Origin of the sequence: Arthrobacter sp. LFS091 (assembly GCF_047977885.1) — a bacterium.
Taxonomy (GTDB): domain Bacteria; phylum Actinomycetota; class Actinomycetes; order Actinomycetales; family Micrococcaceae; genus Arthrobacter.
On sequence record NZ_JBFPFP010000007.1, the window covers coordinates 170,812 to 226,994 of the forward strand.

The 56,183-nt window shown below is 61.7% G+C and carries 61 protein-coding genes and 1 tRNA gene (2 of these 62 only partly in view); 50 read left to right on the top strand and 12 right to left on the bottom strand.

The window, feature by feature from the left end; genetic code table 11:
• The 4 genes from ACNQOP_RS14680 to ACNQOP_RS14695 form a co-directional block, all read right to left on the bottom strand.
• A protein-coding gene (locus tag ACNQOP_RS14680) for a 6-phosphofructokinase (protein WP_018776708.1) crosses the window boundary here: on the bottom strand, positions 1-192 show its 5' portion. 834 nt of this gene lie to the left of the window's left edge; 192 of the gene's 1,026 nt are visible here — the first part of the coding sequence; the start codon lies at positions 190-192; the stop codon falls past the left edge of the window.
• Between the two features lie 189 nt (positions 193-381).
• The gene (locus ACNQOP_RS14685) at positions 382-630 is read right to left on the bottom strand and encodes a PspC domain-containing protein (protein ID WP_235517143.1); all 249 of its coding nucleotides are present in this window, start codon (positions 628-630) and stop codon (positions 382-384) included.
• Between the two features lie 48 nt (positions 631-678).
• On the bottom strand, positions 679-1,053 hold the full coding sequence (locus ACNQOP_RS14690; protein ID WP_416404933.1) for a hypothetical protein: 375 nt from the start codon (positions 1,051-1,053) through the stop codon (positions 679-681).
• Between the two features lies 1 nt (position 1,054).
• Entirely contained in the window at positions 1,055-2,539 is a 1,485-nt protein-coding gene (locus tag ACNQOP_RS14695) for a PspC domain-containing protein (protein WP_416404934.1), read from the bottom strand.
• A 125-nt stretch (positions 2,540-2,664) separates the two neighbouring features.
• Between ACNQOP_RS14695 and ACNQOP_RS14700 the strand changes: the two genes are divergently transcribed.
• Positions 2,665-4,161: a PspC domain-containing protein gene (locus ACNQOP_RS14700; RefSeq protein WP_416404935.1), complete on the top strand. Its 1,497-nt coding sequence runs from the start codon at positions 2,665-2,667 to the stop codon at positions 4,159-4,161.
• Positions 4,158-4,832 (top strand): LuxR C-terminal-related transcriptional regulator, encoded by a 675-nt coding sequence (locus ACNQOP_RS14705; protein ID WP_257370563.1) that lies wholly within the window; start codon positions 4,158-4,160, stop codon positions 4,830-4,832. Before ACNQOP_RS14700 ends, ACNQOP_RS14705 begins: the two co-directional genes overlap by 4 nt.
• A gap of 116 nt (positions 4,833-4,948) precedes the next feature.
• Here the strand turns inward: ACNQOP_RS14705 and ACNQOP_RS14710 are convergent, their stop codons facing one another.
• A complete protein-coding gene (locus ACNQOP_RS14710) occupies positions 4,949-6,178 on the bottom strand; it encodes a pyridoxal phosphate-dependent aminotransferase (RefSeq protein ID WP_349471140.1) in 1,230 nt (409 codons plus the stop codon).
• 255 nt (positions 6,179-6,433) lie between these two features.
• On the opposite strand from ACNQOP_RS14710, the gene ACNQOP_RS14715 reads away from it, so the two are divergent.
• From ACNQOP_RS14715 to rplL, 9 genes are all read left to right on the top strand, one after another.
• Positions 6,434-6,506: transfer RNA gene (locus tag ACNQOP_RS14715), tRNA-Trp, on the top strand.
• An 80-nt stretch (positions 6,507-6,586) separates the two neighbouring features.
• Positions 6,587-6,868: a preprotein translocase subunit SecE gene (gene secE, locus ACNQOP_RS14720; protein WP_235517137.1), complete on the top strand. Its 282-nt coding sequence runs from the start codon at positions 6,587-6,589 to the stop codon at positions 6,866-6,868.
• A 103-nt stretch (positions 6,869-6,971) separates the two neighbouring features.
• Positions 6,972-7,826, top strand: a complete 855-nt coding sequence (gene nusG / locus ACNQOP_RS14725) for a transcription termination/antitermination protein NusG (protein WP_416404936.1) — start codon at positions 6,972-6,974, stop codon at positions 7,824-7,826.
• A 130-nt stretch (positions 7,827-7,956) separates the two neighbouring features.
• Positions 7,957-8,388 (top strand): 50S ribosomal protein L11, encoded by a 432-nt coding sequence (gene rplK, locus ACNQOP_RS14730; protein ID WP_011775609.1) that lies wholly within the window; start codon positions 7,957-7,959, stop codon positions 8,386-8,388.
• A gap of 131 nt (positions 8,389-8,519) precedes the next feature.
• Positions 8,520-9,227 (top strand): 50S ribosomal protein L1, encoded by a 708-nt coding sequence (gene rplA, locus ACNQOP_RS14735; protein WP_284986474.1) that lies wholly within the window; start codon positions 8,520-8,522, stop codon positions 9,225-9,227.
• A gap of 107 nt (positions 9,228-9,334) precedes the next feature.
• Positions 9,335-10,444, top strand: coding sequence for a GNAT family N-acetyltransferase (locus ACNQOP_RS14740; protein ID WP_416404937.1), 1,110 nt, complete (start codon positions 9,335-9,337; stop codon positions 10,442-10,444).
• On the top strand, positions 10,423-11,592 hold the full coding sequence (locus ACNQOP_RS14745; RefSeq protein WP_416404938.1) for a GNAT family N-acetyltransferase: 1,170 nt from the start codon (positions 10,423-10,425) through the stop codon (positions 11,590-11,592). The genes ACNQOP_RS14740 and ACNQOP_RS14745 overlap by 22 nt, the downstream gene beginning before the upstream one ends.
• 300 nt (positions 11,593-11,892) lie before the next feature.
• Positions 11,893-12,495, top strand: a complete 603-nt coding sequence (gene rplJ, locus ACNQOP_RS14750) for a 50S ribosomal protein L10 (RefSeq protein ID WP_235517132.1) — start codon at positions 11,893-11,895, stop codon at positions 12,493-12,495.
• Positions 12,496-12,571: 76 nt separating this feature from the next.
• Positions 12,572-12,949: a 50S ribosomal protein L7/L12 gene (gene rplL, locus ACNQOP_RS14755; RefSeq protein ID WP_223933995.1), complete on the top strand. Its 378-nt coding sequence runs from the start codon at positions 12,572-12,574 to the stop codon at positions 12,947-12,949.
• A 134-nt stretch (positions 12,950-13,083) separates the two neighbouring features.
• On the opposite strand, the gene ACNQOP_RS14760 is transcribed toward rplL, so the two are convergent.
• The gene (locus tag ACNQOP_RS14760; protein WP_235517131.1) at positions 13,084-13,566 is read right to left on the bottom strand and encodes an aminoacyl-tRNA deacylase; all 483 of its coding nucleotides are present in this window, start codon (positions 13,564-13,566) and stop codon (positions 13,084-13,086) included.
• Positions 13,567-13,577: 11 nt separating this feature from the next.
• Positions 13,578-14,777: an acetyl-CoA C-acetyltransferase gene (locus tag ACNQOP_RS14765; RefSeq protein WP_416404939.1), complete on the bottom strand. Its 1,200-nt coding sequence runs from the start codon at positions 14,775-14,777 to the stop codon at positions 13,578-13,580.
• Between the two features lie 407 nt (positions 14,778-15,184).
• Between ACNQOP_RS14765 and rpoB the strand changes: the two genes are divergently transcribed.
• The 8 genes from rpoB to ACNQOP_RS14805 all read left to right on the top strand — a co-directional run bounded on the left by rpoB (position 15,185) and on the right by ACNQOP_RS14805 (position 32,066).
• On the top strand, positions 15,185-18,691 hold the full coding sequence (gene rpoB / locus ACNQOP_RS14770) for a DNA-directed RNA polymerase subunit beta (protein WP_235517129.1): 3,507 nt from the start codon (positions 15,185-15,187) through the stop codon (positions 18,689-18,691).
• Between the two features lie 104 nt (positions 18,692-18,795).
• Entirely contained in the window at positions 18,796-22,695 is a 3,900-nt protein-coding gene (locus ACNQOP_RS14775) for a DNA-directed RNA polymerase subunit beta' (protein ID WP_284986478.1), read from the top strand.
• Between the two features lie 410 nt (positions 22,696-23,105).
• Positions 23,106-23,480, top strand: coding sequence for a 30S ribosomal protein S12 (gene rpsL / locus ACNQOP_RS14780; RefSeq protein WP_009358312.1), 375 nt, complete (start codon positions 23,106-23,108; stop codon positions 23,478-23,480).
• 1 nt (position 23,481) lies between these two features.
• Complete coding sequence (rpsG, locus tag ACNQOP_RS14785; protein WP_003803829.1) at positions 23,482-23,952, top strand: 30S ribosomal protein S7; 471 nt, start codon at positions 23,482-23,484, stop codon at positions 23,950-23,952.
• A 69-nt stretch (positions 23,953-24,021) separates the two neighbouring features.
• Positions 24,022-26,136 (top strand): elongation factor G, encoded by a 2,115-nt coding sequence (gene fusA / locus ACNQOP_RS14790; RefSeq protein ID WP_235517127.1) that lies wholly within the window; start codon positions 24,022-24,024, stop codon positions 26,134-26,136.
• 231 nt (positions 26,137-26,367) lie between these two features.
• Positions 26,368-27,558, top strand: a complete 1,191-nt coding sequence (gene tuf, locus ACNQOP_RS14795) for an elongation factor Tu (protein WP_167263535.1) — start codon at positions 26,368-26,370, stop codon at positions 27,556-27,558.
• Positions 27,559-27,712: 154 nt separating this feature from the next.
• Entirely contained in the window at positions 27,713-31,909 is a 4,197-nt protein-coding gene (locus ACNQOP_RS14800; protein WP_416404940.1) for a hypothetical protein, read from the top strand.
• 28 nt (positions 31,910-31,937) lie between these two features.
• Entirely contained in the window at positions 31,938-32,066 is a 129-nt protein-coding gene (locus ACNQOP_RS14805) for a hypothetical protein (protein WP_255773628.1), read from the top strand.
• Positions 32,067-32,097: 31 nt separating this feature from the next.
• Here ACNQOP_RS14805 and ACNQOP_RS14810 read toward each other — a convergent pair whose 3' ends face one another.
• On the bottom strand, positions 32,098-33,531 hold the full coding sequence (locus ACNQOP_RS14810) for a GH1 family beta-glucosidase (RefSeq protein ID WP_257370557.1): 1,434 nt from the start codon (positions 33,529-33,531) through the stop codon (positions 32,098-32,100).
• Between the two features lie 383 nt (positions 33,532-33,914).
• On the opposite strand from ACNQOP_RS14810, the gene rpsJ reads away from it, so the two are divergent.
• The 23 genes from rpsJ (at position 33,915) to map (ending at position 46,816) form a co-directional block, all read left to right on the top strand.
• Positions 33,915-34,223, top strand: a complete 309-nt coding sequence (gene rpsJ, locus ACNQOP_RS14815; RefSeq protein ID WP_003803825.1) for a 30S ribosomal protein S10 — start codon at positions 33,915-33,917, stop codon at positions 34,221-34,223.
• A gap of 17 nt (positions 34,224-34,240) precedes the next feature.
• Entirely contained in the window at positions 34,241-34,891 is a 651-nt protein-coding gene (gene rplC / locus ACNQOP_RS14820) for a 50S ribosomal protein L3 (RefSeq protein ID WP_211712127.1), read from the top strand.
• Between the two features lie 4 nt (positions 34,892-34,895).
• On the top strand, positions 34,896-35,513 hold the full coding sequence (gene rplD / locus ACNQOP_RS14825) for a 50S ribosomal protein L4 (RefSeq protein WP_235517124.1): 618 nt from the start codon (positions 34,896-34,898) through the stop codon (positions 35,511-35,513).
• The gene (gene rplW / locus ACNQOP_RS14830; RefSeq protein WP_011775593.1) at positions 35,510-35,815 is read left to right on the top strand and encodes a 50S ribosomal protein L23; all 306 of its coding nucleotides are present in this window, start codon (positions 35,510-35,512) and stop codon (positions 35,813-35,815) included. The genes rplD and rplW overlap by 4 nt, the downstream gene beginning before the upstream one ends.
• A gap of 29 nt (positions 35,816-35,844) precedes the next feature.
• Complete coding sequence (gene rplB, locus ACNQOP_RS14835) at positions 35,845-36,684, top strand: 50S ribosomal protein L2 (protein ID WP_011775592.1); 840 nt, start codon at positions 35,845-35,847, stop codon at positions 36,682-36,684.
• Between the two features lie 12 nt (positions 36,685-36,696).
• Positions 36,697-36,978: a 30S ribosomal protein S19 gene (rpsS, locus tag ACNQOP_RS14840; RefSeq protein WP_011775591.1), complete on the top strand. Its 282-nt coding sequence runs from the start codon at positions 36,697-36,699 to the stop codon at positions 36,976-36,978.
• Between the two features lie 39 nt (positions 36,979-37,017).
• Positions 37,018-37,383 carry a 50S ribosomal protein L22 gene (gene rplV, locus ACNQOP_RS14845; protein WP_018776683.1) on the top strand — a complete coding sequence of 122 codons (366 nt, stop codon included), beginning with the start codon at positions 37,018-37,020 and terminating at the stop codon, positions 37,381-37,383.
• Positions 37,384-38,205, top strand: coding sequence for a 30S ribosomal protein S3 (rpsC, locus tag ACNQOP_RS14850; RefSeq protein WP_011775589.1), 822 nt, complete (start codon positions 37,384-37,386; stop codon positions 38,203-38,205).
• Positions 38,206-38,622 carry a 50S ribosomal protein L16 gene (rplP, locus tag ACNQOP_RS14855; protein ID WP_003803795.1) on the top strand — a complete coding sequence of 139 codons (417 nt, stop codon included), beginning with the start codon at positions 38,206-38,208 and terminating at the stop codon, positions 38,620-38,622. It abuts the gene before it with no gap.
• A gap of 2 nt (positions 38,623-38,624) precedes the next feature.
• Complete coding sequence (rpmC, locus tag ACNQOP_RS14860; protein ID WP_014922387.1) at positions 38,625-38,945, top strand: 50S ribosomal protein L29; 321 nt, start codon at positions 38,625-38,627, stop codon at positions 38,943-38,945.
• Complete coding sequence (gene rpsQ / locus ACNQOP_RS14865; protein ID WP_142938371.1) at positions 38,942-39,238, top strand: 30S ribosomal protein S17; 297 nt, start codon at positions 38,942-38,944, stop codon at positions 39,236-39,238. Before rpmC ends, rpsQ begins: the two co-directional genes overlap by 4 nt.
• A gap of 352 nt (positions 39,239-39,590) precedes the next feature.
• Complete coding sequence (rplN, locus tag ACNQOP_RS14870) at positions 39,591-39,959, top strand: 50S ribosomal protein L14 (RefSeq protein ID WP_003803789.1); 369 nt, start codon at positions 39,591-39,593, stop codon at positions 39,957-39,959.
• 3 nt (positions 39,960-39,962) lie between these two features.
• Entirely contained in the window at positions 39,963-40,322 is a 360-nt protein-coding gene (gene rplX / locus ACNQOP_RS14875; protein ID WP_416404941.1) for a 50S ribosomal protein L24, read from the top strand.
• Positions 40,322-40,909 (top strand): 50S ribosomal protein L5, encoded by a 588-nt coding sequence (gene rplE, locus ACNQOP_RS14880; protein ID WP_257370555.1) that lies wholly within the window; start codon positions 40,322-40,324, stop codon positions 40,907-40,909. The genes rplX and rplE overlap by 1 nt, the downstream gene beginning before the upstream one ends.
• Positions 40,910-40,987: 78 nt before the next feature.
• Positions 40,988-41,386 (top strand): 30S ribosomal protein S8, encoded by a 399-nt coding sequence (gene rpsH, locus ACNQOP_RS14885; RefSeq protein WP_142938374.1) that lies wholly within the window; start codon positions 40,988-40,990, stop codon positions 41,384-41,386.
• A gap of 18 nt (positions 41,387-41,404) precedes the next feature.
• Positions 41,405-41,941 (top strand): 50S ribosomal protein L6, encoded by a 537-nt coding sequence (gene rplF / locus ACNQOP_RS14890; protein WP_018776680.1) that lies wholly within the window; start codon positions 41,405-41,407, stop codon positions 41,939-41,941.
• A 3-nt stretch (positions 41,942-41,944) separates the two neighbouring features.
• On the top strand, positions 41,945-42,328 hold the full coding sequence (gene rplR / locus ACNQOP_RS14895) for a 50S ribosomal protein L18 (RefSeq protein WP_167263521.1): 384 nt from the start codon (positions 41,945-41,947) through the stop codon (positions 42,326-42,328).
• Between the two features lie 29 nt (positions 42,329-42,357).
• A complete protein-coding gene (gene rpsE / locus ACNQOP_RS14900) occupies positions 42,358-43,029 on the top strand; it encodes a 30S ribosomal protein S5 (RefSeq protein ID WP_204814929.1) in 672 nt (223 codons plus the stop codon).
• A gap of 2 nt (positions 43,030-43,031) precedes the next feature.
• Positions 43,032-43,238: a 50S ribosomal protein L30 gene (gene rpmD, locus ACNQOP_RS14905; protein ID WP_257370554.1), complete on the top strand. Its 207-nt coding sequence runs from the start codon at positions 43,032-43,034 to the stop codon at positions 43,236-43,238.
• Positions 43,238-43,720 (top strand): 50S ribosomal protein L15, encoded by a 483-nt coding sequence (gene rplO, locus ACNQOP_RS14910; protein WP_211712130.1) that lies wholly within the window; start codon positions 43,238-43,240, stop codon positions 43,718-43,720. The genes rpmD and rplO overlap by 1 nt, the downstream gene beginning before the upstream one ends.
• 187 nt (positions 43,721-43,907) lie before the next feature.
• Positions 43,908-45,218 carry a preprotein translocase subunit SecY gene (secY, locus tag ACNQOP_RS14915; protein WP_257370553.1) on the top strand — a complete coding sequence of 437 codons (1,311 nt, stop codon included), beginning with the start codon at positions 43,908-43,910 and terminating at the stop codon, positions 45,216-45,218.
• 5 nt (positions 45,219-45,223) lie between these two features.
• Positions 45,224-45,793 carry an adenylate kinase gene (locus ACNQOP_RS14920; protein WP_235518597.1) on the top strand — a complete coding sequence of 190 codons (570 nt, stop codon included), beginning with the start codon at positions 45,224-45,226 and terminating at the stop codon, positions 45,791-45,793.
• A gap of 195 nt (positions 45,794-45,988) precedes the next feature.
• Entirely contained in the window at positions 45,989-46,816 is an 828-nt protein-coding gene (gene map, locus ACNQOP_RS14925) for a type I methionyl aminopeptidase (protein WP_235517121.1), read from the top strand.
• Between the two features lie 61 nt (positions 46,817-46,877).
• On the opposite strand, the gene ACNQOP_RS14930 is transcribed toward map, so the two are convergent.
• From ACNQOP_RS14930 to ACNQOP_RS14940, 3 genes are read right to left on the bottom strand one after another with little or no spacing between them, the layout of a single operon-like run.
• A complete protein-coding gene (locus tag ACNQOP_RS14930) occupies positions 46,878-48,224 on the bottom strand; it encodes an ABC transporter substrate-binding protein (protein WP_416404942.1) in 1,347 nt (448 codons plus the stop codon).
• Positions 48,225-48,274: 50 nt separating this feature from the next.
• Positions 48,275-49,183: a carbohydrate ABC transporter permease gene (locus ACNQOP_RS14935; RefSeq protein ID WP_416404943.1), complete on the bottom strand. Its 909-nt coding sequence runs from the start codon at positions 49,181-49,183 to the stop codon at positions 48,275-48,277.
• The gene (locus tag ACNQOP_RS14940) at positions 49,180-50,169 is read right to left on the bottom strand and encodes a carbohydrate ABC transporter permease (protein WP_416404944.1); all 990 of its coding nucleotides are present in this window, start codon (positions 50,167-50,169) and stop codon (positions 49,180-49,182) included. Before ACNQOP_RS14940 ends, ACNQOP_RS14935 begins: the two co-directional genes overlap by 4 nt.
• Positions 50,170-50,408: 239 nt before the next feature.
• On the opposite strand from ACNQOP_RS14940, the gene ACNQOP_RS14945 reads away from it, so the two are divergent.
• The 8 genes from ACNQOP_RS14945 to ACNQOP_RS14980 all read left to right on the top strand — a co-directional run bounded on the left by ACNQOP_RS14945 (position 50,409) and on the right by ACNQOP_RS14980 (position 55,725).
• Positions 50,409-51,389, top strand: coding sequence for a P1 family peptidase (locus ACNQOP_RS14945; RefSeq protein WP_416404945.1), 981 nt, complete (start codon positions 50,409-50,411; stop codon positions 51,387-51,389).
• Between the two features lie 195 nt (positions 51,390-51,584).
• On the top strand, positions 51,585-51,806 hold the full coding sequence (gene infA, locus ACNQOP_RS14950; RefSeq protein ID WP_011775571.1) for a translation initiation factor IF-1: 222 nt from the start codon (positions 51,585-51,587) through the stop codon (positions 51,804-51,806).
• 70 nt (positions 51,807-51,876) lie between these two features.
• Positions 51,877-51,990, top strand: coding sequence for a 50S ribosomal protein L36 (rpmJ, locus tag ACNQOP_RS14955; RefSeq protein ID WP_011775570.1), 114 nt, complete (start codon positions 51,877-51,879; stop codon positions 51,988-51,990).
• Positions 51,991-52,186: 196 nt separating this feature from the next.
• Positions 52,187-52,564, top strand: coding sequence for a 30S ribosomal protein S13 (rpsM, locus tag ACNQOP_RS14960; protein ID WP_011775569.1), 378 nt, complete (start codon positions 52,187-52,189; stop codon positions 52,562-52,564).
• A 51-nt stretch (positions 52,565-52,615) separates the two neighbouring features.
• Positions 52,616-53,017, top strand: a complete 402-nt coding sequence (gene rpsK / locus ACNQOP_RS14965) for a 30S ribosomal protein S11 (protein ID WP_014922380.1) — start codon at positions 52,616-52,618, stop codon at positions 53,015-53,017.
• 147 nt (positions 53,018-53,164) lie between these two features.
• Positions 53,165-54,175: a DNA-directed RNA polymerase subunit alpha gene (locus tag ACNQOP_RS14970; protein WP_011775567.1), complete on the top strand. Its 1,011-nt coding sequence runs from the start codon at positions 53,165-53,167 to the stop codon at positions 54,173-54,175.
• Positions 54,176-54,241: 66 nt separating this feature from the next.
• On the top strand, positions 54,242-54,802 hold the full coding sequence (gene rplQ / locus ACNQOP_RS14975) for a 50S ribosomal protein L17 (RefSeq protein ID WP_416404946.1): 561 nt from the start codon (positions 54,242-54,244) through the stop codon (positions 54,800-54,802).
• Between the two features lie 32 nt (positions 54,803-54,834).
• Complete coding sequence (locus ACNQOP_RS14980; protein ID WP_416404947.1) at positions 54,835-55,725, top strand: tRNA pseudouridine synthase A; 891 nt, start codon at positions 54,835-54,837, stop codon at positions 55,723-55,725.
• Positions 55,726-55,848: 123 nt separating this feature from the next.
• Here ACNQOP_RS14980 and ACNQOP_RS14985 read toward each other — a convergent pair whose 3' ends face one another.
• Positions 55,849-56,183, bottom strand: partial view of a type II secretion system F family protein gene (locus ACNQOP_RS14985; protein ID WP_349471127.1) — the 3' end only. Its footprint extends 544 nt past the window's final position; the window shows 335 of its 879 coding nt (coding positions 545-879); the start codon falls outside the window, past its right edge; its stop codon occupies positions 55,849-55,851.

The following is a 56,183-nucleotide window of genomic DNA, read 5'->3' on the forward strand; positions in this document are numbered from 1 at the left end:
GCCTTGCTTGGCGATACCGCGGACCATGGTGCGCGGGATGTCGATGACATCACCTTCAACAACTCCACGCCAGCCGTCGCGGAAACCCACAAACTCCTGGCCGTGGATCGCGATGCCTTTGAGGACTGCTCCGCGGATCACTGCGTTGAGGCCGGGGCAGTCGCCGCCGCTGGTAAGAATGCCAATTTTCATGTTTGCTCACTCATGGCTTGGAGGAATACGTCAGAGCGCCACGCTGAGCTCCCCATGATTGTAGACGGGCATGTGGGGTGGGACACAAACGGTTACTTTTTAACCTGGCCGTGCGGTATTGGAAACCTGCCTGAAAACAAGCAAAAGCGCCCTGCCGGCAGGCAAGGCGCTTCTCTGCGATTCAGGCTATTACCTGGAACGCTGGCTAATGAAGGATTCGAGGGCGATTTTGCCCTGCTGGTCCGGCAGGATGAGCCAAGCCAGGATGTAGACCACGAATGCTGGCCCTGGGAGCAAGCAGAAGAGCAGGAACGCGACGCGGACGTACGCCACGTCCACGTTGAGCTTGGCTGCGATCCCTCCGCAGACGCCGCCCAGCCAACGCTGTGGCCCACGCTTCAGGCCGAAACCCCTGACGATGCTGAAGAACTTGTCCATGGCTACACACTTCCTTGTTGTGGATGCTTTGTCACGTGCACGGCCAAGTCACCGTGCCGAACTCTTTGATTTGGCTGAACCCTTGCGGGCGGACAAAAGGCCGCCGACTATTAATGCCGCACCGGCTCCAATCATGAGGCCGATCAGCACATAGGTGCCGTTCAGTGCCACCCAGCCAAGAGTGGAAACGACGATCAGGGCGGCCAAGGCGATGACGATCAAACCCCACACCATTGTTCCGATCCTGGCCTGGCGAGGCCCATCGTCGTCCTTGGGCTCCACCCGGTACGTGGGTTCCAGCGGGGGCGTCAAGGGAATCTGCTGGAGCTGCGGCTTGGGCAGGGCCTGCGTGGGACGGGTTTCCTTGGGCAGGGCCTCGGTCGGTTGTGCGTCGCGTGCCTCGCCTGGCTCGTTGGTACCCATGTCAGTTTCCTTCCTGGATGGTCACGTTGCTGAACGTGCCGTCAATTTTCACCACAAGGTTGGCTCCGGGCTTGTCCGTGTTGTAGACGGTGGTGTCGTCCTGGAGGCGGCCGCCGCGGTCAGAGCCGCGTTCGTTGAGGTTTCCGAAGGTCATGTCCGCCTTGACCTCCACGGGCACGTTGTCCGGGATAACAACGGTCACGTTGCTGGCGGTGGCGTCCACGGGGACCACCACTTCAGAGATCAGGGGCGCCGCCAGGGTCATATCGCTCAAGTCCAAGCGGCCTTGGGCTCCGGTGACATTGATGCCCTGGCGCGCCTGCTCCAGGCTGGTGGGTGCCCAGTTTACGTCGTGGAAGCTGAAGCGGTCGCCGTTCCTGGGAACCACGTTGAAGATTCCGCCGATGATGAGTGCCACGATTGCCAGGAATCCCAGGAACCCCGATGTCCGTCCACGGAGACCTGCCACCAGGATGCCGATGCCTAGGACCGCAGCCCCCGTGGCCCAGACCACGGCGTTTGCGGAGTTGCCCAGCTCAATGACGTTACCGGCGTCGAGCGCCTTCAACGTTCCGCCGGCCAGCAGCGCGGCACCGGCAGAGACTGCGACGATCGCGGGACCCGGTCCCTTACGCTTCGGGGCAGCTGGTTTCTGCTGCCATCCCTGTGGGGGAGTAGGTCCGGACGGCGGAACAGGGCCGGATGGTGGAACAGGGCCGGATGGTGGAACAGGGCCGGAACCGTAGTTGCCGGACGGATTCGGACGCCCGTGGTGCGTGGTGCCGGCTTGGGCCGGGCCGTAAACAGGAACGCCGGTGTTGGTGCCCGTCGCCGTCGCGGCGCTGTAAGTGGTGGGCGTGCCGTAGGCGGGCGAACTGCCCGGAGCCGTTGCGTAGTTTTGCTGCCTTACGGGCGGAGTCCCCTTCGACGCCTTATTGCGTTGGACCAGGAAGTAGATCAGGTAGAAGACGCCGCCCACCCAGAAGAGGGTCCAGAACAGGCCGGGCAGTCCATCCCATCCCCAGCCCCAGAAACCGCGCCCCAGGCCCGGCAGGCCGATGATGGTAGTGATCAGCGCGCCCGTCATGCCACCGGACCAGCGGCCCGCTGCAGCTTCCTGTACGTGGATCCGGCCATCGGGTTCCGGCAGGAGTGCCCAGGCAACGCCATAGAGGAGCACGCCCACGCCCGCAAAGAGCGCCAGGACAATGAAGATGCCCCTCACGATCAGGGGGTCGATGCCGAACCTGTGGGCTACGCCGCTCGCGACGCCACCGATCCACCGGTCCGGACCGCGGCGGATGCCCTGGCTGCGGATCCAGTCGAAGAAGTTCTGCTGGGCAGGGGACGTGTCCCCGCTGGTGGGGGCGCCCTTTCCGCCCTCGGGACCCGTGCCCGCAGGAGCACCGGTGTAGGCACTGGAGCCGGACGGGCCGGCATTGCCAGGCGTTCCGGGTTCCTCTGGGTTCATGCTGTTCGCGTTCATACTTCGATCCTGCCGTTCCGCGCCCCATGCCCTCTACTGGGGGATACCCTGAATGATCCCTGAGAGACCCCCGAACCACGCTGGTTCCCGGTCCGGGGCACCCTGATCCGTGCTTGGATTGGTACATGACAACCGCTGTACAACGCCCCGCGCTGGTTCGCAGCAGCGACCGCATGATCGCGGGCGTCTGCAGTGGATTGGCCGACCACCTGGGCTGGCCCGTCAAATACGTACGGCTCGGCATGATTTTGGCTTGCTTCGCCGGTGGAGCGGGCGTGGCCTTTTACGCGTGGCTGTGGACCATGGTTCCCACCGCGGATGAGAACGCCAAGCGCAACGCCCGCCGACCGGCGTCGCCCATTGCCCCGGCGGTGAGCCTGCCGCCCGTGCCGGCACCCGGCGTCGGCCCCGCCACAGCAGCGTACGACGCCGGAGGGTCGGCGACCGTGCCCGGTGACCGTTCTGCGGGTGGCACGGCTGCTGCCGGACCAACGGCCGGACCAGCGGCCGGAGGTACCGCCAGCCCGGAGGGAGCACCGTATGGCTTCGGCGCTGCCTCCGCTGAAGACCGGTGGGGCGGGACAGCGCTGGCATCGTGGTTCTCCTTCCGTCGGATCCAGTACGGCAAGGAAATCCTGTTGGGCGCCGCCTTGCTGCTGGTGGCGGCCATCCTGATCGCGCGCCAGTTCGGCGTGGACGTCCCCTTGGGGACGCTGATCCCGGCTGCGGCCATCCTGGGTGGTGCGGCGATCGCCTGGATGCAGTTGGACGAGACCCGCAGGGCAGGCCTGGTGGACAAGACGAAAGCCGACCAAGCCGGTGGCTGGGTTCGCTTGGCAGCAGGCCTGGCGCTGGTGGTGGCCGGCGTCTTGGTGATGGTGTCCGGTTCGGGTTCGTGGGAGCAAACGTGGCTGGCGCTGCTGGCATCCGTGGCTGTTTTGGGTGGGGTGGCCTTGGTGCTCCTGCCATGGGGCCTTAAGTTTTGGAAGGACCTTGAGACTGAACGGGCCGGACGGGTACGCGAGACGGAGCGGGCCGAGATCGCGGCGCATCTGCACGACTCTGTCCTCCAGACCCTGGCCCTGATCCAACGCCGGGCCGGTTCCGAACAGGACGTGGTGCGCCTGGCAAGGGCGCAGGAACGCGAACTCCGTGCCTGGCTCTTCAGCGACGCGGCCAAGGAATCCGGGCTCCTCGCTGACCGCATAAAATCCGTGGCGGCCGAGGTGGAAGATTCCCACGGCCAAGCAGTCGAGGTGGTAACAGTGGGGGATACCGCCATGACGGACCGGCATGAAGCCCTGGTCCAGGCTGCCAGGGAAGCGATGCTCAACGCTTCGAGGCATGGTGGAGGAACGGTCTCTGTGTACATGGAAAGTACGGCAGGCAGCACGGAGATCTTCATTAAGGATCGCGGCCCCGGCTTCGATCCCGATGCTGTCCCCGAAGACAGGTTGGGTGTCAAAGAATCAATCATCGGCCGCATGAAGCGGCACGGCGGTACAGCGGTAATCACCAGCAGCAGTGCAGGCACGGAAGTCCGCTTGGTGCTCCCTTCGGCAACCGTGGAAGCCGGGGAACAACGGACCAGTGATGCTCGGAATGGAGAATCGAAGCAATGAATACCAACCCTGACAGTGGCGCGGGACGCAGGGTGCGGGTGGTGATCGTGGATGACCACACCATCTTCCGCTCCGGGCTCAAAGCCGACCTCGATGAACGCATGGACGTGGTGGGCGAGGCCGGCACCGTGGAACAAGCCATCGCCGTGATAGCGGAGAAGCGCCCGGAGGTGGTGCTGCTTGACGTCCACCTTCCGGGCGGCCTGGGTGGGGGCGGCCGGGAAGTCATCGCCGGTTCAAACGCGTTGCTTGGTACCACCAGCTTCCTGGCCCTCAGCGTCTCCGACGCAGCCGAGGACGTGGTTTCCGTGATTCGCGCCGGCGCGCGCGGCTACGTTACCAAGACCATTTCCGGCAAGGAGATTTCCGACGCCGTGATCCGGGTGGCCGATGGTGACGCCGTCTTCTCGCCACGGCTGGCGGGCTTCGTGCTCGATGCCTTTGGGACGGCTCCGGCGGACATCGCGGACGATGAACTGGACAAGCTCTCTGCCCGGGAACTGGAAGTCATGAGGCTTATCGCGCGCGGATATAGCTATAAGGAAGTGGCCAAGGAACTCTTCATTTCCATCAAGACCGTTGAAACGCATGTGTCCGCGGTCTTGAGGAAGCTGCAGCTCTCCAGCCGGCATGAGCTCACGAAATGGGCGGCCGAGCGCCGCCTCCTCTGACGCTCTCTCACGTCCCGCCCGCTTGGGCCGAACGCTCAATCACGTCCCGCCCCCTTAACCGCGAACGCTCTTCCACCCGCCGGGGTTGGAAGAGCGTTCGCCGTCAGGACGGACCGTTATTTGGCCTTACCCAGGAATTCCTGGATGCGGCGGACGCCCTCGGCGAGGTCTTCGTCTCCGAGTGCGTAGGACAGGCGGACGTAGCCGGAGGGGCCGAAAGCTTCGCCCGGAACGATCGCAACTTCAACTTCGTCGAGGATGAGCGCCGCCAGTTCAGCGGAGGTTTCAGGGCGGACGGGGCCGTTGGACGTTTCGAATTCCTTACCCAGCAGGCCCCGCACGTCAGCGTAGACGTAGAAGGCGCCTGTCGGCGTCGGGCATTCAACGCCTTCAATGGCGTTCAGTCCGGCGACTATCGCCTTGCGGCGGCGGTCGAAGGCCACCTTCATTTCGTCGACGGCGGTCAGCGGGCCCGTGAGGGCAGCGGCGGCCGCGACCTGCATGATGTTCGAAACGTTCGACGTCGCGTGCGACTGAAGGTTGGTTGCGGCCTTGATGACATCTGCCGGGCCGATCATCCAACCGACGCGCCAGCCGGTCATGGCATAGGTCTTGGCGACACCGTTGAGGATGACTACCTTGTCACCGAGCTCCGGGGCGGCAGTGGCGATCGAGGTGAACTCAACGCCGTCGTACGTGAGGTGCTCGTAGATTTCGTCGGTGACCACCCACAGGCCCTTGGCCGCAGCCCACTTGCCGATCTCCGCAACCTGTTCCGGGCTGTAGACAGCACCGGTGGGGTTGGACGGAGAAACGAACAGCAAAATCTTGGTCTTGTCCGTGAGCGCCGCTTCCAGCTGCTCAACCGTCACCAGGTAGCCCTGCTCGGGGCCGGCGAAAACTTCCACAGGCACGCCGCCTGCGAGGCGGATGGCTTCCGGGTAGGTGGTCCAGAACGGGGTGGGGATGATGACTTCGTCGCCCGGGTCAACCAGGGTTGCGAAGGTGTTGTACACGGCCTGCTTGCCACCATTGGTGACCAGGACCTGGGAAGGATCAACCTTGTAGCCGGAGTCCCGCAGGGTCTTGTCGGCAATGGCTTTCTTCAGCTCGGGAAGACCTCCTGCGGGGGAGTAGCGGTGGTACTTCGGCTGGCTGGCCGCTTCGATGGCTGCCTGGACAATGTAGTCCGGCGTAGGAAAGTCGGGTTCGCCCGCGCCGAACCCGATCACGGGACGTCCTGCGGCCTTCAATGCCTTGGCCTTGGCATCAACGGCAAGGGTGGCGGATTCGGCAATGGCGGAGATTCGCTGTGAAATGCGGGCGGCAGTTGTTCCGGCTGACATCTAGGTACCGTTCTTCGCAGGCAGCTCATGGGCTGGATGATGGGATTCGACGTAAACTACCTTATGCTGTTCTGCGGAGCTCCCGGGCGCCTGCCGGAGTTTGTGACTGATGTTGCTGGTCACAGGCTTTATCCAGGATCCGGAGGTGCTTGAACAGGCCGGTTCGACTATCGCGAAATTCTTGCGTAGACTGGTTCACCGGTGTTGAAAAGCACCACAGGCTGAAGTGCGGCCTGAAACATGGATTCATTCCATAGGGTAGTGGCGCAATTGGTAGCGCAGCGGTCTCCAAAACCGCAGGTTGCAGGTTCGAGTCCTGTCTGCCCTGCGCAAGCTGTTCCGGCGGAAACGCCGGAACACGCGCAGCAACCATGGCTCTGATCAGAGTCGGGTCAACGACTTTGCAAGGTGAGTGAGGACCAGGTGACCGAAACAGCTGCCAGCAGCTCAAAGGGCCGTCCCGCCAAGAAAGCCGATCGCGGCTTCTTCGCCCGTATTGCACTCTTCGTCCGCCAGGTCATTGGTGAACTGAAGAAGGTTGTTGCCCCCACCCGCAAGGAACTGATCAACTACACGCTCGTGGTGCTGGTGTTCGTGGTCATCATGATGGTCATCGTCAGCCTGCTGGATATCGCCTTCGGGACCGGTGCCAGCTGGGTCTTCGGTGGGTCAGGCATCAAGGACCGCTAAGCGGATCTGTCCGCAAACTGTGTCAATTCCTCCGGATAGACAGGGTTTGCGGAATTGAGCCATTTAAATAGGCATGTTAGGCAATGAGGAAGCAGGAGACCAAGTGTCTGAGCAGGAGCTCGAGATAAACGAGACTGAGCTGGAAGCAACTGACGACGCCGCAGCTGAAGCTGTGGAAGAGTCCGAGGTTGATTCCGCTGCGCCCGAATCTGCCGACGCCGACGATTCCGAAGACGCTTTCGAGGCTGACGTGGATGACGAGTCGGATGACGCATCCGCCGATGTCGAGGACGAAGACGACGCTGCGGAAGATTCCGACGGCGATGCCCTGGCTGCCGCTGCTGCTGCAGCACCCGTGGATCCCGCCGAGGAATTCAAGGGCAAGCTGCGCCGCCAGGAGGGTGACTGGTACGTCATCCACTCCTACGCCGGTTACGAGAACCGCGTGAAGGCCAACCTTGAGACCCGCATCCAGACCCTGGACATGGAAGATTACATCTTCGAAATCCAGGTGCCCATGGAAGAGGTCGTCGAGATCAAGAACGCGCAGCGCAAAGTCATTAACCGCGTGCGTATCCCCGGCTATGTCCTGGTCCGCATGGACCTGACGGACGCTTCCTGGGGCGCTGTCCGCCACACTCCCGGTGTCACCGGCTTCGTAGGCAACGCCCACAACCCGGTTCCGCTGCGCTTGGATGAGGTCTTCTCCATGCTCGCCCCGGTCTTCGAAGAAGAGCAGGCAGAGCAGGGCAAGCCGGTCAACAAGCAGAACCAGGCTCCCGTGGCCGTCGACTTCGAGGTCGGCGAATCGGTCATCGTCAAGGAAGGCCCCTTCGAGACCCTCCCGGCCACGATTTCCGAGATCAAGCCCGAGTCCCAGACCCTGGTGGTGCTGGTCTCGATCTTCGAGCGCGAAACCCCGGTGACGCTCGCATTCAACCAGGTCACAAAGATCTAGCTGATTCACAAATTTCGCTCCAGCCCTGCCTGCTTAGCAGTTCGGGAGCGGCCGGCCGCCTTGCCATGGCGGCCACCAACCTGGGACGCGCTCCTGTGTCCCAGGAAGCTATTGAGAGAAGGACCCTACATTGGCTCCCAAGAAGAAGGTCACCGGCCTCATCAAGCTGCAGATCCAGGCAGGTGCCGCTAACCCGGCTCCGCCGATCGGTCCTGCGCTTGGCCAGCACGGTGTCAACATCATGGAATTCTGCAAGGCGTACAACGCTGCAACGGAATCCCAGCGCGGAAACGTTATCCCGGTTGAAATCACGGTTTACGAAGACCGTTCCTTCACCTTCATCACCAAGACCCCGCCGGCTGCAGAGCTCATCAAGAAGGCTGCAGGCGTTGCCAAGGGTTCGGCTACCCCGCACACCGTCAAGGTTGCCAAGCTGACCCAGGCACAGGTTGAAGAGATCGCTTCCACCAAGATGGAAGACCTCAACGCCAACGACATCAAGGCAGCTGCCCTGATCATCGCAGGCACCGCCCGTTCCATGGGCATCACGGTAGAGGGCTGATCCCAGCTTTCCCCCGCCGGGCAACCGGCATTTGAACATTGAAATGTCGTGAGGATCCTTGCCGGATCCCATGACTGTGGCAGGACCCAGCGCGGTCCGCAGACCACAACTGCACAAGGAGAAACAGCAGCATGGCAAAGCGCAGCAAAGCATATGAGGCAGCCGTAGCCAAGATCGAGGCTGGCAAGATCTACGCCCCGGTCGAAGCTATCAACCTCGCGAAGGACACCAACCCTTCCAAGTTCGACGCAACCGTTGAGGTAGCTTTCCGTTTGGGCGTTGACCCGCGTAAGGCCGACCAGATGGTTCGTGGCACCGTCAACCTGCCGCACGGCACCGGTAAGACCGCCCGCGTCCTCGTTTTCGCAACCGGTGACAAGGCTGAAGCAGCAATCGCTGCCGGCGCCGACTTCGTTGGTTCCGATGACCTGATCGAAAAGATCGCAGCCGGCTGGACCGACTTCGACGCCGCAGTGGCAACCCCTGACCTCATGGGCAAGGTTGGCCGCCTCGGTAAGGTCCTCGGCCCGCGTAACCTCATGCCGAACCCGAAGACCGGTACGGTTACTCCGGACGTCACCAAGGCTGTCAACGACATCAAGGGCGGCAAGATCGACTTCCGCGTCGACAAGCACTCCAACCTTCACTTCATCATCGGCAAGGTGTCCTTCGACGCCAACAAGCTGGCCGAGAACTACGCAGCTGCACTGGAAGAGGTGCTTCGTCTGAAGCCGTCCGCTTCCAAGGGCCGCTACATCCAGAAGGCTACTGTTGCCACCACGTTCGGTCCGGGCATCACCGTTGACCCGAACGTCACCAAGGTCCTCACCGAAGCGTAAGCTTCAGGAGCCCTTGCTCTGAACATGAAGGACCGTCCGGCTTAGCCGGGCGGTCCTTTTGTTGTCCTGCCTGTTCCTTGCGGAAGGTGGGCCGTAGGCTGTGGTGCGTGTCGACGTCGAACATTTCAGCACGTGGGGAGCTGTCCGTAGAACGGATCGCCGTCCCCAAGAGTCCCGCGGCCAGTGGATCGGCCGACTTCAGAGCTTTCCAGCAGTTGGCGGAAGCCCACGAATTGGAGCTGTGGGGCAACCTGGACCGCTGCGCCACCTTTGCCGAGGCGGTGCTCTTCTGGCAGGGCAACAACTACGAAGAACGGCAGGTTTTCCTGGCCCGCCTGGACGGCACCGTTGTGGGTAGCGGAACACTGACACTGCCCTTGAGCGAGAACACGACGACGGCGGGCGTGGACGTTGTGGTCAGCGCGCCTTATCGGCGGCGTGGCTTTGGGTCGCTGATCCTCAAAGCATTGGAGGGCATTGCGAGGGGACGGGGACGCGTGTCCTTCGATGCGTATTGCGGTGCGCCCATTCAGCTTGTGGCACCTGGCACGGAAGTCCTGGAGTCGAAATCGGGTGCAGGTTGCGTGCCCTTGAACGCTGCGCCAACCCGGTTCGCCCTGCACCACGGCTACTCGTTGGAACAGGTCGAAACGAGCAGCCTGCTGCCCTTCCCGGCGCCGGAAGCACTGCTCCGAAAGTGCGAAGCGGAAGTGGCGCCCAAAGCATTGGGCTACAGCCTCGTAACATGGCGGGGGAGCTGCCCGGAGGACCTGGTGGACACCTTTGCCAGGCTCAAGGGCTTGATGAGCACAGAGGTCCCTCTTGCCGGTTTGGGCTGGGAGGGTGAGGAGTGGGACGCTGCGCGGGTGCGCCAGGACGAAGTCACATGGCAGGCAAGTGGCGGGGACTCGCTGACGGCGGCGGCCCGGCACGATGCCACTGGTGAACTGGCAGCCTATACGGTTCTGACTTACCGTGACGCGAGGCCTGCCGTGATCTACCAGGAGGACACCTTGGTGGCTCCGGGACACCGGGGTCATGGCTTGGGAATGGTGATAAAGATCGCCAATCTGCGCAGCGCCAAGGACTCCTGGCCGGGCGCCACATCGGTGTTGACATGGAACGCCAATGAAAACCGGCATATGCTGGCCATAAATATCGCCCTGGGATTCAAGCCCTCCGGCTTTGAAGGCGAATGGCAGAAACGGCTGGGATGACTGTAGACGAGGCGAAGACCGTTCACATCGAGCAGCTGTGGGTGCCTGACACCCTGGACAGCCCTGATGCCAATGATTTCCTGGCCGCCGTTGAAGTTGGGCGAAGGGTCCGGATGGAGACATGGGGGAGTGACGACCTCGCCTACACCCCCTTGGAGAAGCTGCTCGAGTTTTCCGATCCGTACGAACGCCAAATCATCCTGGTGGCCAAGGTGGACGGCGACATCGTGGGCACCGTGGATATCGCCTTGCCCCTGGCGGACAACATGGACCTGGCCGAGTTCACCCTGGACATCCTTCCTGAGTTCCAGAGCCGCGGCGTAGGACGCCAGTTGTTGGAAGCGGCCGAGGAGCTGGCGCGGGCCGAAGGCCGCACCATGGTCCTGGTGGACACCAACCACCCGGCCACATCCCTGACGGAGATTCCCGAGGACCAGCTGATCCCCGGCAGTGGTGCGGGCTTCGTTCCGGTCAGCAGCCGTGAGGTGGATTTCGCGAAACGGGCCGGCTACACGCTGCAGCACATCGAGCAGTTCAGTTCCTGCATTCTGCCGCTCGATTCCAAACTGGCGGCCACCCTCCAGTTGGAAGCCGACGAGGCCAATGGCGGCCGTTACGCGTTGCATCACTGGACAGACCGGTGCCCGGAGCCATGGCTGGAGGCCGTGGCCGCCTTGGAGAACGCCGCCGGGGAGGTGGTCCGCGACGACGAGGACAGCGAAGCCCCCGGTCTTGAACCGACGGGCATGGTGTTCGATCCCGTCGTCCTGCGGGAGACCGAGGACGCAGCATTGGCGCAGGGCCGGCGAACGGTGGTGACCGCCGTCGAGCACCTGGAGAGCGGACGCATCGTGGGCCTGACCACCATCAGCGTCCTGGCACACCGCCAGGATGTGGTGTTCCAGGACGACACACTGGTCCTGCAGGAGCACCGGGGCAACAAGCTGGGCCTGCTGATCAAGGTGGCCAACATGGAAAGGCTCAGCGAGCAGTTCCCTGATGCCCGGGTGATCTACACATGGAATGCGCCCGAGAACCGCTACCTCCTCACAGTGAATAAGCAGCTTGGATTCGCGACGGCGGGTGTCACGGGTTTGTGGCAGAAGGAACTTCCGGGGCGGGCATCCGGAGCAACGACGTCCGACTAGGCAGCCCCCGATTTGGTTTGCTGCACAGTCTCCCGTAATCTTGAAGTACCAAAGACCGTCGGTTGATGGGAATCCACTCTTTCGAGCCCAGCTCAATTCTGCAGCTGCGCCCCTGAGGCACAAGTGAATTCCTTGACGAAGGACCCTGAACATAGGGCGGCCGGCGCAGGTGAACGAAGCAAGTCTCCATGGATCAAACCATGTTGAGCCAAGCCCCGTGCATCTGCGCGGGGCGTTTTTAGTTTTAGCTCTCGTGAGCGGGGACCCGGAAGACCGGCTTTTATCCCCGGAAGGAGGGTTATGACAACGCCTAGCAAGGTCTCCGCAGTTGCAGAGATCACCAACGATTTCAAGGAATCGAACGCGGCTGTCCTGACCGAATACCGCGGGCTCACTGTTGCACAGCTCAAGGAACTGCGTGTTGCACTCGGCCAGGACACCAAGTTCTCGGTCGTCAAGAACACCCTGAGCGCCATTGCAGCCAAGGAAGCTGGAGTTGAAGCATTCAACGATCAGCTTGCCGGCCCCACTGCAATCGCCTTCATCAAGGGTGACGCTGTTGCTGCTGCAAAGAGCCTGACGGACTTTGCCAAGGCCAACAAGCAGCTGGTCATCAAGACCGGCGTCTTCGAAGGCAAGGCATTGGACGCAGCAGGAGTTGCCGCACTGGCAGCCCTCGAGTCCCGCGAACTGCAGCTTGCCCGCGTTGCTGGTGTCCTCAAGGCTCCCGCATCCGCTGCTGCACGCATCATCGACGCTCTGCGCCTCAAGCTTGAAGAAGAGGGCGGCGCATCTGCACCGGCCGCTGAAGAAGCCCCGGCCGCCGAAGAGGCTGCAACAGAGGAAGCTCCGGCTGCTGAAGAAGCACCGGCCGCTGCCGAAGCTGCAACCGAAGAGAACTAAGTTCTCCCCTCAATCAAACTCTGGTGCTTGGACCGGTTTAGCCCGGATCCGCACCAACTAATGGAAGGACGCCACCATGGCGAAGCTCAGCAACGAAGAGCTCATTGAAGCTTTCAAGGAACTGACCATCATCGAGCTCTCCGAGTTCGTCAAGCTCTTCGAAGAGACCTTCGAAGTTACGGCTGCTGCTGTTGCAGTTGCTGGCCCCGCTGCCGGCGGTGCTGCTGAAGCTGCTGAAGAGAAGACTGACTTCGACGTCATCCTCGAAGCTGCTGGCGACAAGAAGATCGCAGTGATCAAGGAAGTTCGCGCCATCACCTCCCTCGGCCTCAAGGAAGCCAAGGACCTGGTTGACAGCGCACCGAAGGCTGTTCTCGAAGGCGCCACCAAGGAAGCTGCCGAGAAGGCAAAGGCTCAGCTCGAAGAAGCTGGCGCAACGGTTACCCTCAAGTAACTCGTCTTGCTTGTGGAAGCCCCGCCCGTTCCGTCAAAGGAGCCGGGCGGGGCTTCCTGCTTTAAGCAGCAACGCGGGGTCACTTACGGCCCATCCCCAGGGGATTTACCGGCCGTAAGTGACCCCGCGTTGACCTAGGAAGGTTCGCTGATGTCCGCCACGGTCGCCCCGAGCGCCGCAGTGAGCGAGTCGGCGTCCACGAAAGCGCTGCGGCCATGCGCGCCTGCGCCCATGGAGATCCGACGCCCCGTGATGGTGGCGTCCGCGTACACCGGCCACGCGGTGGTACTGCCCAAGGGCGTAATGGTTCCGCGTTCGTAGCCGGTGGCAGCCAAAGCGATGTCGGCGTGGGGGAGCGAGAGCTTGTTGACGCCCACCAATGCGCGCAGCTTCGGCCAGGAAATCTGGCGGTCCCCAGGAATGAGCGCGAACAGGAAGCTCCCATCGCGGTGTTTGACCACCAGCGACTTCACAATGTCCGCGGGGCTGATGCCCAGGATGCCGGCCGCCTCCTCAAGGCTGCGGGCAGCGGGACGTTCGACGACGTCGACGTCCAGTCCGCGGGCGGCGGCATCCTTCAGGAAGCGCTCGGCTCCGTCCATCACGTTTTCAGACATGCTGTCTCCTATCAGTCGCGGTACAGGAGCAAGGCCTCGCCCTGGCCGCCGCCACCGCACAGGGAAACGGCGGCTTTGCCCGTCCCCCGGCGCTTGAGTTCGTGGGCTGCGTGGAGGGCCAACCGGGCACCGGAGGCGCCGATGGGATGCCCAAGTGCGATGGCCCCGCCGTGGATGTTGCACTTTTCCAGGGGATAGCGGAGGTCCTTCAGGGACTGGACAGCCACTGAACCGAACGCTTCATTGATCTCGATGAAGTCCAGGTCCTCTGCCGTCCACCCGGCCCGCTTCAGCGCCTGGGCGATCGCGTTGGACGGCTGGGAGTGCAGGGAATTGTCAGGTCCGGCCACCTGGCCCGGCTTACCGACCACGGCCAGGTACTCCAAACCGTTGTCCTCGGCGAAGCGGCGACTTGCCAGCACCAGTGCGGAGGCGCCGTCGGACAGGGGAGAGGAATTGCCGGCTGTGATGGTGCCGTCCGTGGCGAAGGCGGCCTTGAGGGGTGCCAACGTTTCCACGGTGGTGTTGGGCCGCACTCCTTCGTCCGTGGTGAGGACCACCGGATCGCCCTTGCGCTGCTTCACGCTGACCGGAGCGATTTCGACGTCGAACGTCCCGTCCGCGATGGCCGCGGCGGCCCGCTGGTGTGAAGCGGCCGCGACCTCGTCCTGGGAGGTGCGGTCAATGCCGAGCGTGACGTTCTTGGTTTCGGTGGAAAGACCCATTGACTGGCCATCGAAGGCATCCGTGAGGCCGTCGTGGGCGGCGACGTCCAGGGCCTGGATGGCTCCGTAGGTCCATCCTTGCCGGGAGCCCGGCAGGAGGTGGGGAGCGCGGCTCATGGATTCCTGGCCACCGGCAACCACCACTGTCGCGTCCCCGCTGCGGATCATGCGCGCAGCATCGATCACTGCGGTCAAACCGGAGAGGCACACCTTGTTGATGGTGACGGCCGGGCTGTTCCACCCGATACCTGCGGCGATGGCGCTCTGGCGGGCCGGATTCTGTCCGGCGCCGGCCTGCAGTACCTGGCCCATAATGACGGCGTCCACCTGTTCGGCTTTCGCGCCGCTGGCTGCCAGGGCGGCTGTTATGGCGTGCGCACCAAGGTCGACGGCGGTGAATCCCGCCAGTTGCCCGTTGAGCCGACCCTGTGGGGTTCGGGAAGCGGCAAGAATGACAACATCATTGTCGTCAGCGGAGTTGGTCATGGTCTCTCTTCCGATCCGGGAGTGGTGTAGCAAGGCTATCGCGGGCGAGCGTGAACCTACTCCCTTCAACGAAGGCGCCCATCAAGGCATTCCTTGCGACTCATGCATGGGCATGTAGGTGCCTTCAGCAACGGTGCTTGCAATCCCGGACGATCTGGGGTAGACAGGAAGGCTGTTTTCCCGTATTGTAGATATTTGCGTCTTCCCTGTTAACCTTCAGCCTTCATATAGCGGTGGGCTTTACCTCTCAGCTGCGTCATTGACGTGCCGTTCCTCAACGTGCACGGCCTTGGGCAGGCTGGGTCCGGGTCATATAGCGGAACCGGAACAAGTATCCTGCGGAGCACTCCGCGGAATGCAAACGGGGGAGATCTGAAAACGCCTGAAGGTCTGTGGAAGGATCCCTCTTGGTCGCCTCGAGCACCTCTAATAACGAAACCGCTAACACGGCAAGCACCGATGGTGCCACCCGCCGCCTCTCATTCGCAAAGATTCACGAACCCCTTGATGTTCCGAATCTTCTCGCCCTGCAGACTGACAGCTTTGACTGGCTGGTCGGAAACGAACGCTGGCAGGCGCGGGTAGCGAAGGCTGTCGAGGAGGGCGACCTCAGCGTCGCCACCACCTCCGGACTTGCCGACATCTTCGAAGAGATCTCCCCTATCGAGGACTTCCAGGGCACCATGTCCCTGAGCTTCTCCGAGCCGGAGTTCGCTGACCCGAAGTACACCATGGCCGAATGTAAAGACCGTGACGCCACCTACTCGGCCCCGCTGTACGTCAAGGCCGAGTTCATGAACAACAACACGGGCGAAATCAAGCAGCAGACCGTGTTCATGGGCGACTTCCCCCTCATGACTGAGAAGGGAACGTTCGTCGTCAACGGCACCGAGCGTGTCGTCGTCTCCCAGCTGGTCCGTTCGCCGGGCGCCTACTTTGAGCGCACCGCAGACAAGACCAGTGACAAGGACATCTTCACCGCGAAGATCATCCCGTCCCGTGGCGCATGGTTCGAACTCGAAATCGACAAGCGCGACCAGGTCGGCGTTCGCCTTGACCGTAAGCGCAAGCAGTCGGTCACCGTTCTCCTGAAGGCACTCGGCTGGACCGAAGGCCAGATCCTGGAAGAGTTCGGCCAGTACGACTCCATGCGTGCAACGCTGGAGAAGGACGCCACCGAAACCCGCGAAGACGCCCTTTTGGACATCTACCGCAAGCTGCGTCCGGGCGAGCCGCCCACAGTTGAGGCTGCCCAGTCCCTGCTGGACAACCTGTACTTCAACGCCAAGCGCTACGATCTGGCCAAGGTTGGCCGTTACAAGATCAACCGCAAGCTCGGCATCGACCGCTCCCTTGGCGACAAGGAAGCTTCGGTCCTGCACGTTGAAGACATCGTTGCCATGATCAAGTTCCTCGTTGCGCTCCACGCCGGCGAGAAGACCCTCATGGGCAAGCGCGATGGCCAGGACCACGAGCTCCGCGTCGACATCGATGACATCGACCACTTCGGCAACCGTCGCATCCGCGCCGTTGGCGAACTGATCGAGAACCAGGTCCGCACCGGTCTGTCCCGTATGGAACGCGTTGTTCGCGAACGCATGACCACGCAGGACGTCGAGGCAATCACGCCGCAGACGCTGATCAACATCCGTCCCGTTGTTGCAGCCATCAAGGAGTTCTTCGGAACCTCCCAGCTGTCGCAGTTCATGGACCAGAACAACCCGCTCTCGGGTCTGACCCACAAGCGCCGCCTGTCGGCACTTGGCCCGGGTGGTCTGTCCCGCGACCGTGCAGGCATGGAAGTCCGAGACGTTCACCCGTCCCACTACGGACGTATGTGCCCCATCGAAACTCCTGAAGGCCCGAACATTGGTCTGATCGGTTCGTTGGCTTCCTACGGCCGCATCAACCCGTTCGGCTTCATCGAGACGCCGTACCGCCTGGTGTCCAACGGAGTTGTCTCGGACGAGGTCCAGTACCTCACGGCCGACGACGAAGCAGAGGTCCTGATTGCACAGGCCAACGCCCCGCTGGATGCTGACAAGAAGTTCTCCGAAGAGACTGTCCTTGTCCGTGCCCGTGGTGGTGGAGGCGAGCCCGTCCTGGTTCCCGCAGGCGAGGTCCAGTTCATGGACGTTTCCCCGCGCCAGATGGTGTCCGTGGCAACGGCCCTTATTCCGTTCCTTGAGCATGACGATGCAAACCGCGCACTCATGGGTGCCAACATGCAGCGCCAGGCTGTGCCGCTGGTCCGTTCCGAGGCTCCTTTCGTGGGTACCGGCATGGAACGTGCAGCAGCCGTCGACGCCGGTGACGTTGTCATCGCGAAGAAGGCAGGTGTGGTTACCGAGGTTTCCGCCGAGCTCGTTGTGATGATCAACGACGACGGCACCGAAACCAACTACCGCATCAACAAGTTCGCCCGTTCCAACCAGGGCAACTGCTACAACCACCGCGTCCTGGTCAACGAAGGCCAGCGCCTGGAAGTTGGCGGCATTATCGCTGACGGTCCCGCAACGGACCAGGGTGAGCTTGCCCTTGGTAAGAACCTGCTCGTGGCATTCATGTCATGGGAAGGCCACAACTTCGAGGACGCCATCATCCTGTCCCAGCGCATCGTCGCTGAGGATGTTCTTTCCTCCATCCACATCGAGGAGCACGAAATTGATGCCCGCGACACCAAGCTTGGTGCCGAGGAAATCACCCGTGACATCCCCAACGTGTCCGAGGAAGTCCTGGCAGGCCTGGACGAGCGCGGCATCATCCACATCGGTGCCGAGGTTGAAGCAGGCGACATCCTGGTAGGCAAGGTCACCCCCAAGGGTGAAACCGAGCTGACCCCGGAAGAGCGCCTGCTGCGTGCCATCTTCGGTGAGAAGTCCCGCGAAGTCCGTGACACCTCGCTGAAGGTGCCCCACGGCGAGTCCGGTACGGTCATCGGCGTGCGCGTCTTCGACCGCGACAACGACGACGAACTGCCCCCGGGCGTGAACCAGTTGGTCCGCGTCTACGTTGCAGCCAAGCGTAAGATCACCGACGGCGACAAGCTCGCCGGCCGTCACGGCAACAAGGGTGTTATCTCCAAGATCCTGCCGATCGAGGACATGCCCTTCCTTGCAGACGGTACCCCGGTGGACATCGTCCTGAACCCGCTTGGTGTTCCGGGTCGTATGAACGTTGGCCAGGTCCTGGAAACCCACCTGGGTTGGGTTGCCAAGACCGGTTGGAAGATCGAAGGCGAGCCGGAGTGGGTCAAGAACCTGCCCAACCTGCCCCGTGAAACCGGCCAGACCACCGTTGCCACCCCGGTGTTCGATGGCGCCCGTGAAGAAGAAATCACTGGCCTGCTTGACTCCACCAACGTGACCCGCGACGGCGACCGCCTGATCGATTCCTCCGGCAAGACCCGTCTGTTCGACGGCCGCTCCGGCGAGCCGTTCCCGGACCCGATCTCCGTCGGTTACATGTACATCCTGAAGCTCCACCACCTGGTGGACGACAAGATCCACGCGCGCTCCACCGGCCCGTACTCCATGATCACGCAGCAGCCGCTGGGTGGTAAGGCACAGTTCGGTGGCCAGCGCTTCGGTGAAATGGAAGTGTGGGCGCTCGAAGCCTACGGTGCCGCCTACACGCTTCAGGAACTCCTCACGATCAAGTCGGATGACATCCATGGTCGTGTGAAGGTCTACGAAGCCATCGTCAAGGGCGAGAACATCCCTGAGCCTGGCGTTCCCGAGTCCTTCAAGGTCTTGATCAAGGAAATGCAGTCGTTGTGCCTGAACGTGGAAGTTCTTTCCACGGACGGAACCACGATCGAAATGCGTGACTCTGATGACGCAGTCTTCACGGCTGCGGAAGAACTGGGCATCGATCTGTCTCGTGCAGAGCCCAGTTCCGTAGAAGAGGTTTAGCAGCGGTTCCGGCGGGCGGTGATCAACCGCTGTCCGCCGGAACAGCTCCCTCTTCCCGTAACCAAGACTTCAGAATTTAGAGAACAAGAGAGAACAGGGACCATATGTCCAGCGAATCCTCCTTCGGCCTCATGCAGATCGGCCTCGCCACCGCGGAAGACATCCGCGGATGGTCTTACGGTGAGGTCAAGAAGCCGGAAACCATCAACTACCGCACGCTCAAGCCTGAGAAGGACGGCCTTTTCTGCGAGAAGATCTTCGGACCGTCCCGCGACTGGGAGTGCTACTGCGGTAAGTACAAGCGCGTGCGCTTCAAGGGCATCATCTGCGAGCGTTGTGGTGTGGAAGTTACCCGCGCCAAGGTACGCCGTGAGCGCATGGGCCACATCGAACTGGCCGCGCCTGTAACCCACATCTGGTACTTCAAGGGCGTTCCCTCGCGCTTGGGCTACCTTTTGGACCTGGCACCGAAGGACCTTGAGAAGGTCATCTACTTCGCTGCCTACATGATCACCAGCGTTGACACTGAAAGCCGTCACGCCGAACTGCCGAACCTCCAGGTCGAGCACGACCTCGAGAAGAAGCAGATGATCGACAACCGCGACAGCGACATCGCCACGATCGCCCGCGACCTTGAGGACGAGCTTGCCCGTCTTGAAGGCGAAGGCGCCAAGGCTGCCGACAAGAAGAAGGCCCGCGACTCTGCCGACCGCCAGATGGCGAACGTCCGCAAGCGTGCCGACGCCGACATTGAGCGCCTTGAGCAGGTCTGGGACCGCTTCAAGAACCTGAAGGTCGCTGACCTCGAAGGTGACGAGGGCCTGTACCGCGAACTCCGCGACCGTTATGGTCTGTACTTCGAGGGCTCCATGGGCGCCGAGGCTATCAAGAAGCGCCTTGAGACCTTCGACATGCAGGCTGAAGCTGAGTCACTGCGCGACACCATCCAGAACGGCAAGGGCCAGCGCAAGACGCGTGCCCTGAAGCGCCTGAAGGTTGTCAACGCGTTCCTGACCACCAACAACAGCCCGCTCGGCATGGTTCTCGACGCCGTCCCGGTGATCCCGCCGGAACTGCGCCCCATGGTCCAGTTGGACGGTGGCCGCTTCGCGACCTCCGACCTCAACGACCTCTACCGTCGTGTGATCAACCGCAACAACCGACTCAAGCGCCTGCTTGACCTGGGTGCTCCGGAGATCATCGTCAACAACGAGAAGCGCATGCTTCAGGAAGCTGTTGACAGCCTCTTCGACAACGGCCGTCGTGGCCGTCCGGTCACGGGTCCGGGCAACCGTCCGCTGAAGTCCCTGAGCGACATGCTCAAGGGCAAGCAGGGTCGTTTCCGCCAGAACCTCCTCGGCAAGCGCGTTGACTACTCCGGCCGTTCGGTCATCGTCGTCGGCCCGCAGCTGAAGCTGCACCAGTGTGGTCTGCCCAAGCAGATGGCCCTGGAGCTCTTCAAGCCGTTCGTGATGAAGCGCCTGGTTGACCTCAACCACGCCCAGAACATCAAGTCGGCAAAGCGCATGGTCGAGCGTTACCGTCCGCAGGTTTGGGACGTGCTGGAAGAGATCATCACCGAACACCCGGTGCTGCTCAACCGTGCGCCTACCCTGCACCGCCTCGGCATCCAGGCCTTCGAACCGCAGCTTGTGGAAGGCAAGGCAATCCAGCTTCACCCGCTGGTTTGTGGCGCCTTCAACGCTGACTTCGACGGCGACCAGATGGCAGTACACCTGCCGCTGAGCCCCGAAGCCCAGGCCGAAGCTCGCATCCTGATGCTGTCCTCGAACAACATCCTGAAGCCGTCTGACGGTCGTCCGGTGACCCTGCCTTCGCAGGATATGATCATCGGCCTGTACCACCTGACCACCAAGCGCGTCGGTTCCGCCGGCGAGGGCCGCATCTTCTCCTCGGTTTCTGAAGCGATCATGGCGTACGACGCCCGTGACCTGCACCTGAACTCCCAGGTCAAGATCCGTCTTGACGACTTCGTGCCGTACGCAGGCTGGGAAGCTCCGGAAGGTTGGGAGCCCGGTCAGCCGGCTCTCGTCGAAACCTCCCTGGGCCAGGTCATCTTCAACCAGACGCTGCCCGAGGATTACCCGTGGGTTGAGGCTGTTGCCGACAAGGGCGAACTGTCCCGGATCGTCAACGACCTCGCTGAGCGCTACCCGAAGGTTGTTACGGCGGCAACGCTGGACAACCTGAAGGACGCCGGCTTCTACTGGGCCACCCGTTCGGGTGTCACGGTTGCCATCTCCGACATCGAGGTACCGACTTCGAAGCCTGCCATCCTGGCCGGTTACGAGGCCATGGCTGCCAAGATCCAGGGCCAGTACGACAAGGGCCTGATCGACGACGACGAGCGTCGCCAGGAACTGATCGAGATCTGGAACAAGGCAACCAACGAGATCGCCCAGGCGATGCGCGACAGCCTGTCCCCGATGAACACCATCAACCGCATGGTGTCCTCCGGTGCACGTGGTAACTGGATGCAGGTCCGCCAGATCGCGGGTATCCGTGGTCTTGTGGCCAACCCGAAGGGTGAGATTATTCCTCGCCCGATCAAGTCCTCCTACCGCGAGGGCCTGTCGGTTCTGGAATACTTCATCGCCACGCACGGTGCCCGTAAGGGTCTGGCCGATACCGCTCTCCGTACCGCCAACTCGGGTTACCTGACCCGTCGTCTGGTGGACGTTTCGCAGGACGTCATTGTCCGCGAAGAGGACTGCGGTACCGAGCGCGGCCTGGTCACACCGATCGCCGTGCCGGACGCCAATGGTGAACTCGTCATGGACGAGAACGTCGAGAACAGCGCCTACGCACGTACGCTGGCTGTCGACGTCGTCGATGCCCAGGGCAATGTCCTGGCTGCCGGCGGCACCGACTGCGGTGACGTTGTCATCGACCAGCTGCTTGCTGCAGGCATCACCGAGGTCAAGGTCCGCTCCGTACTCACCTGTGAGTCCAAGGTCGGTACCTGTGCACTTTGCTACGGCCGTTCGTTGGCTACGGGTAAGACCGTGGACATCGGCGAGGCCGTGGGCATCATCGCCGCACAGTCCATCGGTGAGCCGGGTACCCAGCTGACCATGCGTACGTTCCACACCGGTGGTGCTGTCTCCGCCGGTGGTGGCGACGACATCACCCAGGGTCTGCCCCGTATCCAGGAGCTCTTCGAAGCACGTACTCCGAAGGGTGTCGCACCGATTGCTGAAGCAGCCGGGCGCATCACCATCGAAGAGTCCGAGCGCCAGATGCGACTGGTCATCACTCCGGACGATGGTTCCGAAGAGATTGCCTACCCGGTGCTGCGCCGTTCCCGCCTCCTCATCGAGGATGGCGAGCACGTCAGCGTCGGCCAGAAGCTGATCAACGGTCCGGTGGACCCGAAGCAGGTTCTGCGCATCATGGGTCCGCGTGCTGCACAGAAGTTCCTCGTGGACGAAGTACAGGGCGTTTACCGCAGCCAGGGCATTGGTATCCACGACAAGCACGTCGAGGTTATTGTCCGCCAGATGCTGCGCCGCGTGACTGTCATCGAGTCCGGCGACTCCGACTTGCTCCCCGGTGAGCTTGCAGAGCGCGCCCGCTTCGAGGACGAGAACCGCCGCGTCGTGTCCGAGGGCAAGGCACCGGCTTCCGGCCGTCCGGAACTCATGGGTATCACCAAGGCTTCCTTGGCTACCGAGTCCTGGCTGTCGGCTGCTTCCTTCCAGGAAACCACCCGCGTCCTGACGCAGGCGGCCATGGAAGGCAAGAGCGATCCTCTGCTCGGCCTCAAGGAAAACGTCATCATCGGTAAGCTCATCCCGGCTGGTACGGGTCTGCCCCGCTACACAGAGGTCACTGTGGAGCCGACGGAAGAAGCGAAGGCAAGCCTGTTCACGGGCCCCAGCGCTTTCACCGACTTCTCCTATGACGCCCTGGGCGGCGACGGTGCTCCCGAGTTCCACGCCATCCCGCTGGATGACTACGATCTCGGCAACGACTTCCGCTGACGCGTGAGTTGACGCCATAAGGTTGGGCCCCGCACTTTCGAGTGCGGGGCCCGACCCGTTAACGCGCCTTTTTCGTGGCAACCCGGGGGAGTGGAGGACGACGGCGGGTGCCGGCTTCCGCCGTCGTCCTCCATACACCCGATTAAGGCGCCAGATCAAGCCGTGCTAGACTTTTGGTAATTGTTCTGTGTGGCAGTGGATGAAGGCCGCCGCAGCATCATTTTGGTTTTGTTCTCATGGTGCTGGGTGGAGCCTGTTTCCGGGTTGCGGGCAACATGCGCAACGAATGCCGCACTTTTGCACGCCTACCGGAGTTTCGGCCGGCTGCACGAGCAACGCCAAAGTTCCCACGTTTACACCGGCTGGCGCCGTTGTGTGGGGGCAGAGATCAAACAACGGAGAACACGAAAGTGCCTACGATTAACCAGCTGGTCCGCAAGGGCCGCACGCCGAAGGTCTCCAAGACCAAGGCTCCCGCACTGAAGGGCAGCCCGATGCGCCGCGGTGTTTGCACCCGCGTTTACACCACCACCCCCAAGAAGCCGAACTCGGCTCTTCGTAAGGTGGCACGTGTGCGCCTCAACGGTGGCGTTGAAGTTACCGCCTACATCCCCGGTGTTGGCCACAACCTCCAGGAGCACTCCATCGTGCTCGTCCGTGGTGGTCGTGTGAAGGACCTTCCGGGTGTCCGCTACAAGATCGTCCGTGGCGCACTCGACACCCAGGGTGTCAAGAACCGCAAGCAGGCCCGCAGCCGTTACGGCGCAAAGATGGAGAAGAAGTAATATGCCTCGCAAGGGTCCGGCCCCGAAGCGGCCGCTAGTTTCCGATCCCGTTTACGGCTCCCCGTTGGTCACGCAGCTGATCAACAAGGTTCTGGTTGACGGCAAGAAGTCCACCGCAGAGCGCATCGTTTACGGCGCACTCGAAGGTGCACGTGCCAAGTCCGGCGGCGACCCCGTTGCCGCCCTCAAGAAGGCCATGGACAACGTCAAGCCTTCTCTTGAGGTGCGTTCACGCCGTGTTGGTGGCGCCACCTACCAGGTTCCGGTTGAGGTCAAGCCGGGCCGCTCCACCGCCCTCGCTCTGCGTTGGCTCGTGGGCTACTCCAAGGCCCGCCGGGAGAAGACCATGACCGAGCGTCTCCAGAACGAAATCCTGGATGCGTCCAATGGTCTTGGTGCCGCTGTGAAGCGTCGCGAAGACACCCACAAGATGGCCGAGTCCAACAAGGCCTTCGCACACTACCGCTGGTAAAACTTCCCGGACGCCGCCGGCTCAACAGAGTCGGCGGCGAACGTGTAGTCCATCCGAAAGGGAGACCCCGTGGCACAGGACGTGCTTACCGACCTTAATAAGGTCCGCAACATCGGCATCATGGCCCACATCGATGCCGGCAAGACCACCACTACCGAGCGCATCCTGTTCTACACGGGTGTGAACCACAAGATCGGCGAAACGCACGACGGCGCTTCGACGACTGACTGGATGGAACAGGAAAAGGAACGCGGCATCACCATCACGTCTGCCGCCGTGACCTGCTTCTGGAACCAGAACCAGATCAACATCATCGACACCCCGGGCCACGTGGACTTCACGGTTGAGGTTGAGCGCTCCCTGCGCGTCCTCGACGGTGCAGTCGCAGTGTTCGACGGCAAGGAAGGCGTGGAGCCGCAGTCCGAGACTGTTTGGCGCCAGGCTGACAAGTACAACGTTCCGCGTATCTGCTTCGTCAACAAGATGGACAAGCTGGGTGCTGACTTCTACTTCACCGTAGACACCATCATCTCCCGCCTTGGTGCCAAGCCGCTGGTCATGCAGCTGCCCATCGGTGCCGAGAACGACTTCATCGGTGTCGTCGACCTCCTCGAAATGCGTGCCCTGGTTTGGCCTGGCGACGCTAAGGGTGACGTCACCATGGGTGCTTCCTACGAAGTACAGGAAATCCCGGCGGACCTCCAGGCCAAGGCCGAGGAGTACCGTGCACAGCTCGTTGAGACTGTGGCCGAGTCTTCCGAAGAACTCATGGAGAAGTACCTCGAAGGTGAAGAACTCACCCTCGAAGAGATCAAAGCCGGCATCCGCAAGATGACCATCAACTCTGAGCTCTACCCGGTCTTCTGTGGTTCTGCCTTCAAGAACCGCGGCGTTCAGCCGATGCTGGATGCTGTTGTCGACTTCCTGCCGAACCCGCTCGACGTCCCGCCGATGATCGGTCACGATCCCCGCGACGAAGAGAAGGAACTGACCCGTAAGCCTTCTGCAGACGAGCCGTTCTCGGCCCTCGCCTTCAAGATTGCTGCGCACCCGTTCTTCGGCCAGCTGACCTTCGTCCGCGTGTACTCCGGTCACGTCGAAGCCGGCGCCCAGGTGGTCAACTCCACCAAGGGCAAGAAGGAACGTATCGGCAAGCTGTTCCAGATGCACGCCAACAAGGAAATGCCCGTTGAGGGCGCTACCGCCGGCCACATCTACGCAGCTATCGGTCTGAAGGACACCACCACGGGTGACACCCTGTGCGATGCCAACAACCAGATCGTCCTCGAGTCCATGAGCTTCCCGGAGCCCGTGATCTCGGTTGCCATCGAGCCCAACACCAAGGGTGACCAGGAGAAGCTCTCCACGGCCATCCAGAAGCTCTCCGCTGAGGACCCGACCTTCCAGGTCTCCCTCAACGAAGACACGGGCCAGACCATCATCGCCGGCATGGGCGAGCTCCACCTGGACATCCTGGTGGACCGCATGCGCCGCGAATTCAAGGTCGAGGCAAACGTGGGCAAGCCGCAGGTTGCTTACCGCGAAACCATCAAGCGCGCCGTCGAGCGCCTTGACTACACGCACAAGAAGCAGACCGGTGGTTCGGGTCAGTTCGCAAAGATCCAGATCGCGATCGAGCCCATGGACACCGCTTCAGGCGAGCTGTACGCGTTCGAGAACAAGGTCACTGGTGGCCGCGTTCCCCGCGAGTACATCCCGTCCGTTGACGCCGGTATCCAGGATGCACTGAACGACGGCGTCCTGGCCGGTTACCCGGTTGTCGGCATCAAGGCCACGCTGATTGACGGCGCGTCCCACGATGTTGACTCCTCGGAAATGGCGTTCAAGATCGCTGGACGTATGGCTTTCAAGGAAGCTGCACGCAAGGCGAACCCTGTTCTGCTCGAACCGCTGATGGATGTTGAGGTCCGCACACCTGAGGAATACATGGGTGATGTTATTGGTGACCTGAACGCCCGCCGTGGCCAGATGCAGTCCATGGAGGACGCAGCAGGTGTGAAGGTTATCCGTGCACACGTTCCGCTGTCCGGCATGTTCGGCTACATCGGTGACCTGCGGTCCAAGACCCAGGGTCGCGCTGTGTACTCCATGACGTTCAACAGCTACGCGGAGGTCCCGAAGGCAGTAGCCGACGAGATCATCCAGAAAACCCGCGGCGAGTAATCTCCCGGTAACGGATGCAATTCCGGTCCCGGGAAGGCATCTAAGCGTATGAGGTGGGGCTGCAGCGGAAGCTGCAGCCCGGCCCCTGCGCAAACAGGCTCTAGGAACTAAGATTGGTTCCTGAATCTGCAATTTCACCAAAACCAAGCCCCCAAGTAGACTTGCTAAAGTTTCTGCCGCGAAAAGCGCGGCCGAGGAGCACTTCACTTGAAATCGTTCTAGGAGGAACCTGTGGCAAAGGCAAAGTTCGAGCGGACTAAGCCGCACGTCAACATCGGCACCATTGGTCACGTTGACCACGGTAAGACGACGCTGACTGCCGCCATTTCCAAGGTGCTGTACGACCAGTACCCGGATCTCAACGAGCAGCGCGACTTCGCGTCGATCGACTCCGCTCCGGAAGAGCGCCAGCGCGGTATTACCATCAACATCTCCCACGTGGAGTACCAGACCGAGAAGCGCCACTACGCACACGTAGACGCCCCCGGTCACGCTGACTACATCAAGAACATGATCACCGGTGCTGCCCAGATGGACGGCGCAATCCTCGTGGTTGCCGCAACCGATGGTCCGATGGCTCAGACCCGTGAGCACGTTCTGCTCGCCCGCCAGGTTGGTGTTCCCTACCTGCTGGTCGCACTGAACAAGTCCGACATGGTTGATGACGAAGAACTCCTCGACCTCGTCGAAATGGAAGTTCGTGAGCTCCTGAGCTCGCAGGGCTTCGATGGCGATGAGGCTCCGGTTGTTCGCGTTTCCGGCCTCAAGGCTCTGGAAGGCGACCCGGTTTGGGTCAAGTCCGTCCAGGACCTGATGGCAGCTGTCGACGAGTCCGTTCCGGACCCCGTACGTGACCGCGACAAGCCGTTCCTGATGCCGATCGAAGACGTCTTCACGATCACCGGCCGTGGCACCGTTGTAACGGGCCGCGCCGAGCGTGGAACCCTCGCCATCAACTCCGAGGTCGAGATCGTCGGCATCCGCCCGGTCCAGAAGACCACGGTTACCGGTATCGAGATGTTCCACAAGCAGCTCGACGAAGCATGGGCCGGCGAGAACTGTGGCCTCCTGCTCCGCGGTCTCAAGCGCGACGATGTCGAGCGTGGCCAGGTTGTCGTCAAGCCGGGTTCCATCACCCCGCACACCGACTTCGAGGCTAACGTCTACATCCTCTCCAAGGACGAAGGCGGACGTCACAACCCGTTCTACTCCAACTACCGCCCGCAGTTCTACTTCCGCACCACGGACGTAACCGGCGTTATCACCCTGCCGGAAGGCACGGAAATGGTTATGCCTGGCGACAACACTGAGATGACCGTTGCGCTCATCCAGCCGATCGCTATGGAAGAGGGCCTCGGCTTCGCTATCCGCGAAGGCGGCCGCACCGTTGGTTCGGGACGTGTCACCAGCATCATCAAGTAGTTTCTGCTTGTAGATCAGTGACCTTCCGGCCCAGCCGGTAGTTACGCACAGGAAGAGCCCCACCGCTTCGGCGGTGGGGCTCTTCTTTGCTATAATTTCTCTAACGATTGGATAAACGCGGCGGGATCGAGGCCGACAGATCTAAGGACCTTCCATGAATGGACTGCTCGTTTTGGTGCTCCTGGCTATGACCGGGGCGATCGCTTATGCCCTGGGGCTTAGGAACGGAAGCAAAAGCCGGCCGCCTTATCCAAGCAGTAATGCCTCAGTCGGACCGGACCCGGCAGCCGGACCGGACGCCTACCGGGCGGGCTACCTGGCCGGGCACGTGGCCGGCTGGCGCGACGCCGAAGCCCGGCGGGATCCTGCGGCGGAGGCGAACAAGCAGGTACCGGACTTGCACATAGGGGCCCCGTTTCCGAGATCCACCCCAGCGGCGACGATTCCTCTGCAACCGCCGACGTCCGTCACAGGTCCCTATTCCGTGGTTCCGCCCTTGCCGCGGCAGCAGGCGCCCTACCAGCCTGCTCCCCGGCAGGCAGCGCCCCACCCGCCAGCGCCCCGGCAACCCGTGGTGGCCAGCGTCCAACAGCCCCCTGTGCCTCGGGAGACGCCGGAAGCTGCGGCAGCCCGCAAGGAGAAGCGGGACCAGCAAAACATCAACATCACGCTCTACGTTGCGAGTCTCCTGCTGGTAGCTGCCGGCGCCTTGTTCGTGGGTACGAGCCTGCCTGGAGTTTTCCGCTTCATGGGCATCTGGTTCATTACGGCGTTGTTCTACATCGCCGGACTCATCATCCATGCGAAGGTTCCCCGGCTTCGTCCGGCCGCTGTAGCTTTCGTCGGAACGGGGCTGGCACTTATCCCGGTGACGGGGCTGGCGATGTACAACTTCGCCCTTCACGATGGTCCTGCTGCCTGGTTGGTGACGTCTTTGTTGGGTATGGCGATCTACTCCTATACCGCCGTTCGGCTGGACAACAAGGTCCTGGCATTTCTTTCCCTCAGCTTTGTCGTCTCTACGGCCTGGTCAGGTGTTTCCGTCCTTGGGGGTGCCCTGGTGTGGTACTTCATCGCGATGATCGGGGTGGCCGTCCTGCTGACTTTGGGTGCGTTGTTGCGTCCGCGTTGGATGCCGCCCCTCTATATCCGTCCGCTGATGATGCTGCATCCGTTCGTTGTGCCAGCGGTCGCCGTAGCTGTGACAGTGACACCGGCGCTTCTGTCCAGAGGTGAGTACGCATTGGTCATGGCCGTATGTGGCACCTACTTCACGGTGATGGCCTTTGTCCCCGGTGGACTTTTCCGGCTCCAAAACGCCTACGCTGCCCGGCTCGCCTTCACTTTGGCGTTGCTGGGAGTTGTGTGGGACCTGTCTGAGGACGTAAGTCTGGTGATGTTCGCTGCCGTTGTTTGCCTCGGCGTCCAGTCGCTGGGTATCGCGTTCGCGGGGGAGAGACTTGCCCCGCGGTTCTGGTGGAACGATGCCGTGTCGTGCCTGGGCTTGCAATTAGTGACGGCAGCAGCCCTGACGATGGTCCTGGGAATCGGTGAGTTCGATCTTGTCCCTTACCTGCCACTGTTCGCCGCGATGCTGACCGCCATGGTGGTGGGGTGGAAAGCAGGCGGCCGTGTGGAGTTCGCGCCGGGGGTCGTCGTGGCTGTGGCCCTGCCCTTCATGGGGGTGCTGGGCTCATGGGCCCTCTCAGGGCTCCTGATATCTGCCGGGTTGTACTGGTTCCTCCGGGGTGCCATTCAACCCCGCGCATTCCGCGAGCACTTGGTTCTTGCGGGACGTATCGCCCTGACGCTGGGTGCGCCCGCAGTGGCGGCCGGAATCTTCGAAGAGAGTGACAACCGGGTTGCTGCCTCTGTGCTGGCGTTCGTCGGTGCCGCCGTCCTTCAGCAAGTAGCCAACGCCCTCCTGATGGGAGGGGGAGTCCGGCTCTTGGCGCCGTGGGCGTCGACCGCAGCCTTCGGCGGTTCCGGGATGGCGGGGCTACTGATCCTTCCGGTAGTCGATCACGTGGCAGGCAGGCCCGCCCTCGTCACGGCCGTCTACTTGGTCCTGCTGGCAGGCGTCGCCTCTGGATTTTTGCTCTTCCGTCGAAACGCTGAAGGTGACGGTTCGTGGCGACCGGCTTTGTGGGAGCTCCTTGCCCCGGGTGCGGTCCTCGTCGCCGGGGTGGTGGGCGCGGTGTCGGTGTCCCTCGCCCTTGGCAACGTGGTGCTCCTGGTCGGGATCGGGTATTTCTGCCTGACTGCTTTGAGGCTCGCCCCGTCCTTGCATCGTCAGTGCTACTGGTGGCTGGCCCGGGCGTCGGCTACCTTGCTGGCGGCATCAGCAACCTACGACGCCACTCGCGACAAGGGAGGCTTGCGGATAGCAGGGGAGATGCCGTCGGTTGCGGTTGTCGTCGTCGCCATGTGCGCACTTCAGCTTGCCCTCCCGCTCCTGCCGGGCATGCGCCGACGGTACCCGCAAGCTTCCATGGCTGATGCAGGGGTCGTCCTGACAGTCATGGCTGCCGCCACCTCGATCCTGACCATCGCAGGCAGCGTGGGACTCCTTCCAAAGCATGGGTGGCAGCCAGGGTTTACAGCGACGACCACGGCCTTGGCCGCTGTTGCCTGCGGAGTGGTGCTTCGCCGCAACTCCGCCGCGTGGATCTTCGCCCCGGTGTCCCTGGCATTGCTTTTGGCCCTTCGGATGGCGAATATCCGTGACGTCGAAATACTCTTGGGCATCTTCGCGGCCTACTGCGGATACATGGTGTCCGTTGTCCGTGAGCGTAGGGCCCGTGGGGGGTACCTGTTGGGTATCCGTGTCCTTGCGACCGCGTTCGCGGGCGTGGTCGCGGCCGATGTCTCTGACTCTGCTACGACCGTGTCCTTGGTGATCGCCTCTACCCTGGTGCTCCAGCATGTGGCTGGGCTGACCGTGCGCAGCCGGGGTACCGATGTCGCCTTCCAGCAGGGAACGGTATGGGTCACCCTGGGTGTTCAGCTCGCCCTCCCGGTGGGTTACCTGCTGGTGCGGAATTTCGACGGCGGTGGCCGGTGGGTAGTGCTCGTCGAGTTGGCGCTGGTCTTGGCCTGTGCCGCGATTGCCCGGCGTTACCTCAAAGTGCCTGGCTCAGAGTACTTCGTCATCGCTGCCGCGGGACTCGGCGTGGTCCTCGCTGGCCCTGCCGCCCGTTTTCCCGCCGCGACTTGGTTGCATCAGCCCCTCCTGGACAAGTACCAGGTGCCCATGGTGCTGCTTGCGTTGTCCACCCTGAGCACCGTGGTCCGGTGCATCTACGTCGCCCGGGGGTCCGGCGCCCCTGCCTCTGAGCAGGGGAGGGGCCGATGGTTCTGGCTATCTGCGGCACTGGGTTTCGTCGTTGCCGGCGGCCTGTTCTCGATCGGCGTCTCGCTGTCCCTCACTGGACTGTCGATGCTGGTCCTGGCCTTGGCGCTCTTTGCAGCCTCACACATCGAGAGAGTCCCGGCCCTCTACGTTGCGGCGGCGCCGGCTGTTCTGGTGGGCTCGATAGTCACCGTCGACGGTTTGCTCGATGGACTCCCCGTGGGTGTCTGGGCCGCATTCATGCCTTGGCTTGTGGGCGGGGTTGGCTCGTCAGTCCTCTTGTACTCCGCGAAACTTTTCGGAGGCCGGGAGATTGCCGGCGTGCTCTGGCGCCGTAACGCGTTGACGGGGACCGCCGTCGTCGGATTGGTTTCCGCTGCAGCGGTGGGCCTGCTACGGGACGGGACGGCCTTGGCTGGAGCGGCACTGGTCATCGCGGCGGGTGTGCTGGTGGTTGTTGAAATTCCGTACAACAAATGGCTGGCCGCTGAGGTGGCGGGGGTGCTCTCGGTGGCTGCTTTCCAGAGCGCGCTGCTGTTTGTGGACAATTCCCGGCCCGACTGGTTCTGGGCGATCCAGTGGTACGCCATTGCCTTGGCGGTTCTGGCAGGACTGCGCTACTTCAAGGGGCAACGGAGCGATGGACTGCTCCGGCTCTGCGTGGCAGCAGGTGTGTTGTCGCTGACATCCTTGGGCACGATCTTCGGCGGCACTCCGGCCCAGCAACTCTATGTGCTGCTAGCGCACGTTGTCCTTCTTGCAGTTGGCCTGCTGCTGGCCGAACGGGTCATCGTGTGGTGGGGCGCAGCCGGCGTTGCGCTCAGTATCATGTGGGCGCTGCGTTCTTACGCCTTCGCCATGCTGGCCCTGGTTGCGCTGGGACTGATTGTGCTGGCGGTCTGGCGGCTGAACAAGCGACCCCAAGCTGGTGTGGCGGACAAAGGCTCGAACAACAACCCGGATGATGTCCCGTCGCAGGCCAAGGACGGAATCCGATAATGTTGCAGTCTACGGAGAGGAGCCACGCATGGAATTCCTGATATTCCTCGCAGTCGTTGCAGCAATTGGTGGCGGTGTGGTCTGGGGACGCAAGAACTTCCGCAACGAAATCGACCGGGCCAAGCGCATCCGGCGCGCCAACAAGAACAACCGGTAACGCCCTACTACTGCTATTTAACCGCCGCGGGCTATATCCCGTGGGCTCGGGCACGACCCAGGGCGCGGTACCAATAGAACGAGCTCTTGGGAGTCCGCTCCAAAGTGTCAAAATCCACGTGCACCAGTCCGAAGCGCTGGGAGTAGCCGGCCGCCCATTCAAAGTTGTCCAGCAACGTCCACACGTAGTAGCCGCGAAGGTCTACGCCCTCCGCAATGCCGCCTGGGCCTGTTGCAGTCAAGGCATGACCCAGGTGCTCGGCGAGGTAGGCGATGCGGTTGGTGTCCTCGAGGGGGCCGTCCACATGGGCAGGTTCGGGGAAGCTTGCTCCGCCTTCAGTGATGAACAGGGGAGGCAGCGCGTCGCCGTAGCGGTCCTTCATTTCACGCAGAAGCAAGGCAAGGTATTCCGGGGCCACCGGCCATCCGAAACCAGTGGTCTCATACTCCTGGTATGCGGCCAAATGGAAGGGCACCTTGGCCATCTCGGGAGACGTTCCCGTGGGGATTTCTGCTGGACCCGGGCCAGCGGCAACCTTGACGGGGTAGTAGTAGTTGAGCCCATAGAAATCCAAGGGTTGGCTGATGATCTCCATGTCTCCGTCCTCCACGGTGCCCAGCGAACGGAACCACGGCCTCATGGGCCACGGCGGTTTCGGGTAGCTGCCCAGCAGGAGGGCGTCAGCATAAATGCGGTTGAGGATGTGGTCCAAGGCTTCGCTCATCAAACGGTCGGGAAGGCTGTTCGAAGCCGGCTGCACAGGGGAGTGCATATTCGACACCCCGATCTGTCCTTTGACCCCTGCGCTTCGGAGTGCTTGTACCGCAAGGCCATGACCCAAGAGCTGATGGTGGGCCGCAGGCAGGGAATCGAACAAAAGCTGCATGCCCGGGGAGTGGACGCCCAACGCATACCCCTGCACCGTCACAGACACGGGTTCGTTGATCGTTACCCAACGATCAACCCGGTCGCCAAAGCGTTCTGCCACGGCCGCGCAGTAGACGGCGAAGCGTTCGGCCGTTTCCCGATTCATCCAGCCACCGGCGTGCTCAAGTTCAAGCGGGGTATCCCAGTGGTACAGCGTGGCCATGGGGGAGACCCCGGCGGCCAGCAGCTTATCGATCAGGCGGTCGTAAAAGTCCAGGCCCCTCGGGTTGACGGCGCCTTTACCACCGGGCTGGATGCGTGGCCATGACAGCGAGAACCGATAGGAATCCACCCCGAGCTCCTGCATCAGGCTGATATCCTCATCCGCGCGGTTGTAGTGGTCGCAGGCTATGGTGGGGGAGCCGCCGTCGACGATTGCTCCTGGCTTCTCCGCGAAGGCATCCCATCCTGACGGTCCTCGACCGTCCGCGGTCAGCGACCCCTCGATCTGGAATGCGGCTGCCGCGACGCCGAGCACGAAACCCGGACGGAGGCGGGCTGCGAGATCCTCCACCGAACCTTGATCCTGGACCGTCATGTCCCAATCTTCCTCAGACGTGGGTGGCGGGGCAATGGCCTTTGCAGGGCCGATTGGCCTTTGCCCCAACTTTCCGCCATACTGGATGAGTTGTTCAAGCGCTTCTTCGTGTCCCGATCCGGATAATGCCGGGTGTCAGGGTCCAGGTCGAAGCCCAAACATAACCCTGAACCCCATGGAATGCGGTCGAGTCTGCGTGGAAATCGCGACACGCCCGACCGCGGGGGTCGGTGCGCCGGCAGGTTGAGGAACCCGGAATATCCGGATTCAGCTTGTGCGGCGTGTGGTGGTAAATCCTCAAACGCCTCGGCGGCCACATCAACAGGTAAGTAAACAGAGCAGCCCTAACTAGAGCAGCACTAGCTGAAAGAGAGTCAGGCGACATGGCGGGACAAAAAATCCGCATCCGGCTGAAGTCATATGACCACGAGGTCATTGATGTTTCAGCGCGGAAGATCGTTGAGACGGTCACGCGCGCAGGCGCAACGGTAGTCGGCCCGGTGCCGCTGCCCACGGAGAAGAACGTTTACTGCGTTATTCGCTCTCCTCACAAGTACAAGGACAGCCGTGAGCACTTCGAAATGCGTACTCACAAGCGTCTGATCGACATCATCGACCCCACGCCGAAGGCCGTTGACTCGCTTATGCGTCTCGACCTGCCTGCCGACGTGAACATCGAAATCAAGCTCTAGGGAGGTGCTGAGAGACTATGACCGCAACCCGTAACGTAAAGGGCCTGTTGGGCACGAAGCTCGGCATGACCCAGGTCTGGGACGAGAACAACAAGCTCATCCCGGTAACTGTCGTCCAGGCTGACTCCAACGTCATCACCCAGCTGCGCAACGCAGAGGTAGATGGCTACGTCGCCGTCCAGATCGGCTACGGCCAGATCGATCCCCGCAAGGTCACCAAGCCGCTGGCTGGCCACTTCGAAAAGGCTGGCGTCACCCCTCGTCGCCACGTCGTCGAACTGCGTACCGCAGACGCTGCATCCTACGAGCTGGGCCAGGAGCTCTCTGTTGAGATCTTCGAAGCCGGCCAGAAGATCGACGTCGTCGGCACCTCAAAGGGTAAGGGCTTCGCCGGTGTTATGAAGCGTCACGGCTTCCACGGCGTTGGCGCTTCCCACGGTGCCCACAAGAACCACCGTAAGCCTGGCTCCATCGGTGGCGCATCCACCCCGAGCCGCGTCTTCAAGGGCCTGAAAATGGCCGGCCGCATGGGCGCCGAGCGTCACACCACGCTGAACCTCACGGTTCACGCTGTTGACGCTGAGAAGTCGCTGCTCCTTATCAAGGGTGCCGTCCCCGGTGCCCGCGGCCAGGTCGTACTCGTACGCACCGCCGTGAAGGGAGCCTAGTTAAATGACTAGCACTGTCAAGGTAGACCTGCCTGCAGAGATCTTCGACGTTCAGACCAACGTGCCGCTGCTGCACCAGGTCGTCGTCGCACAGCTCGCTGCCGCACGCCAGGGTACCCACAAGACGAAGACCCGCGCCGAGGTTTCCGGTGCAGGTCGCAAGCCGTTCAAGCAGAAGGGTACCGGCCGCGCCCGTCAGGGTTCCATCCGTGCTCCTCACATGACCGGCGGTGGCGTTGTCCACGGTCCGACCCCTCGTGACTACAGCCAGCGCACCCCCAAGAAGATGAAGGCTGCTGCACTCCGCGGCGCCCTGTCTGACCGCGCCCGCAACGGCCGCATCCACGTCATCGCTGAACTGGTAGCCGGCACCAAGCCGTCCGCCAAGGAAGCACTGGCTTCGCTGCGCTCCGTCACCGAGCGCAAGAACCTGCTCGTCGTAATCGAGCGCGCCAACGATGTTGCTGCACTGTCCGTGCGCAACCTCCAGGATGTTCACGTTCTGTACGCAGACCAGCTGAACACCTACGACGTGCTCATCTCCGACGACGTGGTCTTCACCAAGGCTGCTTTCGAGGCGTTCGTCGCTGACAAGGCAAAGAACGAGGAGGCCTCCAAGTGAGCGTAACCACCATCAAGGACCCGCGCGACGTCGTGCTTGCACCCGTCGTATCGGAAAAGAGCTACGGTCTGATCGACGAAGGCAAGTACACCTTCCTGGTGGACCCTCGCTCGAACAAGACCGAGATCAAGCTGGCCGTCGAGAAGATCTTCTCGGTCAAGGTTGACTCGATCAACACCATCAACCGTGCCGGTAAGCGCAAGCGCACCAAATTCGGCTGGGGACAGCGCAAGAGCACCAAGCGTGCAATTGTCACCCTCAAAGAAGGCACAATCGACATCTTCGGCGGTCCGCTCGCGTAGCGGAGACCACTTTAACGAGGAAATAAATTATGGGAATCCGTAAATACAAGCCGACTACCCCGGGCCGTCGTGGCTCGAGCGTAGCCGACTTCGCTGAAATCACGCGATCGACTCCGGAAAAGTCGTTGCTGCGTCCGCTGCACAAGACTGGCGGCCGTAACAACTCCGGTAAGATCACCACCCGCCACAAGGGTGGTGGGCACAAGCGCCAGTACCGTCTGATCGACTTCCGTCGTCACGACAAGGACGGCATCAACGCCCGCGTTGCCGAAATCGAGTACGACCCGAACCGTACGGCTCGCATCGCACTCCTGCACTACGTTGATGGCACCAAGCGTTACATCATCGCTCCGAACAAGCTGTCCCAGGGTGACTTCGTCGAGGCTGGTCCCGACGCTGACATCAAGCCGGGCAACAACCTGCCGCTGCGCAACATCCCGGTTGGTACCGTAATCCACGCAGTTGAACTGCGTCCGGGTGGCGGCGCCAAGATGGCACGTTCCGCAGGTGCTTCGGTACAGCTCGTTGCAAAGGAAGGCCGTTTCGCCCAGCTGCGTCTGCCCTCCGGCGAAATCCGCAACGTTGACGTGCGCTGCCGCGCAACCGTCGGCGAGGTCGGCAACGCCGAGCAGTCGAACATCAACTGGGGTAAGGCCGGCCGTATGCGCTGGAAGGGCGTTCGCCCGACCGTCCGTGGTGTAGCCATGAACCCGGTTGACCACCCGCACGGTGGTGGTGAAGGTAAGACTTCCGGTGGACGTCACCCGGTCAACCCGAACGGCAAGCCCGAGGGCCGTACCCGCCGTCCGAACAAAGAGAGCGACAAGCTTATTGTTCGTCGCCGCCGTACTGGCAAGAACAAGCGATAGGAGCCTGGACACATGCCACGCAGCCTGAAAAAAGGTCCTTTCGTTGACCAGCACCTCTTTGTGAAGGTCGCACGGGAAAACGATAAGGGCACCAAGAACGTCATCAAGACCTGGTCCCGCCGTTCGATGATCATCCCCGACATGCTCGGGCACACGATCGCCGTACACGACGGACGCAAGCACATCCCGGTGTTTGTCACTGAGTCGATGGTCGGGCACAAGCTCGGCGAATTCGCTCCCACGCGGACATTCCGCGGCCATGTTAAGGACGACCGTAAGGGCAAGCGCCGCTAAGGCGCCTGACTTTACGTCTTAGACGAGAGAAGGAAAGCAATGGAAGCCAAGGCTATTGCGCGTCACATCCGCGTAACGCCTATGAAGGCCCGGCGCGTCGTCAACCTTGTTCGTGGTAAGCAAGCGAATGAGGCTCTGGCAATTCTGAAGTTTGCCCCCCAGGCAGCTTCGGAGCCGGTATTCAAGGTACTTCAGTCGGCAATGGCCAACGCACGCGTCCTCGCGGACCGTGACGGCGTTGCATTCGACGACAGCGACCTGTTCATCAGCGAAGCATTCGTTGATGAAGGCCCGACCATGAAGCGGTTCCAGCCGCGTGCCCAAGGCCGCGCCTACCGCATCAGGAAGCGGACCAGCCACATCACGTTGGTCGTGGCAACCCCCGAGAAAGAGGAGGCTCGCTAAGTGGGACAGAAAGTAAACCCGCACGGGTTCCGACTCGGCATCACCACCGACCACGTTTCGCACTGGTTCGCTGACAGCACCAAGCCCGGACAGCGCTACAAGGACTTCGTCCGCGAGGACATCAAGATCCGTCAGCTCATGTCCACCGGCATGGAGCGCGCCGGCATCGCCAAGGTCGAGATCGAGCGCACCCGTGACCGTGTCCGCGTGGATATCCACACGGCACGCCCGGGCATCGTCATCGGTCGCCGCGGCGCAGAAGCAGACCGCATCCGCGGCGAGCTCGAAAAGCTCACAGGCAAGCAGGTTCAGCTGAACATCCTCGAGGTCAAGAACCCCGAGATGGAAGCGCAGCTTGTTGCCCAGGGCATCGCTGAGCAGCTGACTTCCCGCGTGGCTTTCCGCCGTGCGATGAAGAAGGCAATGCAGTCCGCGCAGCGCGCAGGTGCCAAGGGCATCCGTGTTGCTTGCTCGGGCCGTCTGGGTGGCGCAGAAATGTCCCGCTCGGAGTTCTACCGCGAAGGCCGTGTGCCCCTGCACACCCTCCGCGCGAACATCGACTACGGCTTCTACGAAGCCAAGACCACCTTCGGCCGTATCGGCGTAAAGGTTTGGATCTACAAGGGTGACGTCACTGCCAAGGAACTGGCTCAGCAGGCAGCTGCTGCTCCGTCCCGTGGCCGTGCAGGAGACCGTCCGGGCCGCCCGGGTGGCGACCGCCGTCGTCGTAACGACCGTCCGGCAGCTGAGGCAGCACCTGCTGCCGTTGAAGCACCGGCCGCTGAAGCTGCTGCACCCGCAGCAGAAGGAGGACAGGCTTAAATGCTTATCCCACGTCGAGTCAAGCACCGTAAGCAGCACCACCCGGGTCGTTCCGGCGCTGCTACGGGTGGCACCAAGGTCAGCTTCGGTGAGTACGGTATCCAGGCTCTCAGCCCGGCATACGTAACCAACCGTCAGATCGAGTCCGCCCGTATCGCGATGACCCGCCACATCAAGCGTGGCGGTAAGGTCTGGATCAACATCTACCCGGACCGTCCGCTGACGAAGAAGCCTGCTGAAACCCGCATGGGTTCCGGTAAGGGTTCTCCGGAATGGTGGGTCGCAAACGTCAAGCCGGGCCGGGTTCTGTTCGAACTCTCCGGTGTCAATGAAGAGGTAGCTCGCGAGGCCCTGCGCCTGGCAATCCACAAGCTGCCGTTGAAGGCACGCATTGTGCGTCGCGAAGGTGGTGAATAGAAATGGCAGTAGGGTCGAAGGATCTCGCACCCGCACAGCTGGACGGTTTCGACAACGAGCGTCTCGTTGAAGAACTCCGCAAGTCCAAGGAAGAGCTGTTCAACCTGCGTTTCCAGTCCGCCACCGGACAGCTGGAGAACCACGGTCGCCTGCGCGCGGTAAAGAAGGACATCGCACGCATCTACACCGTTCTCCGTGAGCGCGAGCTGGGCATTCGTGCCGAGGTTGCCGCACCGGTTGTGGAAGCCAAGGAAGAAAAGAAGTCCAAGAAGGCTGCCAAGGCTGAAAAGGCCGAGGTTGAAGCTGGAGAGGACGCCAAGTGAGCGAGAAGGAAACTGTGACGGAAGCAGCAGCCAGCGCTGAACAGCGCGGTTACCGTAAGACGCGTCGCGGCTACGTTGTCTCTGACAAGATGGAAAAGACCATCGTTGTTCAGGTTGAAGACCGCGTGAAGCACGCTCTGTACGGCAAGGTTATTCGCCGCACCTCGAAGGTCAAGGCTCACGACGAAGAGAACACCGCCGGCATCGGCGACCTCGTTCTCATCTCTGAGACCCGCCCGCTCTCCGCTACCAAGCGGTGGCGCCTGGTGGAGATCCTCGAAAAGGCAAAGTAAATCCGACGCCGGGCATCGCCTGGCAGGATTCAACGGAAGGCCCGTATTCCCTTGGGAATGCGGGCCTTCTCGCGTTTGCCCTCGGTTCGGATTCGATCTCTAAACGTGCTAGGATATTGAGTTTGTATGGCGCCACTTGTGCGTCGTCCACTACCTCGTAAACAATCGTGCCGCTGCATACTGCCCCGCGCAGAGTTTTCTGCAAGGGAAGCTGATGCTTGTGGCACGGGCGTTTAGGCCTGTTCTGGCAAAATCCAGGCAGGTCAAGAGACACCCCGATCAACCGTTCCGCAAGGCTCATTCCGTATGCATGATTTCGGTCTGAGAACCGGCGCGACGCAAGGAGTAGAAATTGATTCAGCAGGAGTCGCGACTGAAGGTCGCCGACAACACGGGTGCTAAGGAAATCCTTACCATTCGCGTTCTCGGTGGATCTGGCCGTCGCTACGCAGGCATTGGCGACGTTATCGTCGCAACCGTCAAGGACGCTATCCCTGGCGGCAACGTAAAGAAGGGTGACGTCGTCAAGGCTGTCATCGTTCGTACCAAGAAGGAACGCCGCCGTGCGGATGGTTCCTACATCAAGTTTGACGAAAACGCAGCTGTGATCCTGAAGAACGACGGTGACCCCCGCGGTACCCGTATCTTCGGCCCGGTTGGTCGTGAACTTCGCGACAAGAAGTTCATGAAGATCGTTTCGCTGGCCCCGGAGGTGCTTTAGTCCATGGCTAAGATCAAGAAGGGTGACCTCGTTCAGGTCATCACCGGCGCCAAGCAGGAACGTGGCGGAGACCGCGGCAAGCAGGGCAAAGTCCTGTGCGTATTCCCGGACACCAACCGCGTGTTGGTAGAGGGCATCAACCGCGTCACCAAGCACACCAAGGTCGGTCAGTCGCAGCGCGGCACCAAGACCGGTGGCATCGAGGTCGTTGAGGCCCCGATCCACGTCTCCAACGTTGCTTTGGTTGACCCGTCGACCAAGAAGCCGACCCGTGTTGGTTTCCGTCTCGACACCGTTGAGAAGGATGGTCGTTCCAAGACTGTCCGTATCCGCGTGTCCAAGGCCACCGGGAAGGACATCTAATGAGCGAGACACTGTCTGAGACCTCCGCTGCAAACAAGATCGTTCCGCGTCTGAAGACCAAGTATGCAGAGACCATCAAGAAGTCCCTGCAGGACGAGTTCAACTACGCGAACGTGAACCAGGTTCCCCGCCTGGTGAAGGTTGTTGTGAACATGGGTGTTGGAGATGCCGCCAAGGACTCCAAGCTGATCGACGGCGCTGTCCGCGACCTCACCCTGATCACCGGCCAGAAGCCGCAGGTAACCAAGGCCCGTAAGTCGATCGCACAGTTCAAGCTGCGCGAAGGCATGCCCATCGGTGCACACGCTACCCTGCGTGGCGACCGTATGTGGGAATTCGTGGACCGTCTGGTTTCGCTGGCACTGCCGCGTATCCGTGACTTCCGCGGCCTCAACGGCAAGCAGTTCGATGGCAACGGCAACTACACCTTCGGTCTGACCGAGCAGGTTATGTTCCACGAAATCGACCAGGATTCCATCGACCGCGTTCGCGGTATGGACATCACGGTCGTCACCACCGCCAAGACCGACGACGAAGGCCGCGCGCTGCTCAAGGCGCTTGGGTTCCCGTTCAAAACCGAAAACTAACTACGTGACAGGTCCGTCCGCGTTTGTTCTTGAGACCAAGCGCAGCGGAAACCGGTACGAGGAAGGGCTATAGCCCAAATGACTATGACAGATCCTGTCGCAGACATGCTTACGCGTCTGCGCAATGCAAACTCGGCATACCACGACACCGTGTCCATGCCGTACAGCAAACTGAAGGCACGCGTTGCCGACATCCTGAAGGCCGAGGGCTACATCGCCGGCTGGAAGGAAGAGGAAGCTGAGGTTGGCAAGAAGCTGACCATCGACCTCAAGTTCGGTCCCAACCGCGAGCGTTCGATCGCTGGTGTCCGCCGCATCTCCAAGCCGGGTCTCCGCGTTTACGCGAAGTCCACCAACCTGCCGCACGTGCTGGGTGGCCTGGGTATCGCAATCCTGTCCACCTCTTCCGGCCTCCTGACTGACAAGCAGGCCGGTAAGAAGGGCGTGGGCGGCGAAGTCCTCGCGTACGTCTGGTAACGGGAAAGGAAGAGAATAATGTCACGTATTGGACGTCTCCCCATCACCGTTCCTGCCGGAGTTGAGGTCAAGCTCGATGGCTCCGTCATCAGCGTCAAGGGATCCAAAGGCGAGCTGAGCCACACTGTGGCCAGCCCGATCGAGGTCTCCCTCGAAGAGAACACTCTCACGGTCACCCGCCCGAACGACGAGCGCAACTCGCGTTCGCTGCACGGCCTGACCCGCACCCTGATCGCCAACATGATCCAGGGCGTTACCGAGGGCTATGAGAAGAAGCTTGAAATCGTTGGTACCGGTTACCGCGTTCAGGCCAAGGGTTCTGACCTGGAGTTCGCTCTGGGCTACAGCCACCCGGTCAACGTCTCTGCACCCGAAGGCATCACCTTCGTAGTGGAGGGTCCGACCAAGCTCTCTGTTGCGGGTATCAACAAGCAGCAGGTCGGCGAGGTTGCTGCCAACATTCGCAAGCTGCGCAAGCCCGACCCCTACAAGGGCAAGGGTGTCCGTTACGCCGGCGAAGTCATCCGCCGCAAGGTCGGAAAGGCTGGTAAGTAAACCATGGCCATCGCAATTAACAAGAAGCGTTCGAACAAGAGCAAGTCTGCAGCACGCAGCCGTCGCCAGCTTCGTATCCGCAAGCGCATCAGCGGCACGGCTGTACGTCCTCGTCTGGTCGTCAACCGCTCCGCACGTCACGTATTCGTCCAGGTTGTCGATGACAGCAAGGGTGTAACCGTGGCTTACGCTTCCACCCTGGAAGCTGACCTTCGCGCATTCGACGGAGACAAGACTGCAAAGGCCAAGCGCGTCGGCGAGCTCGTTGCCGAGCGTGCCAAGGCTGCAGGCGTCGAGGCTGTTGTCTTCGACCGTGGCGGTAACAAGTACCACGGCCGCATCGCCGCCGTCGCTGACGGTGCTCGCGAAGGTGGGCTGGCACTGTGACCGCTGAAAACAACGAAAAGGACATTCAGGTGACTGAAGCTGTAGCTGCTGAAGCAACTGAGACCGCACCCGCTGCCGATGACCGCCGTGGCGCTCGTCGCGGCGAGCGTGGCGACCGTGGCCAGGGCCGCGGCGACCGTGGTGGCCGTGGTGGCCGCGACGGCGGTCGTGAAGCCGAGAAGAGCCAGTTCGTAGAGCGCGTTGTCACCATCAACCGCGTTGCCAAGGTCGTCAAGGGTGGTCGTCGCTTCAGCTTCACCGCACTCGTCGTCGTCGGTGACGGCAACGGTATGGTCGGCGTCGGCTACGGCAAGGCCAAGGAAGTTCCCGCAGCAATCGCGAAGGGCGTTGAAGAGGCCAAGAAGTCCTTCTTCCGCGTTCCCCGCGTTGGCAGCACCATCCCGCACCGCGTGCAGGGTGAAGCTGCTGCAGGCGTCGTCCTGCTGCGTCCGGCTTCCGCCGGTACCGGTGTTATCGCCGGTGGTCCGGTCCGCGCGGTATTGGAGTGCGTGGGTATCCACGACATCCTCTCCAAGTCGCTCGGTTCTTCCAACGCGATCAACATCGTTCACGCGACCGTTGCCGCTCTGAAGCAGCTCGAAGAGCCCGCTTCCGTGGCTGCCCGCCGTGGCTTGCCGCTGGACGAGGTTGCTCCTGCTGCTCTGGTGCGCGCGCTCCAGAACCAGAAGGCAGGTGTTTAGTCATGGCTAAGAACGTGACTCCCTCCGACGCCAAGTTGGAGATCACCCAGATCAAGGGCGTCATCGGCGCCAAGCAGAACCAGATTGCGACCCTCCGGTCCCTCGGTCTCAAGCGCATCGGACACACCGTTGTCCGTACCGCTGACGCCGTGACCGTTGGCATGCTCAACACGGTTCCGCACCTCGTGAATGTAGAGGAGGCGAAGTAATGGCAGAGAACAAGACCGCCGCAGAGGCTGCTGAGAAGCAGAACGCTCTGAAGGTCCACCACCTGCGTCCCGCTCCGGGTGCCAAGACCGCCAAGACCCGTGTTGGTCGTGGTGAAGGCTCCAAGGGTAAGACCGCTGGTCGCGGTACCAAGGGTACGAAGGCCCGCTACCAGGTAAAGGCTGGCTTTGCCGGCGGCCAGCTGCCGCTGCACATGCGCCTGCCGAAGCTGCGCGGCTTCAAGAACCCGTTCCGGGTTGAGTTCCAGGTTGTAAACCTGGAGAAGCTCAACGAGCTGTTCCCGGAAGGTGGCGCTGTCACCGTTGAGTCCCTGGTTGAGAAGGGTGCCGTTCGCAAGAACCAGCCCGTAAAGGTGCTGGGCACCGGCGACATCACCGTCAAGGTTGACGTCACCGCCCACGCATTCTCCGCCAGCGCGACGGAAAAGATTGCTGCAGCAGGCGGAAGCACCACTGCTCTCTAAGGGCCAGTGGGGCGAAAGCCCGTTGTAAAAAAGATCCCGGTGTGCGGGGCTTCGGCCCCGTATACCGGGATTTTTTTGCGTGATTGTGGACTCTCGATTATTAAGACGGCGTCACCAGCGGTTAGACTCGGTTGTTGGGTTTCATTGAGCCCCATCACATCCTTGTACTTTCTACTCAGGAGGACGCTTGCTAAGCGCATTCGGCCGGGCGTTTCGGACGCCTGATTTGCGACGCAAGTTGTTGTTCACGCTGGGAATCATCACAATCTTCCGCTTGGGAGCTTTCATCCCCTCGCCTGGTGTGAACTACCAGAATGTCCAGCAATGCTTGAACAACGGTGACACCTCGCAGGGCATCTACCAGCTGGTGAACTTGTTCAGCGGCGGCGCGTTGCTGCAGGTTTCGATCTTTGCCTTGGGCATCATGCCCTACATCACGGCGAGCATCATCGTGCAGTTGCTTCGGGTGGTTATTCCCCGGTTCCAGCAGCTCTACGAGGAAGGTTCCTCCGGGCAGTCAAAACTGACGCAGTACACCCGGTACCTCACCATCGCTCTCGGCTTGTTGAACGCCACCACTTTGGTGTCGCTGGCTCGATCCGGACAGTTGCTGCCGGGCTGTAACCTGCCCATCATTCCCGATGAGAGCATCATTACCACCCTCCTGCTGATCATCACGCTGACTGCAGGCACCGGCCTGATCATGTGGATGGGCGAGCTCGTCACCGAGCGCGGCGTCGGCAACGGCATGTCCCTCCTGATCTTCACCTCCATCGCTGCTGGATTCCCCCGTTCACTGGGTTCCATCTGGGAGACCAAGGGCCCAGGAACGTTCTTCATCGTTCTTGCCATTGGACTGTTGACTGTGGCTCTGGTGGTCTTCGTGGAGCAGTCCCAGCGCCGCGTCCCGGTCCAGTACGCCAAGCGTATGATCGGTCGACGCACCGTGGGTGGGACCAGCACCTATATCCCCATCAAGGTGAACATGGCCGGCGTCGTGCCCGTCATCTTTGCTTCCTCCATGCTGTACCTGCCGGGCCTGATCTCGCAGTTCAACCAGCCCAAGCCGGGGGAGCAGATTGCTCCATGGGTCGAGTGGATCAACAACAACCTCACCCGTGGCGACCACCCCATCTACATGGCGCTCTACTTCGCCATGATCGTGTTCTTCACGTACTTCTATGTAGCCATCACCTTCAACCCTGAAGAAGTGTCGGACAACATGAAGAAGTACGGCGGGTTCATTCCGGGCATCCGGGCGGGTAAACCGACCGCGGACTACCTGCAGTACGTGCTTTCCAGGATCACTCTTCCCGGAGCCTTCTACCTTGGCTTCGTGGCGTTGATTCCGCTGGTCGCACTCGTCCTGATCAATGCCAACCAGAACTTCCCGTTCGGTGGCACATCAATCCTGATCATGGTGGGTGTTGGCCTGGAGACCGTCAAGCAGATTGATGCGCAGCTACAACAACGTCACTACGAAGGGCTTTTGCGATGACGAGAATGCTGATCATTGGACCTCCCGGTTCGGGTAAGGGTACGCAGGCCGAGCGCATTTCCGAGCGCCTCGGCGTAGTCGCCATCTCCACCGGCGACATCTTCCGTGCCAACGTCAAGGGCGAAACCCCCTTGGGCATTGAGGCCAAGAAGTACATGGACGCCGGCGATTTCGTTCCGGACAGCGTCACGAACAACATGGTTCGCGACCGCCTCGGCCAGGACGACGTCGAGAACGGCTTCCTGTTGGACGGCTACCCGCGCACAACGGCGCAGGTTGACTACTTGGACCAGATCCTCGCCGAGGGCCAGCAGGAGCTCGACGTCGTGCTCCAGCTGACTGCCGACGACGAAGAACTGGTTGCCCGCCTTTTGGGCCGTGCCAAGGAAACCGGCCGCTCCGATGACAACGAGACTGTGATCCGACACCGTCTTGACCTGTACCACGAGCAGACCGAAGCCGTCGTAGCCAAGTACTCCGAGCGTGGCATCCTGACACAGGTTGATGGCATCGGCGGTATCGACGAAGTTACCGACCGTGTGCTCACGGCGATCGAGTCGGCCAAGGCTGTCTAGCAGTACGTTCTCCACATAGCCGGATTACCGGCATGGGAGTGATGGGTGGGTCCCGTACCGTTTGGTGTGGGGCCCACCTTTTTGTTCCCTGTCATGGGGTGGGTGCCAGCCAATTTCGGTCCTGCCCACGGATACAGGAAAATAATTGAAGCACGGGTCCAGGCGGGTCCCACCAGCAACCTTCCAAAGGAGAACATGGCGTTCGGTCAGCCCCGTATTGAATACAAGTCCAACGAGCAAATGCGCACCATGCACCAGGCAGGCCTTGTACTGAGCCGTGCCCTGGACGCTGCCGTTGCGGCGGCTAAGGCCGGAGTCACCACCAAGGACCTGGATGATGTATTCGCCGCAGTCCTCAACGAGGCCGGCGCGAAGTCGAATTTCCTCGGGTACCACGGCTTTCCGGCCACCATCTGTACCTCGGTGAACGAAGAAGTTGTTCACGGTATCCCGGGGGGCCGTGTCCTGCAGGACGGCGACATTATCTCCATCGACGGCGGCTGCATTGTGGACGGCTGGCATTCTGATTCCGCACGGACAGTGATTGTTGGAACCGCGGATCCCGAAGACCAGCGCCTCTCCGATGTCACGGAGGCCGCCATGTGGCGTGGAATCGCTGCCTTGGCCACCGGAAAGTTCGTGGGGGACATTGGCAACGCCATCGACGACTACGTATCGTCCGTCGAAGGCAAGCCCCTCGGCATCCTCGAAGACTATGTAGGCCACGGTATCGGGTCTGAAATGCATATGGCGCCCGATGTCCTGAACTACAGGACCAACCACCGCGGCCCGAAGATCCGTCCCGGCCTGTGCCTTGCCATTGAGCCGATGCTGGTTCGCGGGGACATTGAAACCGCAACCCTCGACGACGACTGGACAGTGGTCACCACCGACGGCAAGCGCTCCTGCCAATGGGAGCATTCAGTAGCCGTACATGAAAAGGGCATTTGGGTCCTGTCTGCCCCGGACGGCGGAGCAGCGCAGCTGGCGCCGCTCGGCGTCGTGCCAGTCCCCATCCCGTAGCTGACATATGAAGGGAGCCGGGCTGCTGAAGCAGCCCGGCTCTCTTCATGCTCGGCGGAGTTTATGCCTTCAGTTTGGGCTTGACGTCCTTGGTGTAGATGCCCTCGAGCGTCTTCTTCAGCTCCGTCATGGTGGCCTGCACATCGCCCTGCTGCGTGAGGATCTTCGCAGCAGACTTGGCCATCTCCTGGTCCGCACCCGGAAGGAAGACCCTCGCGTTGTCCTGGACCTTGGTGGCTGCGAGCTGGTCCATGGCGATCTTGATCTGCGGCGTGGTGGCCAGGACGGTAGACATGTCCGCGGATAGCCGCGTAGGCATGTAGCCGGTGGCAGCGGAGAACGCAGCCGTGTTCTCGGGTTCGGTCATGAACTTGAGGAAGGTTGCGGCGGCCAACTGCTCTTCCTTGCTGATCCCGCTTGGAATGCCCAGCCCCGCGCCGCCTGTCGGGCAAACGCCACTGGTAACCTGGGGACCGCCGGGGAGGAACCCGACGCCGACGTTGAACTTGGCAGCCTTCAGGACACCCAACAGGGAGCCGGTGGAGGAGATGGTCGACGAGGTAAGGCCAGCGGCGAAGTCGTCAGCAGCTTCCTTGGACGAGACGCCAGCCCATCCGTCTTTGTAAATGGAGTCTTGCGCCCACTGCAGGGCAGCCACGGATTCCTTGGAGTCGCAGGTGATGTCCCAGTCCTTGGACCAGCTTCCGCCCCAGCCCCACAGGTTGTTCTGCAGGGTCCAGCCGGCGTAGCCAGCCAACGCCGGGTAGATGTAGGCGTACTGGGCGCCGGAGCTTGCCTTCAGTTTGGGTGCCCATTCAGCGAATTCCTGCCAGGTTGCAGGAGCGCGGTCCCGAAGTCCTGCGGCTTTGAAGTGGTCCTTGTTGTAGTAGAACAGCGGGGTGGACCGGCCGTAGGGGAGGGCCCACTGCTTGTTGTCGTACTTGTAGTCGTCAACGAGGGACTTCTGGAAATCGTCGATCTTGATGTCGAGCTGCTTCACCAGTCCGTCAAGGGGAATGATGCTGCCGTTGGAGAAGTAGCGGAACCACCACACGTCGGAAAGGACCACCAAGCCGGGGAGCCCGGTCTTGGCCGCCTGCGACGTCTGGAACTTCTGGGCAATCTCTTCGTAGTTCGCCCCAGCCGTGACCAGGTTGACCTTGATGTCAGGGAACTTGGCGTGGAACTTGTCGATGATGGCCTTTTCCACGTCCTGCGACTTGCCCGGGTGGTTGGTCCAGAAATCGATGGAGGCGGCAGGCTTCACGCCGCTGAAGTCGATCGTTGCGGTGTCGACGGCGTCTGCCGTGCCCGCCGTCGAGGGTCCACCACATGCGGCGAGGGCCGCTGCTCCGGCTCCGAGGCCTGCAAGTCCCAGGAAATGTCGGCGGTCAAGGTTGGTGCGCATGGTGCTTCCTTTCAATAACGTACTTCGATGCGATTGGTGCGGCGGGAGAATCAACCGGTGACGCTTCCCTGCGTCAGGCCGGCAACGATGTAGCGCTGGAGTGCGGCGAAGACCAGCAGGATCGGAACGATCACCAGGACGGCCCCGGCCATGAGGATTCCCCAGCCTGCTCCGTTGCTTTCGGAGTTCTGCAACAAGGTGAGGCCTACTGGCAGGGTCATCGTCTCCGGACGATCGGTGATGATGAGCGGCCAAATGTAGTCATTCCATTCGCTGACCACTGTCACTAACGCCACAGTCGCGATGGACGGTACCGATACGGGCACGATGATTTGCCACAAGCGTCGCCAATGGCCGGCGCCATCGATCTCGGCCGCTTCAAGGATCGACGGCGGAAGGGTCAGGAAGTGCTGCCGAAGGAGGAAAGTACCAAAGGCAGTGCCGAGGCCCGGAAGGATGATGCCCCACAGGGTGTTCTTGCCTCCCATGCCCGCTATGAGGATGTAGTTGGGCAGGATGGAAACCTGCGCCGGAACCATCAGGGCGACCAGGATTAGGACGAAGATGACGTTCTTGAACGGAAAGCGCACGAACACCAGGGCGTAGGCGGTCAGGATCGCCAGGATGACTTTGACGGTGGAACCAACCACGGTAACGATCAGGCTGTTCGCGAAGAACTGGGCGAACGGAACAGTGGTCATCGCCGTGGCATAGTTCTCCAGGTTCAAGGACTCCGGCAGGATGTTCAGGTCCATGGTGACGATTTCGCCCGGTTGCTTGAACGAGCTGAGCAGCATCCACAGCAATGGCAGGGCCACCACAAGCGTGGCGATGATCAACGGGACGTAGCCGGCGGCGACGGTCTGGAGAAGATTCGCGGGCGAAAACGGCCGGGCCCTTCGGGGTGGCTCAGCTTCGTGCGGGGAAACGACGACGGCGGCTGGTGACGGTGCGCTCATGAGTAGTGGACCTTTCGCTCAACGAACCGCAGTTGGAGGATCGTGATGATCAGCAGGATGGCGAAAAGGATCACCGAGATCGCCGCCGAATAGCCCGCCCTGTTGTAGGCGCCGAAAGCCTGGAGATAGGCCTCATAGATCAGCGTGCTGGTGCCATTGCCCAGCGGAGTCATGATGCGGATCAGGTCAAATGCCTGCAGCGAACTAAGCATGGTGGTGATCAACAGGAAAAACGTGGTGGGGGAGAGCAGCGGGAGCGAGATGTTGAGGAACCGGCGTACACCGTTCGCCCCGTCCAATGCTGCAGCTTCCATCACGTCCCGCGGCAGCGACTGAAGTCCGGCCAGATAGACCACGGCGCAATAGCCCAGGTTCTTCCAGACATACACAATGATGACCATCACCAACGAAAGCTGTGGGTCGTTGATCCACTGGGGGCTCTGCTGCCCCAGGCCCCGAAGGATCCAGGCAAGGACTCCGTAGCCGGGATCGAAGATGAACAGCCACACCAAACCGACGCCCACTCCGGAGAGCACGTACGGCGCAAATACAGCGGACCGCGCGAAGGTGGTGCCGCGAACCTTCGAGTTCAATGCGAGGGCAACCAACAAGCCGAGGATCATGGAGCCGCCCACCGTAATCACGGTGAAGACTGCAGTGGTCCCGAGGACTTTGGACGCATCCTCGCTGGTGAAGAACGTGACATAGTTCTGCAGCCCCACGACCGTGGCCGAAGCAGAACCCAGCGTCCAATCCAACGTGGAGTAGTAGATGTTATTAATCAGCGGCCAATACGTGAAGGTGCCAATCAGCACCAGGTTGGGAAGGGCCATGGCCAGGAAGACAACGAAGTCCTTGCGGCTGCGGCCGGACCAGCGCCGTCTCTCCCGGTTTGGCCCGGGCGTCGCAACCGGCGGGGCGGGAGCCGCAGCGTCCGGGCCTTCCGCAGGCGCGGTGCTGCTCTTGTGAATCAGTGGGGCAGTCATGGGTCACTAACGTTTTCGGGCGAATGTGGGGTCCGCCAGCGCCCGGACCGGGGCGGCGAAGACAGGCCTAGCTCACCACACGGGAGCGGCCTGTCGGGGCCAAAACTGCGTCCCTCAGCGATAGTTGTCTGACACTTCCCAGCCCGTTTACTCGGCGTTCCCCGCGTGTTCGTATTTGAGGCTCGGCTCCCACTTGTTGCCTCGGCGAGTCGCTTGCGCGTCCGGTGGAGAATGGAGCCATGAATTCAATCACCGATGTTGCTGGCGTACGGGTTGGTCATGTGCAGAGGGTCGGGGATGGGTGGTTGTCTGGGGTGACGGTGGTTCTTCCGCCCGTGGGGACGGTCGGATCGGTCGATGTGCGGGGCGGCGGGCCGGGGACGCACGAGACCGACGCCTTGGATCCCACCACGCTTGTCTCCACCGTGGATGCCGTGGTGTTGACCGGTGGCAGCGCCTTCGGCCTGGTTTCCGCGGCGGGCGCCCAACGCTGGTGTGAAGAACAGGGGCGGGGCTTTGTCGTCCCGGGAACGGTGGTGCCAATTGTTCCGGCCGCCGCGATCTTCGACCTCGGGCGTGGTGGCGACGTGCATGCACGGCCCGACGCCGACATGGGTTACCAGGCAGCCGCCGCGGCGTTCGCCTCCGGTGACCATGCCGCCGTCGAGCGTGGAAACGTTGGTGCCGGAACCGGTGCGGTCATAGCCCGCGGCCAGTACAAGGGCGGGATCGGTACGTCCTCGATCGAACTCGACGGTGGCGTGATTGTAGGGGCCATCGCTGTGGTGAACGCGCTGGGGACGCCGGTGGGGCTGGGACCCGGCAGCGCGCGTCTAAGGGAGGAACGACCGAGCGCGCAGAGGGTCGCAGGCCCGTTGGCCCCGCCGCAGGGGCTCAATACGACCCTGGTCGTGATCGCTACGAATGCAATTTTGGATGTGGCCGAGTGCAAGCGGACCGCATCTGCCGGGCATGCAGGGCTTGCGCGGGCGCTGGATCCGTCCCATACCCTCGCTGACGGTGACACCGTGTTCGCTTTGGCGACTGGCGCCGTCGGGCTTGACCGCAGTACTGAACAAGCGAGGCAAGTCTCCTTGATAACGCTCCAAAGCGCGGCGGCGGAAGCCGTGCGGCTGGCTATCCTGGATGGTGTCCTGGCCGCCGAAAGCGTCTCGACGCCGGCAGGTGATTTCCCGGCGTTCGGGACTGCGGGGGAGTGACGGCGGCGGATGCTTGCGCTACCATGGACGGATTTAACTTTCCGGCCCGATTGGCGTAGAGTTATTTGTTGGTTGTCTGTGCAGCCACGCCCTTTTTAGTGTCGTGGTTCCAAGGGGGCCAAGCAAACAAAAAACGTCCGCTGGATCTTCGGTGCCTAACTGAAGGACGGCGGCAAACAACAGTTAGCGGAGGATATGGCCAAGAAGGACGGGGTCATTGAGATCGAGGGCGTTGTGACTGAGGCGCTGCCCAATGCGATGTTTCGCGTTGAGCTCACCAACAAGCACGTCGTTCTCGCACACATCTCTGGGAAGATGCGACAGCACTACATTCGAATCCTCCCCGAGGACCGGGTAGTGGTTGAGCTGAGCCCATACGACCTCACACGTGGTCGTATCGTCTACCGCTACAAGTAAATTGCTGGGCGGCAGGCAATAGTGCCAAGCCGCTCCAGCAGATCAACTGCAAAACACGCAAAGGAACGCCATGAAGGTCAAGCCGAGCGTCAAGCAGATCTGCGACAAGTGCAAAGTGATCCGCCGTAACGGCCGGGTCATGGTGATCTGCGAGAACCCGCGCCACAAGCAGCGCCAGGGCTAATTCCCCTTCCGGGAATCAGCGCCCGCAAGGGCAAACCTGGGTTGCTAGCCCACGCAAGTAAATAAAGGCAGCACAAGCTGTGCCAGGACTGCATTACAGAGCCTGGTCAGCGAACCCCCGGTCGGAGGCTGGGGCCACACGGAACGTGTGGGTGTACTGCCTACGACCTCCGGTTTATTCAAGGAGTACCGCCACTATGGCTCGTCTCGCTGGCGTAGACATTCCCCGCGAAAAGCGGTTGGAAATTGCGCTTACTTACATCTACGGCGTGGGCAAGACCCGTGCACACGAAACCCTGGCTGCCACCGGCATCAGCGCTGACGTTCGCGTCAAGGACCTGACTGACGCCGAGCTGGTCCAGCTGCGTGACTACATTGAAGGCAACTACAAGGTTGAGGGTGACCTTCGCCGCGAGGTAGCCGCTGACATCCGCCGCAAGGTTGAGATCGGCAGCTACGAAGGCCTGCGCCACCGCAAGGGCCTGCCCGTACGCGGACAGCGTACGAAGACCAACGCACGTACCCGCAAGGGTCCGAAGCGCACCGTCGCCGGCAAGAAGAAGGCCGGACGTTAATCCCTCGGGATTGACCTGGTTTTCCCCCGATAACTTTCTGTAGGAGAAACAATGCCCCCGAAGACTCGTGGAGCGGTTCGTAAGCCGCGTCGCAAGGATAAGAAGAATATTGCGCTTGGCCAGGCGCACATCAAGAGCACCTTTAACAACACCATCGTGTCCATCACGGACCCGAACGGTGCTGTCATCTCATGGGCTTCCGCCGGTGAGGTTGGCTTCAAGGGCTCCCGTAAGTCCACCCCGTTCGCTGCCCAGATGGCTGCCGAAGCTGCTGCAAAGCGCGCTCAGGAGCACGGTCTGCGCAAGGTTGACGTATTCGTCAAGGGCCCGGGATCCGGACGCGAAACCGCAATCCGTTCGCTTCAGGCCGCTGGCCTCGAGGTTGGCTCCATCCAGGACGTCACCCCCAGCGCCCACAACGGTTGCCGCCCCCCGAAGCGTCGCCGCGTCTAATTAGGTCTTCCCTGCCTGACCGGCCGGGCCTGCTGTGGATGGTTTTCCGTCCATAAGCATGGCCCGGCTGGTCAGGCTGGAAACCGAAGCCGATTTCCACCACCTGTGTTGCGTCATATAGCGGATGCTCGCCGAAAGGAAACCTAAGTGCTCATTGCACAGCGCCCCACCCTGTCCGAAGAAGTTGTATCCGAGAACCGCTCCCGTTTCATCATTGAACCGCTGGAGCCGGGCTTCGGCTACACCCTCGGAAACTCCCTCCGCCGTACCCTGCTCTCCTCCATCCCCGGTGCCGCTGTAACCAGCATCCGGATCGATGGCGTGCTGCACGAGTTCACCACGGTTCCGGGTGTCAAGGAAGATGTCACCGAGATCATCCTGAACATCAAGAACCTTTCGGTTTCCTCCGAGCACGATGAGCCGGTTGTTGCTTACCTGCGCAAGCAGGGCCCCGGAGTCGTCACCGCCGCGGACATCGCTCCGCCGGCCGGCGTCGAATTCCACAACCCGGATCTGCACATTGCCACTCTGAACTCGAAGGGCAAGTTCGAACTCGAACTGACCATCGAGCGCGGCCGTGGCTACGTTTCGGCAGCTCAGAACAAGTCCGGCGACTCCGAGATCGGCCGTATTCCGGTTGACTCGATCTACTCGCCGGTCATGAAGGTAACTTTCCGCGTGGAAGCTACCCGTGTTGAGCAGCGCACCGACTTCGACAAGCTCATTGTCGACGTCGAGACCAAGCAGGCAATCGCTCCCCGCGATGCTGTTGCTTCCGCAGGTACCACCCTGGTGGAACTGTTCGGTCTGGCCCGTGAGCTGAACACCGCAGCTGAAGGTATCGAGATTGGCCCGTCGCCGACGGACGCTGCCCTGGCAGCCGACATGGCTCTGCCGATCGAGGATCTGGACCTCACGGTCCGTTCCTACAACTGCCTCAAGCGTGAGGGCATCCACACCGTGGGTGAACTCGTTGCCCGCTCCGAGGCTGACCTGATGGACATCCGTAACTTCGGTGCGAAGTCCATTGACGAGGTCAAGGCAAAGCTCGTCGAACTGGGTCTGTCCCTCAAGGACTCCCCTCCCGGTTTCGATCTCGCAGCCCGCGCCGCAGCCATCGAAGAGGACGACGCCGCGTTCAGCGACGACGAGCTCTAAACAGCAGATCTTGGCCGCCGGGTCCAGCAATGGACCTAACCGGCTTACACAACAGGAGAAATAACTATGCCTACCCCCACTAAGGGTCCGCGCCTCGGAGGCGGCCCGGCTCACGAGCGCCTGATGCTCGCGAACCTGGCAGCTGCTCTGTTTGAGCACAAGCGCATCACCACCACGGTTACCAAGGCCAAGCGCCTCAAGCCGTACGCAGAGCGTCTGGTCACCTTCGCCAAGCGTGGCGACCTCGCTTCCCGCCGCCGCGTTCTCGGCCTGATCAGCGACAAGGGCGTTGTCCACGAGCTGTTCACCGACATCGCCGGCGCCGTTGCCAACCGCGATGGTGGCTACACCCGCATCACCAAGATCGGCAACCGCAAGGGCGACAACGCTCCCATGGCTGTCATCGAGCTCGTTCTCGAGCCGGTTTCCCCGAAGCAGGCCGTTGTTGCTGAAGCAACCAACGCTGCTGCCAAGGCTGCTCCGGCTGCTGAAGCTCCGGCTGCCGAGGAAGAGGTCGTAGAGACCGAAGTTGCTGAAACCGAAGAAGCTCCGGCTGCTGAGGCCGAGGCTACTGAAGCTGAAGCTGCTGAAACCGAAGAGGCTCCGGCCGCTGAGGACAAGAAGTAATTCACTGAATTCTTCACAGTAGACTTAAGTCTATGAACGAACGAAAACCCGCTGCCCCCGTTATGGGGGGCGGCGGGTTTTTGCGTGTCCGACTGGATCTCTCGTACGACGGCGGCCCTTTCAGCGGGTGGGCACTGCAGCCTGGTCTTCGCACGGTGCAGGGGTCGCTTGAGGAAGCACTGACGCTCCTGCTGCAGCGGCCCGTCCGCGTGACGGTTGCCGGCAGGACTGACGCCGGGGTCCATGCCCGTGGGCAGGTAGTTCACCTGGACCTGACCGAAGCCGAGTGGCTGGCACTGCCGCGAGGGCACGAACTGGACCCCGCCGTCGCGCTTTTACGTCGCCTGCGCGGCGCGTTGAGCCGGGTGCTCGGCGACTTGACCGGCGCCGTGGAAGTGCACGACGCCGGCCTGGCGCCTGAAGGTTTCGACGCCCGCTTTTCTGCGTTGTGGCGCAGGTACAGCTATCGGATCGCCGACGGTCCGGAGCGGTGGGACCCTGTCCTTCGAAGCATTACCCTGTGGCATAAGTCTGCGGTGGATGTCTCCGTGATGAACCACGGCGTGCAGGCACTGCTGGGACTCCAGGATTTCAGGTCCTACTGCAAACCCCGCGAAGGTGCCACGACAGTCCGTGAACTGCAGAAGTTCTCCTTTGAACGGGGGAGCGACGGCGTCATTGTCGCGACAGTCCAGGCGGATGCCTTTTGCCACAACATGGTGCGGTCGTTGGTAGGTTCTGCGCTGCGTGTGGGGGAGGGCCTGGAGTCTCCCGAGTGGCTGCATGCCAGGCTTCTGGAACGAAAGCGCGACGCCAAGTCCCTCCTTGCCGCCCCCCACCCGCTGGTATTGGAGGAAGTTGCGTACCCGTCGGATGGCGAGTTGCTGGCGCGGGCTGAACTGACGCGGGCGCGCCGGGAGTAGCTCGCTGGTTCGGGCCCAGACGTTGGAGGACCCCCTCCCGGCTCTGGGTACCGGAAGGGGGCCGTTGTGGCACTCCGTGGTCTGGGATCCGCGAAGTGCCGGTCTATGTCCCTGCGGGAAAGATCAGCTGAAGGTTTGCATGATTTTGATGACGGCTGGGCCCAGAAGGACTATGAACAGAACCGGAAAAATGCAGAACAGCAGGGGGAAGAGCACCTTCACTGGAAGCTTCATGGCTTTCTCTTCCGCATTCTGCCGCCGCTTGACGCGGGCTTGCTTGGCTTGTGCACGAAGGACGTTCGCGATGCCGATACCGTACTTGTCGGCTTGGATGACGGCGAGGACGAAGCTGCGAACGTCTGGTACAGCACAGCGATCAGCCAACGCCTCGTAGGCCTCACCCCGTGGTCGTCCGACCTGCATATCCTGGAGCGTCCGGACCAATTCCACGGCGAGCG

Bases quoted from the DNA above. Each gene is read 5' to 3' on its own strand.
- ACNQOP_RS14685 (WP_235517143.1), bottom strand. From the start codon at position 630: ATGGACAAGTTCTTCAGCATCGTCAGGGGTTTCGGCCTGAAGCGTGGG.
- ACNQOP_RS14690 (WP_416404933.1), bottom strand. From the start codon at position 1,053: ATGGGTACCAACGAGCCAGGCGAGGCACGCGACGCACAACCGACCGAG.
- ACNQOP_RS14695 (WP_416404934.1), bottom strand. From the start codon at position 2,539: ATGAACGCGAACAGCATGAACCCAGAGGAACCCGGAACGCCTGGCAAT.
- ACNQOP_RS14700 (WP_416404935.1), top strand. From the start codon at position 2,665: ATGACAACCGCTGTACAACGCCCCGCGCTGGTTCGCAGCAGCGACCGC.
- ACNQOP_RS14705 (WP_257370563.1), top strand. From the start codon at position 4,158: ATGAATACCAACCCTGACAGTGGCGCGGGACGCAGGGTGCGGGTGGTG.
- ACNQOP_RS14710 (WP_349471140.1), bottom strand. From the start codon at position 6,178: ATGTCAGCCGGAACAACTGCCGCCCGCATTTCACAGCGAATCTCCGCC.
- rplA (WP_284986474.1), top strand. From the start codon at position 8,520: ATGGCAAAGCGCAGCAAAGCATATGAGGCAGCCGTAGCCAAGATCGAG.
- ACNQOP_RS14745 (WP_416404938.1), top strand. From the start codon at position 10,423: ATGGCAGAAACGGCTGGGATGACTGTAGACGAGGCGAAGACCGTTCAC.
- rplJ (WP_235517132.1), top strand. From the start codon at position 11,893: ATGACAACGCCTAGCAAGGTCTCCGCAGTTGCAGAGATCACCAACGAT.
- rplL (WP_223933995.1), top strand. From the start codon at position 12,572: ATGGCGAAGCTCAGCAACGAAGAGCTCATTGAAGCTTTCAAGGAACTG.
- ACNQOP_RS14760 (WP_235517131.1), bottom strand. From the start codon at position 13,566: ATGTCTGAAAACGTGATGGACGGAGCCGAGCGCTTCCTGAAGGATGCC.
- ACNQOP_RS14765 (WP_416404939.1), bottom strand. From the start codon at position 14,777: ATGACCAACTCCGCTGACGACAATGATGTTGTCATTCTTGCCGCTTCC.
- ACNQOP_RS14775 (WP_284986478.1), top strand. From the start codon at position 18,796: ATGTCCAGCGAATCCTCCTTCGGCCTCATGCAGATCGGCCTCGCCACC.
- rpsG (WP_003803829.1), top strand. From the start codon at position 23,482: ATGCCTCGCAAGGGTCCGGCCCCGAAGCGGCCGCTAGTTTCCGATCCC.
- ACNQOP_RS14800 (WP_416404940.1), top strand. From the start codon at position 27,713: ATGAATGGACTGCTCGTTTTGGTGCTCCTGGCTATGACCGGGGCGATC.
- ACNQOP_RS14805 (WP_255773628.1), top strand. From the start codon at position 31,938: ATGGAATTCCTGATATTCCTCGCAGTCGTTGCAGCAATTGGTGGCGGT.
- ACNQOP_RS14810 (WP_257370557.1), bottom strand. From the start codon at position 33,531: ATGACGGTCCAGGATCAAGGTTCGGTGGAGGATCTCGCAGCCCGCCTC.
- rpsJ (WP_003803825.1), top strand. From the start codon at position 33,915: ATGGCGGGACAAAAAATCCGCATCCGGCTGAAGTCATATGACCACGAG.
- rplC (WP_211712127.1), top strand. From the start codon at position 34,241: ATGACCGCAACCCGTAACGTAAAGGGCCTGTTGGGCACGAAGCTCGGC.
- rplD (WP_235517124.1), top strand. From the start codon at position 34,896: ATGACTAGCACTGTCAAGGTAGACCTGCCTGCAGAGATCTTCGACGTT.
- rplB (WP_011775592.1), top strand. From the start codon at position 35,845: ATGGGAATCCGTAAATACAAGCCGACTACCCCGGGCCGTCGTGGCTCG.
- rpsS (WP_011775591.1), top strand. From the start codon at position 36,697: ATGCCACGCAGCCTGAAAAAAGGTCCTTTCGTTGACCAGCACCTCTTT.
- rplV (WP_018776683.1), top strand. From the start codon at position 37,018: ATGGAAGCCAAGGCTATTGCGCGTCACATCCGCGTAACGCCTATGAAG.
- rplP (WP_003803795.1), top strand. From the start codon at position 38,206: ATGCTTATCCCACGTCGAGTCAAGCACCGTAAGCAGCACCACCCGGGT.
- rpmC (WP_014922387.1), top strand. From the start codon at position 38,625: ATGGCAGTAGGGTCGAAGGATCTCGCACCCGCACAGCTGGACGGTTTC.
- rplX (WP_416404941.1), top strand. From the start codon at position 39,963: ATGGCTAAGATCAAGAAGGGTGACCTCGTTCAGGTCATCACCGGCGCC.
- rplE (WP_257370555.1), top strand. From the start codon at position 40,322: ATGAGCGAGACACTGTCTGAGACCTCCGCTGCAAACAAGATCGTTCCG.
- rpsH (WP_142938374.1), top strand. From the start codon at position 40,988: ATGACTATGACAGATCCTGTCGCAGACATGCTTACGCGTCTGCGCAAT.
- rplF (WP_018776680.1), top strand. From the start codon at position 41,405: ATGTCACGTATTGGACGTCTCCCCATCACCGTTCCTGCCGGAGTTGAG.
- rplR (WP_167263521.1), top strand. From the start codon at position 41,945: ATGGCCATCGCAATTAACAAGAAGCGTTCGAACAAGAGCAAGTCTGCA.
- rpmD (WP_257370554.1), top strand. From the start codon at position 43,032: ATGGCTAAGAACGTGACTCCCTCCGACGCCAAGTTGGAGATCACCCAG.
- rplO (WP_211712130.1), top strand. From the start codon at position 43,238: ATGGCAGAGAACAAGACCGCCGCAGAGGCTGCTGAGAAGCAGAACGCT.
- ACNQOP_RS14920 (WP_235518597.1), top strand. From the start codon at position 45,224: ATGCTGATCATTGGACCTCCCGGTTCGGGTAAGGGTACGCAGGCCGAG.
- map (WP_235517121.1), top strand. From the start codon at position 45,989: ATGGCGTTCGGTCAGCCCCGTATTGAATACAAGTCCAACGAGCAAATG.
- ACNQOP_RS14930 (WP_416404942.1), bottom strand. From the start codon at position 48,224: ATGCGCACCAACCTTGACCGCCGACATTTCCTGGGACTTGCAGGCCTC.
- ACNQOP_RS14935 (WP_416404943.1), bottom strand. From the start codon at position 49,183: ATGAGCGCACCGTCACCAGCCGCCGTCGTCGTTTCCCCGCACGAAGCT.
- ACNQOP_RS14940 (WP_416404944.1), bottom strand. From the start codon at position 50,169: ATGACTGCCCCACTGATTCACAAGAGCAGCACCGCGCCTGCGGAAGGC.
- ACNQOP_RS14945 (WP_416404945.1), top strand. From the start codon at position 50,409: ATGAATTCAATCACCGATGTTGCTGGCGTACGGGTTGGTCATGTGCAG.
- infA (WP_011775571.1), top strand. From the start codon at position 51,585: ATGGCCAAGAAGGACGGGGTCATTGAGATCGAGGGCGTTGTGACTGAG.
- rpmJ (WP_011775570.1), top strand. From the start codon at position 51,877: ATGAAGGTCAAGCCGAGCGTCAAGCAGATCTGCGACAAGTGCAAAGTG.
- rpsM (WP_011775569.1), top strand. From the start codon at position 52,187: ATGGCTCGTCTCGCTGGCGTAGACATTCCCCGCGAAAAGCGGTTGGAA.
- rpsK (WP_014922380.1), top strand. From the start codon at position 52,616: ATGCCCCCGAAGACTCGTGGAGCGGTTCGTAAGCCGCGTCGCAAGGAT.
- rplQ (WP_416404946.1), top strand. From the start codon at position 54,242: ATGCCTACCCCCACTAAGGGTCCGCGCCTCGGAGGCGGCCCGGCTCAC.
- ACNQOP_RS14980 (WP_416404947.1), top strand. From the start codon at position 54,835: ATGAACGAACGAAAACCCGCTGCCCCCGTTATGGGGGGCGGCGGGTTT.